Here is a 55859-nt window from a genome sequence, read left to right on the forward strand (position 1 = left end):
ACCTGACCAACTTCGTCCGCACCGACTCCTATGGCCCGCTGGCGGCCATGATGGGCTTTCTGCTTTGGACCTGGCTGTCGGTCCAGGTGATCCTGATGGGCGCCGAGCTGAACGCCGAGATCGAGCATCAGACCGCGATAGACACCACCACCGGCAAGTCCCAGCCCATCGGCGAGCGGGGCGCCAAGGTCGCCGACAGCATCGGCGCCAAGCGCGGCAACCCCGCCGCCCTGGCCTTCACCCAGCGCCACGCCGAGGCGGTCGCCGACCGGCTGATGCGCCGCCGGAACCGCCGGGAAAGCGAGGCAGTCTCTAGAGAATGAACCGGCTCAGGTCGACGTCCTTGGTCAGCAGGCTCAGCTTGTCGCGCACCGCCGCCCCGTCGAAGGCCACGGTCTGGCCCGCCAGGTCCGAGGCCTTGAAGCTGGTCTCCTCCAGCACCCGCTCCAGCACGGTCTGAAGCCGCCGCGCCCCGATGTTCTCGACGGCGGAGTTGGCCGCCACCGCCGCATCGGCCAGGGCCTCGATCGCGTCCTCGGTGAAGGTCAGGATGACGTCCTCGGTCGCCAGCAGGGCCTGGTTCTGACGGATCAGATTGGCCTCGGGCTCGGTCAGGATCCGCTTGAAGTCGTCCCGCGTCAGGGCCTTCAGCTCGACCCGGATCGGCAGCCGGCCCTGCAACTCGGGCAGCAGGTCCGACGGCTTGGCCACATGGAAGGCGCCCGAGGCGATGAACAGCACATGGTCCGTCTTCACCGGCCCGTATTTGGTCGAGACGGTGGTACCCTCGATCAGGGGCAGCAGGTCGCGCTGCACCCCCTCGCGCGACACGTCGGCGCCGGACGCGCCCTGGCGGGCCGCCACCTTGTCGATTTCGTCCAGGAAGACGATGCCCTCGTTCTCGGCCAGGATCAGGGCCTCCTTGGTCAGGCTGTCCTGATCCAGCAGCTTGTCGCCCTCCTCGGCGATCAGGGGGGCGGTGGCGTCGCGGACGGTCAGCTTGACCATCTTGGTCCGGCCGCCGCCCATCTTGCCCAGCATCTCCGACAGGTTCAGCAGGCCCACGGTCCCGCCGCCGGGGATGTCCAGCCCCTGGATCGGCGAGGCGGTGTCGGCCAGGGCGATCTCGATCTCCTTGTCGTCCAGCTCGCCGGCCCGCAGCTTCTTGCGGAAGCTGTCGCGCGTCGCCGGCCCGGTGCCGGGGCCGACCAGGGCGTCCAGGATCCGGTCCTCGGCCGCGCCCTCGGCCCGCGCGCGGACCTCGCCGCGGCGGCGGTCGCGCACCATGACCAGGGCGCTCTCGACCAGGTCGCGCATGATCTGATCGACGTCGCGGCCGACATAGCCGACCTCGGTGAACTTGGTAGCCTCGACCTTGAGGAAGGGCGAACCGGCCAGCCGCGCCAGCCGCCGGGCGATCTCGGTCTTGCCGACGCCGGTGGGGCCGATCATCAGGATGTTCTTGGGCGTCACCTCGTCACGCAGATCCTCGGGCACGCGCTTGCGACGCCAGCGGTTGCGCAGGGCCACGGCCACAGCGCGCTTGGCGTCGTCCTGGCCGACGATATAGCGATCCAGTTCGGAGACGATTTCGCGGGGAGAGAGGTCAGTCATGGGATGGAGATAGGGGGTCGGGAAGCCGAGCGGGAGGGGGCGGGGCCGACGGGCCGTTCCGGGGCGGGAATAGACTCAATCCACTGCAAAAAATGGAGTCTATTTTCGTACAATCTTCGGGGTGGGGCGACGGGGCGCGCCGGCCCGAGCGGTTCGGTTGTCAAAGACTGTGCGGGCATGATGGCACGGTTTTGGGGGCAGGGCGTTGAAAAGGCGGGGGTTTGGTTGCGGAATTGAGATGGGAAAGGGCTGTGATCTCGAGCGTCCGACGCGGAGCTGGGGATTGGCGGCAGCCTGAGGCTCTTCACCAATGTCGCGTATGCGCCAACTCTGGAACCTGGGGCCTCGCCGCAGAGCATACGTTCAGGCCGCCGACGGGCTGTGCAAACAGGCTTCACCTGTGCCACGATCACCTGATGGAGGCGGAGAGTTTGACAGCGGAGAGCCAGCGTCTGGCGATGCTTCAGTCCCTCGGGCTCGTCCCAGGCCAGCGTGATCCAAGCCTGCAGGTTCTTGCCGCGCTAGCCGCCAACATCTCCGAATCCGCCGTGGGCTTGATAAGCCTCGTCGAACGCTCATGCATCTATGTCGTGGGCGGGGCTGGGTTCGACAGTGATTTCATAGCTCCCGCCGATAGTTTTTGCAGCCACGCGGTGTTGAACCCAGCAAGCGTGTCGTGGGTGCCCGATGCGTTGGCGGACCCGCAGTTTCGCAATAGTCGTTACGTGACGGGGGAGCCCTACATTCGGTTCTACGCCGGGGTTCCGTTGACGGTAAACGGCCAAACCATGGGCACGCTCAGCGTGCTTGATCCCCGACCGAGAACCTATGACCCACGTCTGGTCTCCAGATTGAAACTCCTGGCGGAAGCGTGCGAAGCCGAACTCACCGAACGTCACCGCACCGCAGCGATGCGTCAGGCGTTGGCCGCTTCTGCAGACGCCCTCATTGATTGCGACGTCGCAGGCCGGATTGTGGGTTGGTCGGTGGGCGCAGAACGCCTGTTTGGCTTCCCCGCAGAGGAGGCCCTCGGCGCTAATGTGACGATCATCGTTCCTCCGGAGCAGCAGAAAGCGCATCGGCAGGGAATGCTGCGGTGGCAGGAGAGTGGGGCGGCGCGCCTGGGGCGGCGAATTGAACTGCCGGCAAAGCGGCGAGACGGCTCTGATCTCGACATCGAACTTTGGATGTCTGTGTCTCATGAATCCGGAGGGCCTCGAATACACGCCAACATCAGAGATATCTCCGCTCGCAGGGCGCAGGCCCGGAATATTGAGCGTGCAGAGGCGCGGTCTAGGGAGCTTAAATCTCAGCTCAACCAGGTTTGGCGTTTGAACTCCCTCGGAGAGATGGCGGCGACTCTCTCGCACGAGCTGAACCAGCCGTTAGGGGCCGCCACCACTTACATCCACGCTAGCCAACGTGTCCTTCAGAGAGCCGACCCCATCAGCGCAAGCGCGAGCCAAACTCTCGATCTTGCGAAGGCGCAGCTCTTGCGCGCAGGATCGATCATACGCCGCATGCGGGAATTGCTTTCCCATGACAGTCGCGACCTTCAGGTCGAGCGTGTCTCAGAAATGGTGGGCGATCTGAATGGGATCCTCTCCTTAATTCAGAGTGACGCCGGCGTCGCTATGGAGATCATCATCGATGAGGCCAATGATCACGTCCGCGCTGAACGTATCCAGTTCCAGCAGGCGGTGATCAACTTGGTGCGGAACGCCGCCGAAGCCTTGACTGGACGGCCCGATGGCAAAATCCGGCTGGTGGGGAGAGCGATCTCCGACACGATCTTTGAGCTCAGCGTCACTGACAATGGTCCCGGCGTGGCGCCTGATCAGATCGAGACGATCTTCAGACCGCTCATGACAACGAAGACGTCTGGGATGGGGCTCGGCCTATCCGTTACGCGAACCATTGTCGAACGCCACGGGGGATCTCTTGACGTCACGTGTAGCGACTTAGGTGGAGCGGCGTTCACCTTCTGCTTGTCGAGAGCGTGCGAGGCAGCCGCGTGAGAAGTCATTCCGTTTCGTGATTGGCGATGACGCCGGGATGAGGGAGACGCTCGTATGGATGTCGCGATTACACGGCGTCCGCAACGACTTCCCCGGCGAGGAGGTCTTGGCCTGCGGGGCCCTGGACGCAGGCCCTTCTGATCTCAGAAGCCCGAGATTCAACAGCGCACAGGCACCGGCCTCGCGGACGCACCCCCTCCGTCACGGCGCTGAAGGAGCGCCGCGCCGCCTCCCCCGAAGGGGGAGGAGAAGGACGGGTGGCCGGGCGGCGACTGCTGCTGGTGTGACCTAGACCGTCAGCCGCAAAGCCAGGGCGGTCAGGGTGACGGCGAGGACGGGGAGGGTCAGGATCAGCCCGATCTTGATGTAGTAGACCCAGCCGATGCGGACGCCCTTTCGGGCCAGGACGTGCAGCCATAACAGGGTGGCCAGGGAGCCGATGGGGGTCATCTTGGGACCCAGGTCGCTGCCGATGACATTGGCGTAGATCATGGCCTCCCGCACCGGGCCGGTCGCCGACGAGGCGTCGATGGACAGGGCCGCGATCAGGACCGTGGGCAGGTTGTTGGCGATGGACGACAGGACGGCGGTCAGGAAACCGGTTCCGAAGGTCGCGCCCCAGACTCCGCCTTGGGCGAACCCGTTCATCAGTTGGGCCAGATGGCGCGTCAGGCCGGCGTTCCCCAGTCCATAGACCACCAGATACATGCCCAGCGAGAAGATCACGACCTGCCACGGCGCCTCGCGCAGGACCTTGGTGGTGCTGATCTTGGAACCGCGCCCGGCGACGACCAGCAGCACGACGGCGCCGGCGGCGGCGATGGCGGAGACGGGGACGCCCCGGGGCTCCAGCACGAAGAAGCCGACCAACAGCAGGGCCAGCACGACCCAGCCGGCGATGAAGGTGGCGCGGTCCTTGATCGCGGTGTGCGGGGCCGCCAGGCGCTCGACCTCATAGGCCCTGGGGATGTCGCGGCCGAAGACCGCGAACAGGACGACCAAGGTGGCGGCGACGGCGGCTAGGTTCACCGGGACCATGACCGCCGCATAGCGATCAAAGCCGATGTCGAAGAAGTCGGCCGAGACGATATTGACCAGGTTGGACACCACCAGCGGCAGGCTGGCCGTGTCGGCGATGAAGCCCGCCGCCATGACGAAGGCCAGGGTCGCCTTCGGCCCGTAGCCGAGCGCCAGCAGCATGGCGATGACGATGGGCGTCAGGATCAGGGCGGCCCCGTCATTGGCGAACAGGGCCGAGACGGCCGCGCCCAGCAGGACCACAAGCACGAACAGCCGCCGTCCATGTCCGCCGCCCCAGCGACCGACATGAAGGGCGGCCCATTCGAAGAAGCCGGCCTCGTCCAGCAGTAGGCTGATGACGATGATGGCGACGAAGGCCGCCGTCGCATTCCAGACGATGCCCCAGACCACGGGGATGTCGTTCAGGGCGACCACCCCCAGCAGCAGGGCCGCCGCCGCCCCGCCCAGGGCGCTCCAGCCGATCTGCAATCCTCTGGGCTGCCACAGCACCAGGACGATGGTGACGGCGAAGATCAGAAGGGCGACGATCATGAGGGCGGGTCCGGCGGCGCGGACCGGCGTCCGCGGCGATCCTGTAGCTTGCGCCGGGTTATATTTCCAGTATCTTGGAATAATGGAATCCGAACCCGCCATCCTCGCGCTTGCGGCCCTGGCCCAGTCCACGCGGCTGGACGCCTTTCGGCTGCTGGTTCGGAGCGAGCCGGACGGTCTGGCGGCCGGGGCGGTGGCGGATCGGCTGGCGGTGCCGGCCAATACGATGTCGGCCCATCTGGGCGTACTGTCGCGGGCGGGGCTGATCCGGTCACAAAGACACAGCCGGTCGATCGTCTATCGCGCCGACCTGGATCGGCTGCGCGAACTGGTGCTGTTCCTGCTGAAGGACTGTTGCCAGGGCCGCGCCGAACTTTGCCAACCCCTGCTGGCCGAACTGGCCCCCTGCTGCGACTGAGGCCCCCATGGACGTCGTCATCTATCATAATCCCGCCTGCGGTACGTCTCGCAACACCCTGGCCCTGATCCGCCATGTCGGGATCGAGCCCCATGTGATCGACTATCTGAAGACCCCGCCCAGCCGGGCGCTGGTGGCGCAGATGGTCGAGCGGATGGGCGGATCGGTGCGCGACATCCTGCGCGAGAAGGGCACGCCCTATGCCGAACTGGGCCTGGGCGAGCCCGGCCTGTCGGACGATCAGTTGCTGGATGCGATCGAGGCGCATCCGATCCTGATGAACCGGCCCATCGTGGTGTCGCCGCGCGGCGTGAAACTGTGCCGGCCGTCCGAGGCGGTGCTGGATCTGCTGCCCGAAGAGGGGCTGAAGCCCTTCGTCAAGGAGGACGGCGAGGTGGTGGTCGACGCCGACGGGCGCCGGGTGGCCGGATGAGCCGGCTCCGCCTCCTGCCCGACCCCGACCATCTGCCGGCGCTAGACCCGGCCCATTTTAAAGCAGCGCCGGCGACGGGGTTGGGGCCGGATGAGCCGGCGCCGCGCGTCCTGCTGCTGTACGGCTCTCTGCGCGAACGGTCGTTTTCGCGGCTGTGCGTGGAGGAGGCGGCGCGGCTGCTGCGGCGGATGGGGTGCGAGACCCGCATCTTCGACCCCTCCGACCTGCCCCTGACCGATCAGGTCGCCGGCGACGACCACCCCGCCGTCCACGAGCTGCGCGAACACGCCCTGTGGTCCGAAGCCATGGTCTGGTGCAGCCCGGAGCGGCATGGCCAGATCTCGGGGATCATGAAGCTTCAGATCGACCACCTGCCGCTGAACATGGGCGGAATGCGCCCGACCCAGGGCCGCACCCTGGCGGTGATGCAGGTGTCGGGCGGCTCGCAGAGCTTCAACGCGGTGAATACCCTGCGTCTGCTGGGGCGGTGGATGCGGATGATCACCATCCCCAATCAGTCCAGCGTCGCCAAGGCCTTCATGGAGTTTGACGACGCCGACCGGATGAAGCCGTCGGCCTATTACGACCGTATCGTCGATGTGATGGAGGAGCTGGTCCGGTTCGCGATGCTGACCCGCCCGCACGCCGCCCAGCTGGTGGACCGGTATTCGGAACGCAAGGCGGCCGGGATTCCGCTCGATGCCTCGACCGACCTGTCCGCCGTCGCCGCACGCCCCTGACATCCCGCCCAGCAAAAAGGCGTCCCCGGACCGGAGGACGCCTTGATGGGGTCGGCGATGTCGCCTTGGATCAGGCCTTCTTGGCGGCCAGCTTGTCCTGATGGGCCTTCATGCCGATCTCGATCAACTCGGCGGCCTCGCCGGCGTCGCCCCAGCCCTTGACCGTGACCGACTTGCCCTTTTCCAGATCCTTGTAGCGGGTGAAGAAGTGTTCGATCTGCTCGATCAGGATGGCCGGCAGCTGACGATAGCTGGCGATCTCGGTGTAATAGGGGTTCAGCTTGTCGACCGGCACGGCCAGGATCTTCTCGTCGCCGCCGGCCTCGTCCACCATCTTCAGCACGCCGATGGGGCGCGAGCGGATGACGCAGCCCGGCACGACCGGCGTCGGGTTCAGCACGATGACGTCGCAGGGATCGCCGTCATCCGACAGGGTGTGCGGGATGAAGCCGTAGTTGCCGGGATAGTACATGGCGGTGTGCAGGAAGCGGTCGACGAACAGGGCGCCCGAGGCCTTGTCCATCTCATACTTCACCGGCAGGCCCCCTTGGGGGATCTCGATGATGACGTTGATGTCCCAGGGGGCGTTCGGGCCGACCGGAATGGCGTCGAGGTTCATGGCGGGTCTTTTGCTGCGACTGCGAATATTGGGCGATGGGTGATAGGACGCGCGCGCGGTCGGGGCAAGCACGACGTGAGTCGACGCCCTTGCGCCCCGCCCCGGACTGGGTTCATTTCGCGCCATGACCTGGGTTGATTGGGCCGCGCTGGCGCTCTTCTTTATCTGCTGGCTCGGCTATGCGCCGATCCTGAAGATCATTGGCCGCCACGGCGGTTCGCTGAACGCAGACATGGCCCATGTCCGCCGGGTGTGGATGTCGTCGATGACCCACCGCGAGATCCGGCTGGTCGACAGCCAGCTGATGGGCCATTCGATCAACTCGGCCTCCTTCTTCGCCTCGACCAATCTGCTGCTGATCGCGGCGGTGGGCGGCATATTGTTCGGCGGCGAGAGCAAGCTGGAAGGGTTCGCCGCCGTCGGGGCGGACAATGTGCCGATCAAGATCCTGGAGGCCAAGCTGGCCCTGGTGTTGATCTGCCTGGCGCGCGGCTTTCTGGATTTCATCTGGGCCCTGCGTCAGATGAACTACACCCTGGCCCTGATCGGCTCGGCCCCCGAACTGCATCACAAGACCGACCGCAAGGCCTTCGGCGAGGCCGCGGCCGAACTGCTGAACCCGGCGCTGAGTTCGTTCAGCCAGGGGGTGCGCGGCTATTATTTCGCCCTGGCGGCGGCCGCCTGGCTGTTCGGGCCGCTGTGGCTGGCCCTGGGCGTGGCCTCGTCCTTCGGCCTGTTGATCTATCGCCAGGAGGCCTCTCCGGCCGCTCGCGCGATCCGCACGGCGCGTCGCCTGTTGGGTGAATGACGGTTATTTTGCGTTTGCGGTAGGGTCGGACGGTCCGCGACGTCGCCAAAGCGGCGAATTGCGGCGGAAGGCGCCGCAATTGCGTAACAACCCGTGACCCCAAAACCGCTGTCGGCGCTTGACCGATTGTGCATCGCAACCTAGATTGATCTTCGACGCCTCCGGGCGTCTTGCCCTTCCTGGGCGTTTCCTCCCTATAGACTTTATATGCCGCGCCTCCGGGCGCGGCTTTTTTTTGACTTGTCGTTGATCAGTCAGCCCAGGCTTCGGCGCACAGGGCGGCGATGACGCGGTTCAGGGCCTTGGCCGTCGCGCCGTGGGCGGCGTTCGGCGTCTGGTTCGTTTCGTTCAGATAGAGGCTGCGGCTCAGTTCGATCTGGATCGCCTCATAGCCGTCCTCTGGACGGCCCCAGACCTGGGTGGACCAGCCGCCGGCATAGGGATGGTTCAGCGCCACCCGCCAGCCCAGTCCCTCGAACAGATCACGCAGCCGGCGCGTCAGCCGCGTCCGGCACGACGTCCCATGCCGATCGCCCAGCACCACCTCGGCGCCCACCGCCCGCGACGGCATTGAATGCCAGTCGATCAGCACCGCCCGGCCGCAGCGGTCGTGCGTTCGGGCCATCAGCTCCGCGAGGGCGTCATGATAGGGGGTGTGGGCCGTGCGAATCCGCGCCTCGGCCTCCGCCCGCGACAGGCGGCGGTCGTAAAGCGGCAGACCGTCGCCGGTCAGCCGCGGGATCAGACCATACCCGGCCCGGGTCTTGGCCCCGACCGGTCCCTCGACCTCGTCGATCAGGTCGGGATCCAGTTCTTCGGGGTCGCGGTTCAGATCCAGATAGGCCCGGCCGATCTGCGCCTCGATCAAGGGCGCGCCATTCTGGGGGCCGGCCTGGACCAGGTTTCCGACCAGGGCGTCTTCGGCGCTCTTCAGACTGGATCGAGCCAGGCCGGCGACGGCGCCCATGTCCTCGGGATAGGTCTGGCCCGAGTGGGGGGAGGCGAAGATCAGGGCCGTCTCCGGCGCCCCCTGGGGCGGCAGGCTGATCGCGAAACTGGCCCCGTCCGTACTCATAGGTCCCCGCATAGCGCGTTTCGTTGTGGAAGGAAGGCGGTAGAGCCCGGAATTTCATCGCCGGTTTACGCTTGGCGGCCTAGGCTGCGGCACGGATTAGAACAGGCACTTCTCGAATGGCGCGCATACTTTTGGCCGAAGACGACAGTTCGCTTCGCGGTTTCCTGACCCGGGCGCTGGAGCGGGCCGGGCATCAGGTGATCGACTGCGAGAATGGCGACGACGCCATCGACGCGCTTGAACACGGCCCCTACGATCTGCTGCTGACCGACATCGTCATGCCTGGCGCCGACGGGATCGAGGTGGCCCGCGTCGCCGCCGCCCGCCAACCGGGCCTGCGCATCATGTTCATTACCGGCTTCGCCGCCGTCGCCTTGACCGCCGCCCAGGCCTCGCCCCAGGCCAAGGTCCTGTCCAAGCCGGTTCACCTGCGCGACCTGGTCAATGAGGTCGAGAGGATGGTCGCCGCCTGACGTGGGGATTAGGCGGCTGAACGGCGGGCTTAACGGCGTTCGGCCAAAAATCGCATTCTCGCCGTGAAATCGGCTTGATGCCGTCCGGGCGTGCCGCTATACGACCGCTCTTCCCGCTCCGGAGTGATTTTTCGGAGCCCTACGGCGGATGCGTAGCTCAGCGGGAGAGCACCTCGTTGACATCGAGGGGGTCACAGGTTCAATCCCTGTCGCGTCCACCATTTCCTCCCAAGACACTCAGCGTTGGACAGGTCGCTCTGCGGCGGTCGAAACGCGCGTCGGCGACGACCTCCGGTCCTTGAACGGTTTGGGTCCCGCGCGCGGGTACGGTGGATGTATCGCCCTGTCCGACGCTTGGGTGGATCTTGCGTTGGCAATTTCCGACGACACGGCTAGGATTTCCGCAGATGCCGCTGGGGGTGTGCGATGTCGCTGCCGGATATCCTGCTGATCGTCGTGATCGCCCTCGCTGGCATGATGATCTTCGCCTTCATGTCCCTGGCTCTTGCGACCGGCGTCGGCGGCCATCGCTCACGCAGGACGCGACGCGAGAGGTTCAGGGATGGATTGCTGACGACGATCCCCGGCATGCCCTTCATCTTTACGATGGTGGCCGCCTTCGTCAGCGATCTCGACGACCATCCCTATTATCTGTTGATCCTGCTGGGGTGTGTCGTCTTCGCGCTCTTCGTGCAGTCCTTCCCGCCGATACGACGCGCCAGAGTCCGGGTCAGGGCTGAATACCCTTGGCAGTAGCGACCCCGCATTTCGCAGGCCTAACGATCTGCGACGGCCCGTCTTCCAACTGAATATCGCATATCCCCGTCTGGGCGGGCTGTAATCCGGCCTAGGAGCCCGGCCGCCGCAGGTCATCCATCGGCGGTTTTCGAGAATCTTTCACAAAGGTTCAGAATCTGGTTGCGGCCTAAAAGTCTCCCCCGTATAGGACCGCCTCGCTCGGAAACGGGCCGGCCCTGAGGGCTTCGGAGCTTCGGTTTCGAGGGTTTTGAGGGGAAGAAAGAGTTGAGAAACTTCTTGCTTTCCTGGGTTGGTTTCAATAGGTTCCGCGCTTCAATCGAATCGCCGAACGGTTAAGAGGAAGGCCTCTTGGTTTTCCTCCGGTGATTTTTTGTGGTTTTGAGGCTTCGGTCTTGGTTCTGCAAAATCTCTGAAAAGAGCGGTTGACACGAGGTTCGCGGTTCTCTAAATCGCCGCCTCCGCCGACGACGAGGCGCTAAACAAGTCGGGCCGCTGATGCGGTTTAGGTCTTTGACATTGTTGATATGGAAAGAGAAACGCAGGCGGCGGTGTTCTAGCGATAGTCCTAGAGGCTATCATACGACACTGACTATCTGCGGTCTTTTTGAAAAGATACCATGCGTCGGTCTTCGGATCGATGACGTGGGAACTCGTCAATAAAATACGTAGAACTAATGCCAAGATCACTTCGGTGGTCTTCAAGCTTAGGTCAGAAGTCAACTCAACCTGAGAGTTTGATCCTGGCTCAGAGCGAACGCTGGCGGCAGGCCTAACACATGCAAGTCGAACGAACTCTTCGGAGTTAGTGGCGGACGGGTGAGTAACACGTGGGAACGTGCCTTTAGGTTCGGAATAACTCAGGGAAACTTGTGCTAATACCGAATGTGCCCTTCGGGGGAAAGATTTATCGCCTTTAGAGCGGCCCGCGTCTGATTAGCTAGTTGGTGAGGTAAAGGCTCACCAAGGCGACGATCAGTAGCTGGTCTGAGAGGATGATCAGCCACATTGGGACTGAGACACGGCCCAAACTCCTACGGGAGGCAGCAGTGGGGAATCTTGCGCAATGGGCGAAAGCCTGACGCAGCCATGCCGCGTGAATGATGAAGGTCTTAGGATTGTAAAATTCTTTCACCGGGGACGATAATGACGGTACCCGGAGAAGAAGCCCCGGCTAACTTCGTGCCAGCAGCCGCGGTAATACGAAGGGGGCTAGCGTTGCTCGGAATTACTGGGCGTAAAGGGAGCGTAGGCGGACATTTAAGTCAGGGGTGAAATCCCGGGGCTCAACCTCGGAATTGCCTTTGATACTGGGTGTCTTGAGTGTGAGAGAGGTATGTGGAACTCCGAGTGTAGAGGTGAAATTCGTAGATATTCGGAAGAACACCAGTGGCGAAGGCGACATACTGGCTCATTACTGACGCTGAGGCTCGAAAGCGTGGGGAGCAAACAGGATTAGATACCCTGGTAGTCCACGCCGTAAACGATGATTGCTAGTTGTCGGGATGCATGCATTTCGGTGACGCAGCTAACGCATTAAGCAATCCGCCTGGGGAGTACGGTCGCAAGATTAAAACTCAAAGGAATTGACGGGGGCCCGCACAAGCGGTGGAGCATGTGGTTTAATTCGAAGCAACGCGCAGAACCTTACCACCTTTTGACATGCCTGGACCGCCAGAGAGATCTGGCTTTCCCTTCGGGGACTAGGACACAGGTGCTGCATGGCTGTCGTCAGCTCGTGTCGTGAGATGTTGGGTTAAGTCCCGCAACGAGCGCAACCCTCGCCATTAGTTGCCATCATTTAGTTGGGAACTCTAATGGGACTGCCGGTGCTAAGCCGGAGGAAGGTGGGGATGACGTCAAGTCCTCATGGCCCTTACAGGGTGGGCTACACACGTGCTACAATGGCGACTACAGAGGGTTAATCCTTAAAAGTCGTCTCAGTTCGGATTGTCCTCTGCAACTCGAGGGCATGAAGTTGGAATCGCTAGTAATCGCGGATCAGCATGCCGCGGTGAATACGTTCCCGGGCCTTGTACACACCGCCCGTCACACCATGGGAGTTGGTTCTACCCGAAGGCGCTGCGCTGACCGCAAGGGGGCAGGCGACCACGGTAGGGTCAGCGACTGGGGTGAAGTCGTAACAAGGTAGCCGTAGGGGAACCTGCGGCTGGATCACCTCCTTTCTAAGGATGCTTCTCCAGGCCGTCTCTCACGAGGCTGTCTATTGAGGCTCCAATAAACTGCGGGACGCCGCCGTCTCCGTTTCTCTTTCCACTTTCGTCATCGACGCATCGACCATACGGGTTGATGTATTGGTGACGCGATCGCGAGCCTGGGTTTTTAGCCCGGCTGTCGCTGCCATAGGCCCGTAGCTCAGGTGGTTAGAGCGTACGCCTGATAAGCGTAAGGTCGGCAGTTCGAGTCTGCCCGGGCCTACCAGGACTTCTGGTTCGCTGGGGGTTCTCAGCCTCAAGACGGCATCGCCGACAGCTCTCCTGGGCTTCGCACTGTTCCTGATGGAACGGGGCCATAGCTCAGTTGGTAGAGCGCCTGCTTTGCAAGCAGGATGTCGTCGGTTCGACTCCGTCTGGCTCCACCAGGAGCTTGTGATCGCATTCGAGTTTGCCGTTGGCCGTAAGGCCGGCGTGCATTGAAATCGTGAAGGAAGAACGTGACCGGCTCCCCTGAGCTTGAAGGTCTTGTTCGAGAAGAAGACATTGTCTGACAAAAATCAGGCTTGGTCCCCCGGCAACTTTCCAGTCGGGCGGAATAAACCAAGCATGAGTTTTGCTGAGAAACGATCAAACGTTGAAGGGCTTCTGACGGATGCCTTGGCGTAGAGAGGCGATGAAGGACGTGGCAAGCTGCGATAAGAACCGGGGAGGCGCTAGCACCCTTTGATCCGGTTATTTCCGAATGGGGAAACCCACCTTTACAGTCTTCCAACTTCGTTCTGAGCTTCATCCTTGTGGTGGGGGCCAGGGCGGCGATTGGCGGATTGTTTAAAGGTATAATGAGCTGAATACATAGGCTTCATTAAGCGAACCCGGGGAACTGAAACATCTCAGTACCCGGAGGAAAGGACATCAACCGAGACTCCCGTAGTAGTGGCGAGCGAACCGGGACCAGGCCAGTGCTCTTGTGAAATAAAGACGAACGATCTGGAAAGGTCGGCCATAGTGGGTGAAAGCCCCGTAGTCATCAAACAGCAAGAGACTCGAGTAGGGCGGGACACGTGAAATCCTGTCTGAACATGGGGGGACCACCCTCCAAGCCTAAGTACTCCTCTACGACCGATAGTGAACAAGTACCGTGAGGGAAAGGTGAAAAGCACCCCGACAAGGGGAGTGAAACAGATCCTGAAATCGGAAGCCTACAAGCAGTCGGAGCCCCCAAGCGGGGTGACGGCGTACCTTTTGTATAATGGGTCAGCGACTTCATGTGTCGAGCAAGCTTAAGCCGTTAGGTGTAGGCGCAGCGAAAGCGAGTCTGAATAGGGCGCTAAGTTCGACGTATGACGACCCGAAACCAGGTGATCTATCCATGAGCAGGTTGAAGGTTGGGTAACACCAACTGGAGGACCGAACCCGTGAATGTTGAAAAATTCTGGGATGACTTGTGGATAGGGGTGAAAGGCCAATCAAACCTGGACATAGCTGGTTCTCCGCGAAATCTATTTAGGTAGAGCGTCCGACGAATTCCTTGGGGGGTAGAGCACTGGATGGTTGCGGGCTGCGCGAGCGGTACCAATACTAACCAAACTCCGAATACCCAAGAGAACTATCGGGCAGACACACGGCGGGTGCTAACGTCCGTCGTGAAAAGGGAAACAACCCTAACCATCATCTAAGGCCCCCAAGTCACGGCTAAGTGGGAAACGATGTGGGATTGCTTTGACAATCAGGAGGTTGGCTTAGAAGCAGCCATCCTTTAAAGAAAGCGTAACAGCTCACTGATCAAGCGATCCTGCGCGGAAAATGTAACGGGGCTCAAGCCGTGCGCCGAAGATATGGGTTTGCAGTTTACTGCAAGCGGTAGCGGAGCGTTCCGTAGGCCGGTGAAGGTCAGGCGTGAGCCTGGCTGGAGGTATCGGAAGTGAGAATGCTGACATGAGTAACGATAAGAGTGTGAGAGACACTCTCGCCGAAAGACCAAGGGTTCCTGCGTAAAGCTAATCTGCGCAGGGTTAGTCGGCCCCTAAGGCGAGGCTGAAAAGCGTAGTCGATGGGAAGCAGGTAAATATTCCTGCACCAGCTGGAAGTGACGGATGGCTTAACTCGTACCCACTTATTGGATTGTGTGTGCGGGGGCGTTGTCCCAGGAAATAACTCCAGCAGAGACCGTACCCGAAACCGACACAGGTGGTCAGGTAGAGCATACCAAGGCGTTTGAGAGAACTATGCTGAAGGAACTCGGCAAATTGCACGCGTAACTTCGGAATAAGCGTGACTCACCCTGGGCAACCAGGACTGAGTGGCACAAGCCAGGGGGTAGCGACTGTTTAGCAAAAACACAGGGCTCTGCGAAGCAGCAATGCGACGTATAGGGTCTGACGCCTGCCCGGTGCCTGAAGGTTAAAGGGAGATGTGAAAGCGTCGAACTGAAGCCCAGGTAAACGGCGGCCGTAACTATAACGGTCCTAAGGTAGCGAAATTCCTTGTCGGGTAAGTTCCGACCTGCACGAATGGCGTAACGACTTCCCCACTGTCTCCAGCATAGGCTCAGTGAAATTGAATTCCCCGTGAAGATGCGGGGTTCCCGCGGTCAGACGGAAAGACCCTATGAACCTTTACTATAGCTTCGCCTTGGCGTTAGCGACCGTATGTGTAGGATAGGTGGGAGACTATGAAACCGGGGCGCCAGCTCTGGTGGAGTCGTCCTTGAAATACCACCCTTACTGTCGTTGACGTCTAACCGAGGGCCGTTATCCGGTCCCGGGACATGGCGTGGTGGGTAGTTTGACTGGGGCGGTCGCCTCCTAAAGTGTAACGGAGGCGCGCGATGGTGAGCTCAGAGCGGTCGGAAATCGCTCGTCGAGTGCAATGGCATAAGCTCGCCTGACTGCGAGACTGACAAGTCGAGCAGAGACGAAAGTCGGCCATAGTGATCCGGTGGTCCCGAGTGGAAGGGCCATCGCTCAACGGATAAAAGGTACTCTAGGGATAACAGGCTGATTTTGCCCAAGAGTCCATATCGACGGCAAAGTTTGGCACCTCGATGTCGGCTCATCACATCCTGGGGCTGGAGCAGGTCCCAAGGGTATGGCTGTTCGCCATTTAAAGTGGTACGTGAGCTGGGTTCAGAACGTCGTGAGACAGTTTGGTCCCTATCTGCCGTGGGTGTTCGAAGCTTGAGAGGATCTGTCCCTAGTACGAGAGGACCGGGATGGACATACCTCTGGTGTACCTGTCATGGCGCCAGCTGTGCAGCAGGGTAGCTAAGTATGGAATAGATAACCGCTGAAAGCATCTAAGCGGGAAACTAACCTCAAAACAAGGCTTCGCTGAGGATCGTGGAAGACTACCACGTTGATAGGCCAGGTGTGGAAGTGGGGCGACCCATGAAGCTTACTGGTACTAATAATCCGATCGGTTTGATCGTTTCTCAGCAAAACTCATTCGATGATTGCTCCTTGACCGAAGCAATCTCAGACAATGTCTTCTCATCATCCGCTGTCCGCCTTGTTGACCTGGTGGCTATGTCGGAGGTTCCCCACCCGATCCCATTCCGAACTCGGTCGTTAAGCCCTCCAGAGCCAATGGTACTTCGTCTCAAGGCGCGGGAGAGTAGGTCGCCGCCGGGTCTACAAGGCGGACAGCCGATGATGAAAAACAAATCACCGCTCTCAGCGGTCTTCTCGAAACGTTCTTCCTCACGACACTACCGTTTGCCGCGGGATGGAGCAGCCCGGTAGCTCGTCAGGCTCATAACCTGAAGGTCGTAGGTTCAAATCCTACTCCCGCACCCAGATCAACCTCACACCTTGTGAGGCCCCCAGAAGCCCCGCCCGAAACGGCGGGGCTTTTTGCTGTCTGGGCTTCACTCAGACGTAGCAACACGGCCAGGCTGCCATGCACCTGCAGGTCGAACTTGCCCAGGCCTTCCAACGGATAGAAATCGACGTGGTCGATCAGCTTGCGGATCTCTGTGCGGACCTCTTCGCCGTCATCACCGTCTAAGGCTTCGTGCAAGCGTCCGGCGAGTTGGCCGTAGGCGCTCGCGGCTGAGGGATGCAGCGTGACCACGCTGGGTTCGTCGACCTCGGCCAGCAAGGCCTGAAGCTCGCTGCGGCGCGCCTTCAGTGGAAGGCTGCGCGTCTTGAGGTCTTCGATCTCCATCGCGCCTTCCATACACATCAGTTGAGCGCGTTCGATCTGACGTTCGATGGACGCGAGTTCCTTCTCCATCGGAGCCCGCGCCGACAGCGTCGCCTGCCGGCGGGCGTCGTTGGCTTGCCGCAGGCTCTCGACGGCGTCAGCCATGGCCTGTGGCGTGAGCAGCTTGGCGCGGATGCCGGCCAGAACCCGCGCTTCGACGGTCTTGGCGGCGATGATCTTGGTGTTGCTGCAGGTTCCGCGTTCACGCGCCGCGCTGCAGGCGAACTTCTGGCCGTTCATCGAGCGACCTTGCAGGACGCTCAGGCGATCCTGGAAGGCAAGGGCTTGACCGAACCAGGCGTAGACCGCCTCAGGGTCGCGCTCCCACCATCCGCCGAGATCATTGATCGGATGCTGGTCGAGAAATGCGGCCCAGTCCGCTGTGAAGCCAGGCGTTTTTAAAGGTGCGCAGTTCGCCTCGACGACGCCCTCGAGATCTTCACTAATGGATTCGACCGCGAAGGCGGCGACTTCGACGAGGTCAGCTTTGTGATGCTCTCTAAACGAGCGGAGCAGCATGGGTTCGAGGCCCGGAAGGATCGGCGCGAAGAGAGCGTCCAGTTTGTAGAACGTCGCCGACTTCGGCCGTCCTGTGTGCGGAGGATTGCCAACTTGAATGGCGCCGCTGGCGGTCAGCCGGCCGAAGCTTGAAGCGTAGGCTTCTGCGGACAGTCCCGCGATCGCAGCAACCGCCGCGTCGGAGATTAATACAGCGAACGGGCGCTGCGCCATATCTTCGCGATCAGCCCAGGCCCGCCACCAGGTGGAGAGGAGAGCTTCTATGACCAGGACGTCGGTCTCTGGTCCCTTATGTGATCCAGCGAATTGCCGAGCCACGCGCATCGCTATCATCGTGCGTAAAGCGTCCTGCTCGATCCGATCCAGGTAGCACTGATCGTCCTGAAGGTCCTCGGATAGGGGCTGGTGAGGGGCAGTGGCTTTGATGGGCATCGAAAACTCCAGTGGAAATCGTGGCCAGCGATACCTCCAACAGGAATGACACGTCTAGGGGACAGCCTCGCACGCACCTTTGCGGCCATGTCCGCCTATGGATGTGGTCCAACTCCTTGGGCGTAATGTGCGCGAGAGACGCGCTAAACTCGGCCTGTCGCAGGAAGAGGTGGCGTTCCGTGCCGGCATGAAACGCAGCTATCTTAGCGATCTCGAGCGCGGGGTTCGTAACCCAACTGTGCGTGCGCTAGGGCGCCTTGCCGTAGCGCTAGAGCTTGATGCGTCAGAACTGCTTCGCTTTGAAGGTTGATCTGTTCGGCCGCATTTGACGGCGCGCGCCGCACTTTTCCCCCCGCCTCGCCCGACCACTTCTTAGGTGGAGAAAAACGCGCTGAGGCGAAGGGAGGAAAGCCACCCCAGCTCTGTCGCAATGGCGCGCCCGTTCGATGCAAACGGATGCGCGAAAAAACGCATTTTTACGGGGGAGGGAAAAGTCTGTTTCGCGCCATGAGCGGTCATTCACCGGCTGCCGCAAACACGACATTCAGTCTGATCGAAAGTCGTATTTCCAGCTGACAGCCCATGACGGTTCCCGACCCATAGCGGACCCAATCAAGTCGTGGGCTATAATGTAGGAATGACCGAACAAGTGACCCCCACGCTGCTCGCCCAGCGTATACGCAATAGGATCATTGAGGTGTTGGAACTCTCGTCTTCCTATGAGGAGCAGCTGGCGTATCAAGCCAACGTGCCGATTGCCCACGTTGCAGCTGAGGTAATCGAGCAGTGGAAGGATTTCGTGAACCCTCAATCGCTCCAAGGGATCACTGGCCCTGTCTTTTCCATCGATGAGGTCGCCGCAATCCACGCCTTCAATTCAGTGTGGGACAATGTCGCCGACGACGTTCCGAAGCCGCTTCCAAGCCTGGAAACACTGCAACTCAGCGAGCCGTGGGCACGACTTCGGACCGCCGCGCTCTCCAGCTTGTCGGTAATTAGCCGCCGGGGTCGCTTCCCTGAGGATCACGAACTCAGCGTCTTTTCCTAAGGTCCGCTTGCCACCCCTCGGAGACATTGGGGCAGTCCGCTTTCCGGCGGGCTGCCCCAAGCCGGCTCAAAGGTCGATCTGCTCAGAAATCTGCAGCGCGTCGTCCACTTCGATGCCGAGATATCGGACGGTGCTCTCTAGCTTTCCGTGGCCGAGCAATAGTTGGCAGGCGCGTAGGTTTCCGGTCTTCTTGTAGATCAAGGCCACCTTCGTACGTCGAAGGCTGTGGGTGCCATAGGCGCTTGGGTTGAGGTCGATCATCCTCACCCAGGCATCTACCAGCCGAGCGTACTGCCGCGTGCCTATGTGCTGTCCATCTCGGCTGCGGCTGGGAAACAGCCAGTCGTCGCGCCGTCGCCCTCGGCGCTCCAGCCAGTGAGCCAAAGCTTCCCTCGCGGCTTCCGTGATCTCGAACGGCACCGGCCTACCGGTCTTTTGCTGCACGATCGTCGATCGTTGCCGAATGACGCCGCCCTGAGCAATGTCGCCGAGCCGGAGCTTGACCAAGTCACAGCCCCGCAGTTTGGCGTCCAATGCGATGTTGAACATCGCCAGATCTCGGATCGATCCGACGGACTTGAGATGCTGGCGGATTGCCCAGATGTGCTTTGGCTTGAGCGGGGCCTTGGCTCCGGTCATTCGACCAGCGTTCCAGGGCTTGCGGGGTAAACGAAAGAGATCGGGCTGGCTCATGGCCACCTCCCACGATCGACGCCCCCACGTCAGGATACGCTCCAAACGGCGCAGATGCGCCAAGAGCGGATATTGGGGGCGCGGCGGAAAGCCGACGCGCGACCCGCCCTCAACTTCGTGGCCCAGCAGAAGGACGTATTGCTGCCCGCTGTGCATATCGCGCTCGGTGACTCCGCCTTGGGGACCGCTCGAGGATACCCTTCGTCAAGGAAGCGGCGGCGTTCCTTGATGCACTGCTGAACGCTAGAAGCCTCCGAGAGGCCATTAGCGACGGGCGGCGGGTCGTCCCCGGCGCGCGTTGATGCGTGCGAGTATGACGGCGGCTTCGACCTGCTGCTTTGTGAGATCGAAATCATCCATCAGCTCTTCGGTCGTCGTGCCCTGGGCCGCGAGGTCCGCGATAAACCGCAGGGATAGGCGCGTTCCTTTGAGAACGGGTTCCCCGCCTAAAACCTCGGGTCGGCTCTCTGTATGATCTCGCTTCATGCGATCCAACGCCGCCAGAGCCTTGGTCACGGTCGCCTGGATCTCGGCGATCGAGACGCAGAAGGGAGAGAGCCGGGCTTCTGGCTGTTTGTGTTCAACCGAGTAGCGGATGGCGCGACAGACATCGCGCCGAAACTCCAGACCCATCTGAGCGTGATATCGGCTCACGGCGTTGAGGTAGAGCAGATCCACTCCGCGCACGGTCCTCCGACCGTCTCGAAGCGCAGGCTCCAGAATGTGGTGGTCTATCTCGCCCTGAATGAAGCGATCGGGCACACCCGCGACAAAGGCAGCCTCGGGCACGGTCAACAGTGCTTGGCGCAAAGAGGACAGGGCCGTCTCCTTGGAAATCATCCGTCGTCAGGGATAGATTAGGGACGATCCGCACCGGGGGCAAGTGCGCACCCCCTTCCCTAACCCCCGTGAGCACCGTCGAGGACCATTCAGGACAGCCGAGTACCGGCGAGGACGTGAGGACTGACGGCTTCCCCGCAACTTATGGAAAAGCTTGCCTTTTCCCGTAAGCCGCCGCATGGGCATGCGATTTCACTCGCCCATCTGACATGATCGTGTCAGACTCGGACGCTTCAGTTTGTCGGACAGGCGAACTGGTCAGTTTTCTTTCCTTGCTTAAGTCGTTGTTTTTGTTCGGCGGGAGAGCGATCATGTTGCTTGAATTGCTGAGCGCGCTGCGATCAGCGTTGAGGACTCGCAACCATGGCCACCGCCGCGACGATCGCCGAGAACGAACTGGCGCTCCGAGATTCCATGTGGCCCGACGCCGGTGATCGGGAATGGCGTCGCCGGGCCTATGGGGGATTTATCACCCTCCCCAAGACCCTGCCGCTTTTGTCACGCGCCATGGACGAGATGTCCAAGAACTTCCCCGTCTCCCAGACCTACGTCGCTCTTTGGTCCTTCACCTGGGATAATGCCTTTGTGCGGTTAAAGAACCTCGATGAGATCGCCTTCGCCGCGGGATTCACCGGGCAGCGGGGCGTGCGAACGCTCCAGGATCGGCTCAAGCGCCTGGACGCATTAGGCTTTATCGACTTGAAGGCTTCCGGATCCAATCGCATGGCGTTCGCCTTTCTGCCGAACCCGCACGTCGTGCTCTTCGAGCTGCAGGAGGCGCTGACCTCCAAGACCGGCGATCCGGACCGGAAGGCCCTGGCGCAAGGGCTTCAGGAGGGGACATGGAACGCCTTTCTGGGGCGCGCCCAAGAGATCGGCTGCAAGGATGTGAGGGCCTTGCTAGACGCCCGTTCCGGCAAGACCGCCGCGGCGGCGGCGGCGGCGACGATCACCGCCCCGCGGAAGCGGCTCAAGTTCCGAACCAAACCGTCCAAGGGGCTGTAACCGCCGCCATGTTTCTGTTGATTGACGAGTGTTGCGGGAAAGGCCTGTTGGCTGTGGCGGAAAGCCACGGCCATGCCGTCGCACGCACGGTCGAAACGCAAGGGCTTGGCCAGGGGGCCTCCGATGTAGATATCTTCGCCTATGCGGCTGCGGCCGGAGCCATCGTCGTCACGATCAACCAGGGTGATTTCCTGAAGCTCGCCTTGGGCGCGACGATCCGACCGGGTCTCATCCTTCTCCCGTCGATGAGGGGCGCTGAGCTCGCCAAGCTGTTTCGTCAAAGCTTGCAGCAGCTTCGGGCAGCCTTTGAGGTCGATCCCGTCGCCGTGGTCCGCATCAACAACGACGGCGAACAGGAGATCATTACCCCGGGGACGTGACTTCGTAGAACCGAGCCTCCGAGAAGTGCCAGAAGCGGACATTGGACCCCGCGCAAAGTCTAGACTTTGCCAGTGATGACTTGGAGCACAGCGAGCCCGCTAGGCTGGGGGATACACGACATTCGGTCGTGCGACTCCTGCGACGGGCATCGTCACGCCCCACGTGAAGGTCGTGCTTTCGTATTGGTACACGTTGAGCGCAGGCAGATTGCGCTTGTCGTAGACCGAACCGAATCGGAGAACGAGGCTGTTAGCCCCGGCGAAGAACAGATGCACCTGACGGACACCGCGATTCTTAAGCTCACCCATCGTATCCAAGAACTGACGGGCGAGAGCTTGTTGCTTGTCGCCAGACCAGTGGTTTCCGGTGTTGGTTGTTGGAAGGCTCAACCGCACAATCGGCAACGCGCCGATGCGCGCGACAGCGGCCGGCTCATCTACGTGATAGGAGGCAGAGACCGTCACGATCACCTCTGACGTGCCTGCCGCTAAACCGTCGAGCCCCTCGACAATGAATCGCTCGCCATCATCCGCACCATTGAGCTCGTTCCAGAGCCGAGTATCGCGATGCCAGTCGAAGAATGTGATCGCCGCCTCATCGTCAAGTAGGACACCGCCCAGAAAGCTGAGCGGCACCGGCGCGAGTCCGCCGGCAACGTGAGTCATGTCCGCCCGATCTCGCCCGTCCTCGTGTTGATCGAGTATTGTCCGCAGCGACAGCAGGCGTTCGATTGCCGTCTCTGGCGCGACGATGAATCCGTCGGCGACGCCCTGGCGCATGTCTACGAGAATTTCGACCCGCTGCCCCTCAATTGCGGGAGGGATGGCTTGCACGAGCGGGGTGCCGTTCCAGTCGCGAAGTCCACGAAACTCGATTGCGAAGACCCGGCGACGGTCTGCCCGTCTCCAGTCGGCGTAGAGCCATGCGAGCCCCGACAAGATAAGAAGAAGCGCGACTACAAGCGCTGCCCAGGTCACAGCAGCCCCGCCGCCTTCCATACTGAAGCTGAAGTGGAGGTTTCCGTTCGACAACGGGACCGTGGCACTAAACGCGATGCCGGTTAGGAGCGCCGCAAGCAGGCCCGTTCCAGTAATAATTAGGGCAAGGGCCGGATGCTTACGTCGAAACGCGAAGTCGATAGCCGAGCGAATGAAATAGTCTTTGTGGCCCATGCTGCCCCCCTAGCTCATGTGAATCATCTGGGGCGGCTGTCCCCGAACAAACAGGCTGATCGAGTGGCGTAGGTGGAACCACATATCCAACCGCACGATCAGCAGCGCGGCGAAAGTGATGTCGCGTTCGCCCTCTACCAAATCCGTCATCGAGCCGACGTCGGTTTCGCTAGGGCGAACTGGAAAACTCGGATGAGAGTGCCACTCGCCGAGATAGTTATACCGCGCATAGTCACCGCCAGTGCGCTCGAAGAAGTCGTGCAGTGCTGCAACGTGCTCAGCTTCGCTTCGAACGAAATGCGCTACGCTCCCAGTAATGGTGTCCATTGAAAGATCGACCACCCGAAAATGTCCGGCTGCCAATTGCTCGCCCATGAGCACGCCGCCGATCTCCCGGCGGCCGGACCATCGCAGCTCGGTCTTCAGTCGCCGGCGAACGGCGGGATCAATCTCAATCCGCATCGCCCACATCCTTTGGAGGCACCAGCTTCGCCACAAACTCTTTGAGCTTTTCGGCCGCATCTTCCTCAAACGTCGCGCCCCAAGTTCCGTCAGGGGTGTACTCAATGGGCCAAGTATCGAACGGTGCCTCGAAGATCCAGCTTTTCGCCAGCCCGATGCAATACACGGAGAATGGGAATGCTGACTCAGTCGGGCGTAGCAGGGTGTCGACGACAAGGCGCGTTAGGTGAGCAGAAACAACGCCGACATCGGCGTCATCTGCAATCATCGGCGGCTGGTCCGCTGGCAGCAAGTCGTAGTCGCCCCCCTCGTTTTCAAGCCACGGCACGCCTCGGTCCGCGTACCAGTTGTGGATTTGCGCCCGGGCATTCATTGGCGGAGGGTCCAGGTCAGGCCGCGCCCGTGCGACAACTCCGCCCACTCCACCGGCGTACACTTGGGCCCAGGCCATCGGCTTCTTCTGATTGCGGCTGACCAATGCGCAAAGATTGAAGACAGCAGAGTCGGCCGTCGCATCAACGATCAGATCGCATGCTGCCAATCGCCTCATGGCGAGGCTCGTCGACTCGCTGGCTTCCTGGCCGCCCAAGGCGATGTTGCTGACGGTGACGTCCGCCTCCGTTTGGACAGACGTGATCGCGCGCCCCACCGCCTTCGCCTTATTTGCCCCGACAGCGCGGAGATCCAGGTCATTCCGAACGATGTTGCCCGGATAGAAAAGGTCCGCATCGATCAGGAGGAACTTCTTCACGCCCGAGCGCGCCAAAGAGACGGCTACCTTTGAGCCAACGGAACCACAACCGACGACAGCGACCTGCTTCTCGGCTAATTCGACATGGCTTGGAGGCAAGCGCGGAGTCGCAGCAGGGATGCTGATCGTCTTGTAGTTGAAGACCGTCGTACCCTTCGACAGCAGCATGAAGAGCCGCGCCGTGTCGCCCCTCACGAGCACCACCGACAACCAAGTCTCCCCGGTCCACTCGCCCACCCAAGCCTCTAGCGGCCCACCAGCAACGAGCTCCTGAAGCTTCTCAAGTGTCAGGCTCTGGGGCAGCGACTGATCTGTGCGAAGGCGAAGGACCTTACCGCTGCGAACGACCGGAATGTCGTCCTTGTAGATGGGCGCCTCTTTCCACAAGGCCTCGTCATCACGCGACAGCTCGGTCGGTTGCGCGAACCAAGTCTTATCGAAATAGCGGTCGATGAATTTGACGTCCGCCGGAGCATCGACCGTGATCGATAGGAGCTGCTCACTCGCTGAATCCGTCAGCAGGAACCGCGATGTCGAGGAGCGGACTTCCTGTCCCAGCGACATATTGTGGGCCGATGGAAGCGTTGGTGCGTTTACGTCGGCCTCGCCTGATAGCAAACGATAGGCGCTCTCAATCATCATCGCGCCAGTGACATTAGACGTCCAATTGTCCGCCCGATGCTCAAGGCACAACTCGCCTGCCGGGCCCCACTGGTGGCCGGAGAGCAAACCTGGCTCCTTCGGCGTTATTGCAGCCGCTACGTCGGGGAAGAAATCGGGATAGGAAATTCTAAGATTGATCGCATCTTCGCCCACCGCCAACGTGAAGTCGGCCACGAGCTGAAGCCCGTCGAGTCCGAAGGTGACGTTTGTCAGCCAAGCCGACCGCTCCTGAAGTTCAGCGACATCTACCCGTTCTTGCTCGGCCCGCGAAGGCTGGCTGACCCACCAGATCAACCGAAGCCCCGAGGACTGGTAGGAACGCGAGGCTCATTCGGAAACGTCGGTGCGACTGCAGCGACAGGAGCGACGGATGCCGCGCGCAGCGACCCCCCGTAGCCCTTCGTGCCAGCCGCCTTGGCGACCCGCTCTCCGACGGCGGAGCTGGCGGTCTCGATCATGCGCTCGCGCTGAACGGAACGGGCGATGGTCGTGAAGTCGGTACGTGCCTGCTCAAGCCAGGCAAAGAACGCGGTGGCCCGTTTGGGGAACTCTTCCCACTTGTCCGCAAAATTCTCGGTGGGATCGCTCGGGTTTTGGATGAGGTACTTGCCGTTTTGGTAGATGATCGCGCTCTCCATATTGGAGAGGATCGAAACCAGCGCGTCCCCGATATTGTCCTCGCCATTGTAGGCGTGAGCGGCCAGCGTGGTGATGATGATCGAGATCGGCTTGTCGCAGGGGTCGCCGTCGTAGCGCATGTCCCGGTGACGCTTCAGGATCATGATCGCGTTCTGGAGCGGCGTGCGCACGCGGTACTCGGGAATGTCCTCGACGCTGGCCTTTGCAGCCTCGGCAAGTATGCGGCGGCGCTTCTCGAACTGAACCGTCATGCGGCTGCGGAACCACTGGATGTAGCCCTTGGGGTTCGACCTGGGCCAATCGTTGCTCAGGACTTCGTAGGCCGCGTGCTCGTTGTCGGTGATGCCGATGGCGGTCGCAGCGAAGCGAGCATCAAGACCACGGCTTTCGAGCAGGACGCGTTGCCGCGTGCCGTTCGGCAGGGCGGGCACAACGTCCATGTGAAATTGCGCGCCGTCGGCGTAGTTCAGCACCCAGCAGCGCCGCCCCTCGCGGATGGGCTTCGTCATGTTCTGCGCGCGGTGATAGGCGGCGATTTCGGCGCCCAGCAACTCCTTCAGGTGCTTTTGCGTGAGGTGGCTGGACGTGAGGTGTCCGAACTCGCAAACCGAGTCGACGTCGTAGTCTTCTTCATCCGAGATCGGGCGGATGGTCGTGCCAAGGCCAAACGAGCCCTGAATGTAGACCTTCGGCCCGTACTCGCGAACGGACGACTCTGGGCGGCAGAGCCAGTCGCCGAGCGACTTATAGCTTCGTTCAGCCTGTTCATACCGCGCGTCACTGACGGCGAGGGTCTCGACCAGTCCCTCAAGATAGGTTTCCGCCTGCGGCGTAGTATTCAAGGCCATATCGCCCCTCTTCACGATTTGTTCCACATCGCGTCGTTATGGTCAACGCCGCTTCAACCATAGGTATGAGCTACCGCGCCGTTTTCAAGACCCGCGATATCCCAATTTCGGCAAACTTGTGACACATCTTTACGTCCGGGGGCTGACCGGCCGCGCCGGGCCTCCGAGGCTGCGTGCCTCCTCCGGCGTCGCCTCCGTGGGGAGAGCGAGCCGCCCAAAGCGGACCTTCCCAACATCCGAAATGAGTCAAACTCGGACGCAGCTATCGGCCAGGCCCCAATGTCTCTTCGTGACTCATCGCGGCTGTTGGTGAGGTCCGCTTCCGGTGCAGCGCTCGGCGACGGGCGGTCCCCTCCAGCCGATCCGCTGACTCTTGCTAACCCGGCCCCGCCGACAGGCAGGGTCTCAGGCGCGCAGGCGCCGCGCTGAGGCGCGGCGACTTCGCGCCGCGGCGGAGGGACGGCGGTTGACGCCGGAGTTGCTTAGCAAGGTCGCGAGCAGGCCGCTCGTCGCCGCCGCAGCGTAGTTCTGGTTATTGCCGATGACGGCGTCGAGGAGCTCGTCGAGCTGCGCTTCGGTCAGGCCACCGGTGAAAGGCGTGATGAACTGGCTGAAGTTCGCTTCGGATCCCCGATAGCTGCCTGAGTTGCGATAGTTCTGGAGCGCGGTCGGCCAGAGCTCGGGGATCGGTGAGGCGGTGATGGCGGCGCCGGCCTGGGCCTCGTCCAGGCGCTCGATGACAGCGAGTAGGGGCGCACGGAATGGTTCGAAGGTCACCCCCATGAGGATTCGCGCATCAGCGAGATTTGCCGGCGTCAGGTTGTTGACCGTCTCCTGAAGGACCGTGCGCGTCGGCTCCTGAAGCAGAGGCCAGAAGGCGGGAAAGGCGGCGATAAAGGCGATCGCTCGCGGCCGGTCGTCCGGACCTAGGCCGTCGATGAGGTTGACGATGGCCGGCGTGACGTCAGGCCAAACCGCCGGCGCGCGTTCGCGGATCGTGACCAGGGCCGAGGTAATCTTGCCGCTTACGACATCGAGGTGCGCCGGAATCCCCTTGAGCAGCGACTTGGCGAGTACCGAGCCGAAGTTGCGGATGTTTTGCTGCCGCACCCGAGCGAGATATCTCTGCTCGACATAGTTCAGGATCCGGTCGTGGTCTGCGGGGAACCCGGGCGACTGCACATCGGCTTCGAAAATCAGGAAAATGGCCCGACCTTGGAGGGGCTCCTGCGACAGGACCAGGTCCACTGCATTGACGAGGTGCATCCGCACGAGCTCCGGCGTCGGTTCGAACAGAAGCGCCTCGGCTGAGAAAGCCGGATGCGCGCACAGATGCCGATCCTCGCGCAAACGCTCGAGCTGACGCTTGCCGAGCTGGCTGATCGCCTGGGTCGTGTCGGCGGCATCGTCGATGATGCGGCCTTCGAGTTGGAGGAGCTGACGTACGTCGCTGTTGGCGGTCGCATGGTCCCACGACTGCAGGAAGGTCGTCGCTCCCGCGTCGCCTTGGGCGCTCAGTTCGCGATACTTGGCGATCAGGTCGTAGGCGATGGCGACCCATGCCGCGGTCAACGCCGCGCGCAGCGCGCCGGCCTTGTAAGCCCTGACGGCGTCGAGGAAATAGGTACGAGATTGCGGGTTGCGGACCTTGGTCAGCAGGATGTCGATATCAACGAAGCTGGAGTCCACGGAGCCACCGAAACAGGAATGAACTGCAACCTTAGAGCATTTACGGTGCCGCTTGTAACCGGCGTTCGTGCTTTCCAAGGGCCGTCCCGTCATCCTAGGAACCCGGAGATTTCTGAATATGGTGAAGGTTGTGGGCTTTCCGCCGCCGATGAGATCGCTTTCGTCTATGGGGCGTGAACCGATGGCCTCCGACCATGCGCGGAATGTCGTGTTTGCGACATAGTCCGCGTGACCCCTATTGGCGCATCTGCGGCATCAGCAAATGACTGCGCCTGACTCATTTGCGACCTTGGGAGAGTCCGCTTTCGGCAGGGTTCGTTTCGCCGCAAGAGTCCGCGACCCTAGCCCGGAACGCGCGCGTCGCCCGCTTCACGTCGGTGAACCGCTCTCGTTTATCGGACGGCTCCCCGGAAATAATCCAGTGTGCAGACGTCACGAGGGCGTCGCCTGAGAGTGTTTCCACCCGGGTGAGACGGACACCGGCCTCTTCTTTCAGCATCGTCGATCTGATTGACGGGTCGCGTTTGGGCGGGGGCTCGCCGGTCTCGACGCCGGAAGTCTCGAATGCGAGTGTCGCTGGCGTCACGGCTGGACCGCGACGCCGAACAGATGACCGATTCCGGCCGTCACAGCCATCGCCAGAATACCCCAAAAGACGACGCGAAAGACGGCCTTGCCGACCGGGGCGCCCCCCGCGCTCGCCCCGAGCGCGCCTAGAATGCCAAGGCCGAGCAATGCTGCGCCGGCCATCGCGGAGACCAGCGTTGCAGACGGCGACAAGATGACGACCAGAAGCGGCAGAAAAGCGCCTGCCGAGAAGGTCAGGGCAGAGGTTAGCGCCGCCTGGATCGGCCTGGCCGTGGTGAACTCCGAAATCCCGAGCTCGTCCCGGGCATGGGCGCCCAAAGCGTCATGCTCCATCAGCTGGGCGGCGACCTCCGCCGCCAAGGCCGGGTCCACGCCGCGCGCTTCGTAGATTCCAGCCAACTCCCGGGCCTCGGCCGCCGGATCCGCCGCCAGTTCGGCAGTTTCGCGCGCGAGATCCGCCTTTTCCGTATCGGATTGCGAACTGACCGAGACATATTCGCCCGCCGCCATCGACATGGCGCCGGCCACCAGACCCGCGATCCCGGCGACGAGGATGCCCGGCTTTCCTGCGTTGGCCGCGGCGACTCCGACGATCAGGCTCGCGGTCGAGACCAGTCCATCGTTCGCCCCGAGCACGGCGGCGCGCAGCCACCCGGTGCGGGCTACGAGATGGGTTTCGGAATGGGCGTTGAACCGGCTCATTGGATTTCCACAATAGCATAGGACAGAGCCTCTTTCGCGGTCGCCCCGCCCTGACTGTCAACGCCGTCGCGGAAAGGGCCACATCCGCCCGGACAGACGGCCGCGATCGAGCAGCTGATGTTTCATGGCGGCCCCGACGTGCAGGATGACCAGCGCATAGGTGATCTTGACCAACAGCCCGTGAGCGCCCTCCATCGGATCATGCAGGCCGTGCGGCAATCCAGGCAACAGCGGCCAGGACAGGCCGCCGATCAGAGAGGTGACGTTCGACGTCAGGGCGGCCCGCCCGGTCGAGATTGCCGCCCAGCCTGTCAGGGGCAGGCTGATGAGGATGACGTAGAAGGCCATATGGCTGACAAGGGCCGCGCGTCTCTGCCAGACGGGCGTTTCCGGCGGCAGTGCCGGCGGCGGATTGACCAGGCGCCAGGCGAGACGCGCCAGAGACAGAATCAGGATCGCGAAGCCGAGCGTCTTGTGCCACTCGAACCAGAGGTCCCGGGCAGGCCCCCGGGCCATGTCCCCGAAGGTCCAGCCGACATAGATCTGTCCGAACACCAGAAGGGCAAGACACCAGTGCAAGGCCGCCGCTACCGCCCCATAGCGCGTCACGCTGCCGTTCCACAGATCGCGGCCGGGTTTTGCAAAGCCATCGGTCATCAGAGCTGTCCACAAAGCTGCAAGAAGGTGACGACAGCGACGGATCGAACCGGAGGCGCGGCCAGGAGGGCGTAACCCGGCGTCAGCGGCGCCTGGGCCTCAATCAGGAGCGGAAGCAGGAGCCAACGGTCTGGAAAGGTCATTACCTCGACCGGCGCGGCGCGCAGATGCGGGCAATGTTTAAGCGACAGATCCGAACACCGCCGATGCAGGGGCGCGATCGCTCCGGCGTCGATGAGGACGGTGTCGTCGCTGATGTCGGAGGCGATCCCGGCGCCCCGACCCGCTTGGCGCAGGCGGCCGGCCGTCGTGCGTCGGGCGAGCTGGGTCACCCGGTCCTCGCGTGCGGTCGGCTCCCCGCACATGGGGCACAGCATACGTTGAACGCTCAGCCTCTGACGCAGAAGGTGGTTCTTGGAATATTCAGGCTTGCCGAAGCCGGCCCGCTCTTCCTGGACCAGGGCCGGACGTCCGCCCACACTGGCGCAGGGCCTGACGCCGAGCACGGGCTCGGCGGTCCAGCTTGTCACCCAAGGCACATCGACGCCGACCCGAAGCGCCGATTCAGGGAAGGCGGACGACGGCATTCACCCACCCCATCGATTGCAGCCAGGCCAAGGCCGCGAAGATCGGCACGGCCAGCAGGAGCGCGGAGCCGTCCGCGAGTGTCATCAGGAACCGATCCGGCCGGATTTCAAGGGTCTCGACATCGCGCCAACCGGAAAAACGCGGCCAGAAACGCGGAGTCCGGGCCATATAGGCGGTATAGGGCTCTCCGAAGGCGGCCCCGAGCCAGGCTTCCTCGCGTTTGACCGTGGCGAAGAACACGGCGACGGCGATCGTGACGAACAAGCCCGCGAGCGTCAGACTGCCGGTCTGCAGACCCATGCCGAGGGCCCCTGCGAAGCTGAACAGGTAGAGTGGATTCCGGCTCACGGAATAGGGGCCCTGATCCACGATTTCGGCGGTCTTGCGCCCGCCGATATAGAGGGAACACCAGGCACGTCCGATAATGGCCACGCCAATAAGAACCAAGCCCGCAGCGTGGAAGCCTTCGATCATTGCGGTCGACCAGAAGCTGCGGCCCGTGAAGGCCGCGAGGCAGAGGATTGCCAGCACGCCGACCAGAAGCGCGACCTTGCGGACTCGCTGGACGCGGGCGATGGCCAAGGGATCAGGCGCCGACACACCGGGATCGACTCGAGTAACGGTAACTTCAGGGCTCGACGACATTGTCATCGGATGTGGCTCCGGGCCTGAGCCAGCAAGGCCGTTACTTCGGCGCGACGACCCCGATCGGCGGCGGTCCGACCCGGCCGCGCCGGGCAGGCGAGGGCGTGTTCGAGAACCCTCACCGCGCCGACATAGTCGTGCTCGCGATTGAGCAAATCGCCCATGAAATAGTTGGCGTCGATGTCGTTGGGGGCGATCGTCAGAGCGCGTTGCAGATAGGTCCTGGCGCGGGTGCGGTTGCCGAATCCGATCGGGGCGCCAGGCACCTGGGCGTAGAGGGAGCCCAAGCTGGTCAGAGCGGAGCCGTGCAGCGCGCGCGGATCGATCGTCTCAGCGCGTTGCAGCAGGTTCCTGGCTTCCGTCGCCAGTCGGAGACCGCCGAGGCCGCCGCGCAGGCCGGCTTCCGAAGCGGTGATGATCCCGCTCCAGATCAGCGGCTCGGCCCGACCCGGGGAGGCGGCGACGGCCGCGTCGGCCTCATTGTTCAGACGCGCCATCTCGGCGAGGCGAGTGCCTTGTGGAACTTCGTAGTTGATGTGGTCCCAACTGCCTTGGAGGGCGGCGGCGCGGTCGGTGACGGCGTCGGCTTGGGCTGACGCGACGGCTGTCAGGGTCAGGGCGGTGGTCAGGCTCAGGGCGAGCAGGAGACGGTTCATCCGGGTTTCCTTTGGGGCGGGCGACATCATTGGGCGAAGAGGGTGCGGGCCTTGAGGTCGTTGGCGCGCAGGGCGCCGTCGACCAGACCGGGCGCAAGGCCGTTCAGACGCACGAAGAAGGCCTCGGGGAAGCCGAGGTAGACGTCCTTCTTGTCGCCTTGGATCGACTGGACGATGCGGCGGGCGATCGCCTCCGGTTCGTCCATATGCATTCCGGTCAAGGCGGCGTAGGCGTTCACCGTCGCCGAGTTCAGCGGGGTGCGAACCGCGCGGGGCGCAACATAGGTGACGCCGACGCCCGTGCCGCTGAGCTCGCGGCGCAGCGCCTGGCTCAGCGCCCGCAGGCCCGCCTTGGAACTGGAGTAGGTGGCGAAATGGGCGAAGTTGATCGAGCCGAAGATCGAGCCCACATTGGCGATCTGACCCGAACCGCGCGCCTTCATGCCCGGCAGGACCGCGTGGATCAGACGGGTCGGGGCGACCAGATTGACCATATAGGTCGCCTGGAGATGATCGGGATGCTGCATTTCCAGCGGCCCGAAATGCTGGATCCCGGCCAGGTTGATCAGGATGTCCCAAGGTTCGGCGGAAACCTTGGCGACCAGCGCTTCCAGGCCTTCGGACGTGGACAGGTCGCCCTGGATGAAGCGGCCGCCGTCGTCGGGGGCGACCCGGTCAATGACTGTCACCCGTCCGCCCTGTTTGCGGATGTCGGCGGCGATCAGCCGGCCCATCGCGCCGGAGCCGCCGGTCAGCAGGACCTGCCTGTCCTTAAACCGCATGGGAGAGCTCCTTCTCGGGGGCGACGTAGTGGGGAATGGAGCGGAAGACGTCGCCGAACAGGCCGAACATCCGTCGCGCCATATGAGTGATCGCCTCGCGGTCCTCAGAGGCTTCGACCCCATCGAGCAGGCTCTTCAGGAAGGCGATATGATCCAGATCAAGCGCGCCGTGGGACACCAGGTAGGTGAAGGCGCTCTGGGGCAGGCCCAACGATCCGCGCACGGCATCGGCGCCGAGACTGGCGAGCTGGATGCTGACGCTCTCGAGTACGAAGACCATGCCGAAGAAGCCCATCGGCGCCACCCGGCTCACATAGTCGTAAGCGAAGGCGACCATGGTCTCGGTCGCCGCATTGGGGCCGTTTCGCACCGTTTCGTCGGGATCGCCGCCGGCGGCGCGGATATCGTTGAGGATCCACTGCTCGTGGCCGGTCTCCTCGGCGATGTAGTCGTCGAGAGCCAGGCGGTAGTGGTCGTGGTCGTCCTCCAGACGCGACCGGGTCAGCGCCATCAGGGGCACGGTGTGACGCACGTGGTGATAGGCCTGGGCCAGATAGGCGACGTAGGTCTCGCGCGAGATTCTCCCTTGGAGACCGTCACGGATCTGGGGAATGGCGGCGAAGTCGGCGCGCTCGGCGGCGGTGTCGGCAACGAGATTGTCGAAGAAGGACATGCGGTCTCTCAAGCGGTTTCGTGTTGGGGAGCGAGGACGAAGTCGGCGTAGGCGTTCAGCAGGACGGCGCGGCGCGGACGGCCGTTGGCGGTAAGCTGTCCCGCCGCCGGGTCGAACGGCGGGGTGGGGCGCCAGCGTCCGACGTGGGCGTAGTCTGGCAAACGGGCGTTGACCCGGGCGACGGCGGCGACGACCGCCTCGTCCGGTTGGCCCGGCATTGGAACGATCAGGGCTCCGAGGACGGCCTGCGCCTCTCCGAACACGAGGGCCTGGAGTATTTCCGGCTCGGAAAGCAGTTCGCTCTCGATCCACTCCGGCGCGATGTTGCGGCCGAAGGCGGTGATGATCGTGTTGGACTTGCGGCCGACGATGCTCAGCCGGCCGGCCTCGTCGAAGGCGCCGAGGTCCCCGGTCGCGATCGTGGCGGGAGCCGGGGCGCCGCCGACATAGCCGAGGAAGGGGCGGGGTCCGACCCGGATCTCGCCGTCTTCCGCGAGCGACACCGACAGATGGGGCAACGGCCGCCCGACTGTCCCGGAGGCGACGTCTCCCGGTCGGTTCATCGCGACGACGGAAGCGCACTCACTCAGGCCATATCCCTCGACGACCGGCAGGCCGACGGCGGCGGCGGCCGCGAGCAAGGAGGGCGAGACCCGCGCGCCGCCGACGGCGACCAGATCCAGCGCCGGGGTCATTGCTCCGCTCATCGCTTTGGCGGCGATCAGACCGCGCAGCAGTTCGGGCACGAGGATCAGGCTGGTCGCCTCGCTCTGGATGATCGCACCCAGCAACCGGGCCAGATCCGGCTGGAACGGATTGGCGAACCCGATCTCTCTCAGGCCCAGAGCATGATAGCGGCCGCCGGCCAGGAGGATCGGATAGAGTCCGGAGACATTTTCCAGCAGGACGGCGAGCGGCAGGACGGGCAGATGCACGCCGGCCTTTTCGCGGCCGAGCACCTCGACCAGCGAGACGGCGACCGCCTCCATCTGGTCCTGCGACAGGCAGACGCCCTTCGGCGCGCCGGTCGAGCCCGAGGTGTAGGTGATCTTGGCCGTACCGGGATGCAGGGCGCGCGCCGGCAATCCGGTGGGGTCGAGCCGGATACCGCCTTCGCGGCCCGGCGAAATCACGAGGCCGGCGCCTGCATCGGCGAGCGCGTGGGCGGTTTGTTCGGGCGTGAAAAAGGGCGGGATCGGCACGGCGGGACGTCCCGCCGCGATCAGGGCGAGATCCGCGATCACCCAGTCCGGACCGTTGTCGAGCGCGATCCCGACGGGCGCGGGGTCGTTGGCGAGTTCGGCGGCCAGGAACCCGACCTCCGCCAGAAGGCCCGCGCAGGTCAGCGTCCCCTGGCTGGAGGTGACCACGATGCGGTCCGGGGTCAGGCGCGCGGCCTCACGGATCGCGGCGAGGACGCGGCTCATGGCTCGCTCCGGAAATGCAGACGGGTTTGCACTGCGCGCGCGACCGGCGTGGTTTCGGCAAACCGGGTCAAGGGCGCCGCCGCGGCCTGGATGGATCCGGCGAGGACGGTGGGACGGGTCTGGTAGTAGTCGCCCCAGCTCAGGCCATGATCGATCAGGCGGTCGGGGTCGGCGGTCGCCAGACGCAGGGCGCCCAGACCGGCCTTGCGGAAGACGCCCCGCAACTCCTCGGTGGCTGTCGCGACCGCGAAATACGCGCCCAGGGCCATCAGATGCCGTGCCATGGCGACGAACAGAAAGAGGGTCGCGCCCCGTCCGTTGGACGCCAGATTGCCGATCTCGACGATCTCCGATCGCGTGATCGTCGCGCCGGTGGCCTCGGAAAGGACGGCCTCGACCGGGCTGTCCAGATACTGTTCGAGAAACAGGGGCTCGTCGCTGGCAAGACGGAACCCGACGACGGCGTAGATCGCTCCGTCCGCGTCCTGAACGCTCATCAATGTCGGATAATGCCGCCCGATATGACTGCCGTAGGCCTGTAGATAGCCGGCTTCGATGAAGGCTTCGACCCGCCGACGCTCACGCTGGCAGGGGTCGTCGAAGCGGATAATGCGGGAGGTCAGGGCGCGGCGAACGCGGGGCGCCGGTGAGGGCGTCGGCGGATCGGTCCTGTCGGCGGCGAGGGGCAAGAGGCGTCTCCTGAGAGCGGGTAGCGAACAGAGACGCCGCCGGCGCAGAACCCTCTCAAAGCCGCAGCGATATTTTTTCAGCCCGCCGCGTTGCCTCCCGGCGCGACGCGGCGGACAAGGGTTCGGGGCGCGTTGGGCCCGTAATGACAAGGATCTGTCCGCCGTGCAGCCGGACGCGCGATCTGGGCTGTTGAACGCCTATCTGGAGCGACGCGACGCCCTGACGCGGTTCTTCGCCCTGCGCACGCGATCGCAAGACCAGGCCGAGGACATCGTCCAGGACATCTTCCTCAAGCTTCAGGCGATGACGCCGCAGGCCGTCGCCGAAGTGCAGAGCCCGGCCGCCTTCCTGTATCGCCTGGGGTCCAACATTATGCTGGACCGGGCGCGGTGGCAGGGTCGCAGCGACAAACGCGACGACGACTGGGCGAAGTCCGGCGGCGTCTTTGGAGCCGGCGACGCCATCGCCGACGAACCCTCGGCCGAAGACGCGACATGGGCGCGCCTGAAGCTGGGACGGGTGATCGCCGCGATCCGGACACTGCCTTCGAATGCGCAAACGGCCTTTCGCCTGCACAAGCTGGAAGGCTTGACCCACGCCGAGACCGCCCAGGCCATGGGCATGTCCCGCAGCGCCGTCGAGAAATACGTCAGTGCGGCGCTCCAGCACCTGCTGAGGGAGGTCGGTTGGCCATGATGACGATTTTTCGCCACTTTCTTTTGGGGGGCTTCGCTGCCGGCGGCGTCTCTGATCCAGGGCGGTCCCTCGCCCCAGCCTTCGAACCCGCATGACCTCGTCCGCAACCCCGTTCGCCGCATCTCCTGCCGACCAGGCCGCCGCCTGGGTCGCAAGGCTGCATGCCGACGATGTTAGCGAGGCGGACTGGCTCGCGCTGGAGACGTGGTTGGCGGCCGATCCCGCCCATGTTGACGCCTACGCTGAAGCCGAAGGTCTCTGGGCCGCTCTCGGCGCACATCGCGAGGCCATAAGCGCGGGCCTCGATCCCCAGGACACAGACCGCTCCCACGGCTCGATCGACCTGGCGCGCCGCCGCAACGCGCGCGGCGCCTGGACGCGCTGGTCCCTGGCCGCCGCTCCGCTCGCGGCGGCTCTGGTCGCCGGCGTGCTTCTGATCGGCCCCATGATCGAGGGCCGAGCCGTCACCTATGTCACCGCTCCCGGACAGACCCGGGACGTCACGCTCAAGGACGGCACGACGATCGCCATGAACGGCGGCTCGCGCCTGACCGTCCGGATGACCGGCAAGTCGCGAACGGTGGAGATGGGGGAGGCGGAGGCGGCGTTCGACGTCATCCACGATCCGTCCAGACCCTTCCTCGTCACCGTCGGCGAGAGCCAGGTGCGTGTGCTCGGCACGGCGTTCAACATCCGTCGCGACGCGACCTCGACACGGGTCAGCGTCAGTCGCGGCCTCGTTCAGGTGTCCGATCTCCAGGATGCGAGCCGGGCGGTGCGTCTGAGCATCGGAGACGCCGTGTCTCGCGACGACGCCACGGATCGGGCTGTGATCAGCCGGGTCGGCGCCGGGGAGGCGCAGGCCTGGCGCACCGGTCACCTGATCTACAACGACCGCCCGCTCTCCGAGGTCGCCACGGACCTGAGCCGCGCCTTCTCCACGCCGGTGACGGTCGCGGACGACGCCGCCGCCATCAGGTTCACCGGGGTGCTGGAACTGGGCGATGAGGACCGGGTGATCTCCCGCCTCGAAGGCTTTCTTCCGATCAAAGCCTATCGTGCCGTTGGCGGCTATGAGCTAAGACGCCGACAGGATTAAGCCGCACGGGACAGGCCTATTGTATCGGACGGCCTTGGGGACGGTGCTCGCATGGAGCCTGGCAGGCGCCGCCCTGGCCGCCGAGCCGGTCCGCTTCGCCATTCCCGCTCAACGCCTGGCTGACGCCGTTCTGTCCTTCGGCAGCCAGTCAGGAGTCTCGGTCGGGTCCGGGGCGGCGGCGTCTTGCGGTCGCTCTCGGGCTGTCAGGGGGTCCTACGAGATCGAAGAGGCGCTCACCCGGCTGCTCGCTGGCACCGGCTGCACCTGGCGCCGCCTGGATTCGAGGGCCTTCGTCATCGTGCCGGCGCCGGCGGCCGAACGTCGCTGGCCATGGGCGCCGTCCCGACCCCGCGCCTCGACTGTGATCCCGGATTTAGCGCCCACCCAGCTGGGCGAGATCGTGGTGACGGCTACCAAACAGGATACCGCGCTCTCGCAGGCGCCCTATGCCCTGAGCGTCCTGGATGGCCACGACTTCGACAGCGCCACCCGGCGCGACACCGCAGACCTGGCGACGCGGCTCTCGGGCCTGACGATCACCAACCTCGGGCCGGGCCGGAACAAGGTCTTCGTCCGGGGGCTGGCCGACGGTCCTCTGACGGGTCAGACCCAGGCCATGGTCGGCCTCTATCTCGATGATACGCGGCTGACCTACGATGCGCCCGATCCCGACCTCAGGCTGATCGACGTCGCTCGCGTCGAGCTCCTGCGCGGTCCCCAGGGCACGCTGTACGGCGCGGGGTCGATAGGCGGCATCCTCCAGATCGTGACCCGCCCGCCGGACCTGACGACCTACAGCGGCGAAGTCTTCGTCGGCATGACGGCGGCCGAGGGGACCGGGATCAGCCGCTCCGTCGATCTGGTCGCCAATGCGCCTGTTCTCCGCGACCGGCTCGGCCTGCGTATTGCGGCCTATAGCGAGGTCATCACCGGCGCGATCGACGATGTGAACCTGGGCCTCGACAACACGGGCGACACCACCCGGCAGGGCGCGCGGATCGGCCTTTTGTGGAAAATCGATCCGGCCTGGACCCTGCGGCTCGGCTATGTCGCCCAGACCCTCCATTCCGATGACAGCCAGTACGGCTTCACCGCGCTCGGCGGCGAACGCCGCGCCCTGTCGCTGCGTGAACCCAGCAGCAACGATTTCGACGGACTATCGGCCACGCTGACTGGCGATCTCGGATGGGCGCGGCTCAAGATCGCCGCCGCGATGCAGAGTCATGGCCTGGACCGACGTTACGATGCGTCCTCTGCGACGGGGCGTTTCGGGGGTGTCGGGCCGACGGCCTACGACGAGAGCGACAGCATCGAGGCCCTGGTCACCGAGGCCACGCTGGCGTCGCGACCCGGCGGGCGGCTGGATTGGCTGGTCGGCGTCTTCGTGACCGAATACAGCCATGACCGGACGGGCGACCTGACCCAGCTCGCGTCCGCGTCCTCTCTGTACGACAGCCGGCGTCGCGATCATGTCGACGAGACCGCCATCTACGGGCAGGCGTCCTGGGCCTTCACGGACCGGCTGCGGGTAACAGCTGGGGCGCGTCTGTTCCGGCTTGGCGTCGAGACCCAGGCGATGGCCCATCAGGGTAACGTGACCACGGATACTCTGGATGATGCGCGATCCGACAGCGGGTTCGCGCCCAAGGTGGTCGTCGAATACGCGCTGCGTGACAATGTCCTGATCTATGTCCAGAGCAGCGAGGGCTATCGCGCCGGGGGCTTCAACGCCGGCGCCACGGTCGGCCAGGCCTATGGCTCGGTCGGCGGCCTTCAACCCTATCGGCAGTTCCGGTCCGACGAGCTGGTCAGCTACGAGGCGGGCGCCCGCATTCGGGCCTGGAACGACAGTCTTGCCGTCCGGATGGCGGTGTTCGCCATCGACTGGCGGGGCATTCAGTCCGACCGCCTTAGCGCGGACGGCCTGCCGTTCACCGGCAACATCGGCAACGCCAAGAATATAGGCTTCGAGGGCGAACTGGCCTGGGCGAGCGGGCCCTGGACGATCGACGCCAATCTGATGATCGACGATCCGGACCTGAACGATCCGGACCCCGGCTTTCCCCTGCCAGCCAAGACCAATCTTTCCGGCGTCCCGAACGTCGTCGCCAATCTGTCGGCCCGGCGGGACCTGACCGTCGTCTCCCGGCCGGCCTGGATCAGCGGTTCTCTCGGATATGTCGGCGCTTCCAGCCTGATCTTTTCGTCGACGGAGCGGTCGCCGATGGGCGACTACTGGACCTCCGACCTCGCGGCCGGCGTTGAGTTCGAGACCTGGTCCGTCAATCTGCGGCTGGACAATGTCCTGGGGTCCGAAGGGAACACCTTCGCCTATGGCAACCCCCTCCTGGTCGGCGTGACCGAGGTCACCACCCCGCAACGTCCGAGGTCCCTGGCCATCTCGATCAGCCGGCGCTTCTAGGCGGCGTCACCCTCGACAGGGCCCCGGCCTCGCTGCGAATGCGCACCCACATCATGGCGGCGTTCAACAGGGTGAAGACGACCGCATAGGTCACCAGCCCGAAGGCCAGCGGCAGGACCGCAATCTCCAACGCCACCACCACATAGTTCGGGTGCGAGACGAAACGGTAGGGGCCCCTGGTCACCAGCGGCGCGCCCGGCAGGGTGATGATCCGGGTCGTCCAGCGCCCCCCGAGAGTCGCGATGACCCAGATCCGCGCTGCCTGAAGCACCACGAAGACGGCCAGCAGCACCAGACTGATTGGGCGGTCCCACGCCAGCGCCCACAACCCCAGTAACCAGGCGCCGTGCAGCAGCACGATGAAGATATAGTGGTCCGCGCCCGTCTCGACCGCGCCCTGCGCGCGCAGGCGCCGGGTATTGTGTTCGGCCAAAAACAGCTCTCCGATCCGCTGCGCCGTGACCAGGCCGAGAACGACGAGCGAGAGGATCATGCCGCCGCCCTCAGGGTCACCGTGCTCAGGGTGAATCCCGGCCCAAGCGCCGTGACGACCGATCGGTCAGGCAGGCCCGCGCGCCTCGCCCTGTCCAGAACATAGAGCACCGTCGGCGCGGACATGTTGCCGTGGTCCGCGAGGACGGAACGCTCATGATCCAGACTGCCCTGTTCGAGAGACAGCGACCCTTCCAGGGCGTCGATGACCTTCATTCCCCCAGGGTGGCAAATGAAGCGGTCGACATCTTCGAGACCCAGGTCCTGGCGTTCCAGAATCCCGGCCATCGCCGGCCGAAGATTGTCGCGGGCGAACGGCGGGATGGCGCGGTCGAAGATGACGCCCAGGCCCGTGGGTTCGACCCGCCAGCCCATGATGTCCAGGGTGTCGGGCCAGGTGTGCTCGGCCGTGGCCGTGATGGATGCGAAGCCGGCGTCGCCACATCGGATGACGCAGGCCGCAGCTCCATCGCCGAACAGGGCCGTGGCGACGATGTCCGCCTTGGTCAGGTTTTCCATACGGAACGACAGGGTGCAGAGTTCGACCACGACCAGAAGCACGACCGCGCCTGGCGTCGCCTGCGCCAGTTTGCTGGCGAGCGCGAGACCCGTCGCGCCACCGGCGCATCCCAGCCCGAAGACCGGGACCCGGGCGGCGTCCGGCCGAAACGCCATCCGGGCCATCGCGCGGGCTTCGAGGCTGGGTGTCGCGATGCCCGTTGACGAAACCGTCACGATCACATCGACGTCGGCTCCTCGAAGCTGGGCTTCACCGAGGGCCGCCTGGGCCGCATTGGCGAACATCTCGACGGCGACGTCCAGATAGGCTTCGGTCCGTTCCGGCCAGGTGCGGGGTGTGAGATACCAGGCCAAAGGCATGGCGGACTGCCGGGTGCGGATGCCGGCCGTATCGAAGACGGGCGCCATCCTGTCGAAGCCGGGAAAACGGTTGCTGAAAAGCGTCCTGGCGACCTCGACGACGTCGGACTGGGTCATGACGTTCGGGGCGTCGGCCGTCGCGATGGAAACGAGGCGCGCGGGGGTGGGCATGGGTCTGCTCCGGCCGCACGGGGTCGCGACCGAATCCTAATCCTGCCGGCTGCGCGCAGTTCCGAAATCCTTTTTAAAATCATAAACTAATAACGCCTATCAGAGGCATGCGCATGACGGGCGCGGGCGGGGGTTTCAGGTTGATGCCGAACGAGGGGCATGACCTTACTTCTTCCGGAACCGGGCAGTTCGCCCCGATCCAGGCGTGGATGAGACGACACCATGGCGCGCACGGAGTTCGACCTGACCCGCCACCCGATCCGCCTCTGGTCGGGGTTCGTCGTGATGTGCATCGGCATGTTTATGGCAATTCTCGACATACAGGTCGTGGCGACGTCTCTCCCGACGATCCAGACCGCCCTGCGCGTGTCTCCGGATCAGATGAGCTGGGTGCAGACCGCCTATCTGATCGCCGAGGTGATCGCGATTCCGCTGACCGGCCTTCTGACCCGCGCGTTCACCATGCGATGGCTCTTCGTCGCCGCCGTGACCGTGTTCAGCCTGGCCTCCCTCGGATGCGCGCTTAGTCAGGACTTCGGGGTCTTAATCGTCTGGCGCGTGATCCAGGGCTTCTCGGGCGGCACGTTGATCCCCGCTGTCTTCTCAGCCGTTTTTCTGTTGTTCCCCGAGCGGCGGCAAGGGATCGCCACGACGATCGCCGGCGTGGTGGCGGTCCTGGCGCCGACCGTGGGACCGATCGTCGGCGGCTGGATCACCCAGACCTTTTCCTGGCACTGGCTTTTTCTGATCAACCTCGGACCGGGCGTCGCCTGCGCCCTAGCAGCCAGCTTTCTGCTTCCGCGTGAGAAGCCAGATCCAGCTCAGGTGGGGCGGCTGGATTTCGTGACGCTCGGCATGATGGCCGTCGCTCTCGCCGCCCTCGAGATAGTATTGAAGGAGGCGCCGCAGCGGGGATGGGCCTCGCCTCTGGTGCTCGGTCTTGGCGCGCTGACGCTCATATCTGGATACGGCTTCGTTCGTCGGAGCCTGGTTAGGGCGTCGCCCATCGTGGAACTGCGGACGCTCGCGAATCGAAGCTTCACTATCGGATGCGTCCTCAGCTTCGTGCTTGGCATCGGCCTGTTCGGTTCGGTCTATCTGATGCCGGTCTTCCTCGCCTTCGTCCGGGGGCACGGGCCCCTGGCCATCGGATCGATCATGTTGGCGACAGGCCTCGCTCAACTCGCCGCCGCACCCGTCGCAGTCGCGCTGGAGCGGCGTCTGGACCCGCGCCTCCTGACAGGTTTCGGCTTCGCTTTGTTCGCGACCGGCCTTGCGATGAGCGCCTTCCAGACGACGGAGACCGACTTCGCCCAGATGCTGTGGCCTCAGATCATCCGCGGCGTCGCCATCATGTTCTGCCTGCTGCCTCCGACCCGGCTGGCCTTGGGCAACCTGCCGCTGAAGCAGGTTCCGGACGCCAGCGGCCTGTTCAACCTGATGCGCAATCTCGGCGGCGCAATAGGCCTCGCCTTGATCGACACGGTGATCTACGGGCGCGCGCCGATGCTGGGCCGCCAGATTGTGTCGCGATTGCAGGCGGGGGATATCGAGACAGCTCAAGCCCTTGGGATCCCGATTTCACTCTTCTCCAGCCGGATAAGGCAACCCATCGACACAGCCACGATCGCGGCTCTCGCGCCCCTGGTCGAGAAGCTGGCTCTGGTGCGCGCCATCAACGAGGCCTGGTTGTTGATCGCAATCCTGACGGTGCTGGCGCTCTGTATGGTGCCGTATGCAAAGCGGCCGATCGCGCGGTGACGCTGAGCCTGTCGGCAGCATACTTGAGTGCCTGCACCGGGACGGCCGACTGAATGTCGCTTTTTCGATCAAAGCCCGGTGGCTGCTTCTGGCGCGTTGCTGACGTCAGGGACGTGCCCGAGCCCGCACTCTGCAGCTAAGCGTTGAACCTCACGACAGGTGTGAGGTGAAGCGGGGTGCGAGCTCCCGCACCCAACGATACCTCACACTCCGGCGTGAGGCTCTGATCTGAAGAAACCCCACGCGCTACGGCCGTGGGGTTTTCTGCGTTCTGGTCTCCACTGAGACCCAACAGGACGGCCAGGCTGCCGTGGACGCGCAGATTGATCTTCCCCCGCAAAAGTGGACGGGGTTAAGCCGCTCTGCGTTCGGCCTCGGCGGGGCTGATATAGCCCAGTGACGAGTGCAGGCGACGGGGGTTGTAGAAGCCTTCGATGTATCCGAACAGGTCTCGCCGGGCCTGGTCGCGGGTGGCGTAGACGCGGTGATGGACACGCTCGGTTTTGAGGGTGTGGAAGAAGCTTTCCATAGGCGCATTGTCCCAGCAGTCACCCTTGCGGCTCATGGACGGCGTGATGCCGGATCGGGCCAGGGCTGATCGATAAGCTTCGGCGGCATACTGGATTCCACGATCGGAATGGTGGATCAGGCCAGGCGCGGGGCGCTGGCGTTCGACGGCCATGTTGAGGGCGTCCAGAGCGATCTCGGTGTGCAGGGTCTGGCGCATGGACCAGCCGACGATCTTGCGGGTGTGCATGTCGAGGATGGCGGCGAGGTAGAGCCAGCCTTCACCCGTTGGGATATAGGTCAGATCGGCGAGCCAGACCTGGTTGGGCGCCGCCGCCTCGAAGTTCCGGGCCAGCCGGTTGGGCGCGATCGGATAGCCGTGGCGACTGTTCGTTGTCCGGGCGCGACGCGGCAAGGCCGCCAATCCTCTCAGGCCAGCGCGGCGCATCAGCCGTTCCACGCGGGAGCGACCGATCCGACGCCCATGCCGACGCAGGGTGGCGTGAATGCGCGGCGAGCCGTAGCAGCCGCTGCTCTCGGCATGGATCAAACGGATATCCTCGGTCAGCTCGCGATTGGCGACCGACGGCCGGCTCTCGGGGCGACCGCGCCAGGCGTAGTAACCGCTGGCCGACAGCCCCAGGACCGCGCACATCACGCGGACAGGCCAGACCTGACGATGCCCATCGACGAACCCGAACTTCATCGGGAGGTCGCTCCGAAGATGAGCGCGGCTTTTTTTAGGATGTGGCTCCGCCGACCTTCGGTTCGCGCTCCATCCGAAGCTGACCGTTCTCCCGTCGTAACCGGGCCAACTCCGCCGCCATGTCCGACGGCGACGGGGACGACGCCTGCGTTGTGGGGCGCCGCGACGTCCCCGTCGCCTGCACCCCGAACTGCGTCATCCATCGACGCAGCACCGTCTCGTGCAGCCCGAGCTCGCGGGCAACCGCCCCGGCGCTCAGGCCGCTGTTGGCGACCCGATCAACGGCCTCACGCTTGAAAGAATCCGGGAAGTTCCGGCGTTGAACACTCATCAGACACTCCTCTCCAGCTTCGAAAAGCTAGCATGGGTGTCCACCAAAACGAGGGAGGATCAGATCGGTCGTATCGAACCCATAGCTGACCGCCTTGACGCTGAGCCGGAGGTCAGCCGCGATGGCTGCGCAGCTCTGGTGTTGGACGCGGCGACGGATGATGATGTCCCGTCTCAAGGCGGGCATTCTGGCCAAGGCGCGCTTCAGGATCTCGACAGCTTCGCGGCCTTCGATGACCCGGTCCGGCGCCGGTTCGGCGCTGGCCAGGGTTTCGCTCAGTTCCACCTGACCCCATCGATTTTCACGGCGGAAATGCTCTTTCACGAGATTCTCCGCGATACGAAGGGCCAGGCCGTACAGGTTGTCGATCGGCACGCCGTTGCGGCCGTATTGCACGAGCCGCAGCACTGTCTCCTGGGCCACGTCCTCGGACAGGTCGGAACGGCCGAGGCGCCGACGCGCGAGGCGGCGAACGAAGTCACGGATCGGCGCCCAATCCTCTGACGCCTGACTGTCATCGCGGTCATATGCCAACGGCGCCCCCACCGTTGGGCGCTCTACCGGCTCATTGTGAAGTTCGCATGTCGCGAGGCCGTCGACGCGTGGGCCCCTTGCCCCTTGCGACCTTGGGGCGAAGGGCGGCTGTTGAATGCAGGAGGCGAGGTCCCGCACTCAACAGCCGGCGGTCTTATCCTTGAATAAACGCCAGCAGATCGGCGTTGACGACGTTCGGATGGGTCGCGAACAGCCCGTGTGACAGACCGGGATAGGTCTTCAGGGTTCCGTTCGACAACAGCTTGATGGCCTGGTGCGCTGACGCGTCGATCGGCACGACCTGATCATCCTCGCCGTGCAGCAGGAGCACCGGCAGGGACACGGCCTTCAGGTCCTCGGTGAAGTCGGTTTCGGAGAAGGCGGTGATGCAGTCGTACTGAGCCTTTGCCCCGCCCGCCATGCCCTGGCGCCACCAGTTGCGGATCAGGCCTTCGCTCACCTCCACCCCTTCTCGGTTGAAGCCGTAGAAGGGACCCGACGGCACATCGAGGAAGAACTGCGCGCGGTTCTGCTTGAGCGCGTCACGGAACCCGTCGAACACCGCCATCGGCAGGCCGCCGGGATAGGCCGCCGTAGCCAGCATGATCGGCGGCACGGCGCCGATCAGTACGGCCTTGGCGACGCGGCCGGGCCGGCTGCGGGCGACGTAGCGGATCACCTCGCCCCCGCCGGTGGAGTGACCGATATGGATGGCGTTCTTCAGGTCGAGCGCCTCGGCCAGTTCCGCGACGTCCGCGGCGTAGGTGTCCATGTCGTTCCCCGTATCGGTCTGGTCCGATCGACCGTGGCCGCGGCGATCATGGGCGATGACGCGAAATCCCTTGTCCAGGAAGAACAGCATCTGGTTGTCCCAGTCGTCGGCGCTGAGCGGCCAGCCGTGGTGGAAGACGATGGGTTGAGCGTCCTTGGGGCCCCAGTCCTTGTAGAACAGGCGGGTGTCGTCGGAGAGGGTCAGGTAAGTCATGGCTATGTCCTTTGAGGGTGGTTTGAGGCGAAGGTTTCGGTCGGTTTGCAGGCGTCAGTTCGGCCGGTCGCCGGCGCTGCGGGCGGCCTGATCGATCAAGTCGGCGACGGCGTGCGGTTGTGAGATCATCGGGACGTGGCTGGCGCGAATCTCGACCTTGACGGCGCCGATCTTCTCGGCCTGCTGACGCAGCATGGCGGGGGCGATGGCGGCGTCCTCGGTGGCGACGATGAACCAGCTCGGGCGCGTCCTCCAGGCGGCCTGGGTGACCGGCGTGGCGAAGGCCGACATGGCGATGGGCACCTGCGAGTCGCGCATGAAGGCGGCGTCGGCGTCGCTGACGTCGGCGGCGAACCCTTCCTGGAAGCGTTCGGCGCTGATGAAGCCGAATCCGTCGGCCTGTTCCTCGATCACGAAGGTCGAGGGGATGCCGAAGCCCTTATACTGGTCCCCGGCCGTCTCGCCGACATCGGCCGTCAGGGCGGAGACATAGACCAGGCCCTTCACCTTTTCGTCGACCCCGGCCTCGGTGATCACCACGCCGCCCCACGAGTGGCCGACAAGGATGGTTCCGCCGTCCTGGCGGGCGAGGGCGCGCCGCGTGGCGGCCACGTCGTCGGCCAGGGAGGTGAGGGGGTTCTGGACGATGGTCACCCGGTAGCCGCGAGCGGTCAGGTCGTCATAGACGGCCCTCCAGCCCGAGCCGTCGGCGAAGGCGCCGTGGACGAGAACGACGTTGCGGACGGTCTGAGCCGCCGGAATCGTCTGGACGGACTGGGCCTGAGCGGCTCCGCCGATGCTGGCGGCGCCGACGGCGGCGAGGAGGATGTTGCGGAATTTGGTCATGGTCGTTTCCTTCGGGGGGACTGGGTACGAACTTGAGAATGAGGAGATAATCGCGATAACATTTATCGCGCAAATCAAAGGTGCTCGATGCTACTTCTCATGTCAAGCCAATAATTATCGCGATATATACATTTCCGCCGCCTTTGAGTTTGAGGCGTCGCCCTGGGGTACGGATCAGCCTCCGTGAGCGTGGGCGAGCCGCCGGATCTGGTTGTTACGGCTATGGCGCAGCACGGCTACGGCCATGTCGATGCCGCCCTGATGGTGGGGGATCAACATTGCGGCGAAGTCGCGATCGATGTCGCCCGTGGGCTTGATCTCCATGGCGGCGAGCATCCGGGCCGTAGCAGCATCGTTTTCGGCCATGAACTGCTCGGACGGCGTGCTGGCCGCCAGCGGCGCCGCGACCCCCAGCACGGCGAGGACGGCGAAGGCGGCCACGGGCTTGCGAAAGAAGACGGTCGGCATGGTGGGCGTTGGCTCGGCGGGAGATTTTGACGTTAGACGTCTCAAGAAGGCTGATTATTCCCGGCCGCGAAAATTTTGCGTGCGCCCGGTGCGCAGCGCGCCGCCTCCGTTCGGGCGAGCGGCCTGAGAGGAAAGGGCAAGGCCTCTACCGGTCTTGTGAAGCGAATTATTATCGCGATATAACTCGTGTCCTGTGCAGGAGTGAGTAGCCCCGAATGTCAAAATCCAAAGGTCCGGTCCCGATGGACGACCAGCTCTGCTTCACCGTCTATTCGACCGGCATGGCCATTCAACGGGCGTACAAGCCCCTGCTGGACGAACTGGGCGTCACCTATCCGCAATATCTCGTGATGAACGTCCTGTGGCGGGAGGACGGCCTAACGGTCGGCGACATTGCGGAGGAATTGGCGCTGGAGCCCAGCACCATGACGCCCTTGCTGAAGCGGCTCGAGAGCGCCGGCCTTGTCAGGCGGGCGCGCAATCCCGAGAACGAGCGCCAGGTGGTGATCACCCTGACCGGCGAGGGCCGCGCCCTGCGCGAGCGTGCGGGGTGTCTGGGCGAGGCTCTGCTGGACGCTTCGGGACAGACCGCGCCCGAGCTCGGCGATCTCAACACGCGCCTCAAGTCCTTGCGCAACGCCGTCTACGAAAGCCTCGCGTTGCGGAAGTCGACGCAGGGTTAGGGGCTGAAGGCGTCCGACTTGACGCTTTTTCTCAACCTCCGCTACGGCCCTGGCCGAGGCTGGAAGCGATATTCTTCTAGGTGTCGTCCAGCGTGCACGGTCGCGAAGCGAGGATCGGCCGACAGATTGTCGCAGACGGTGCAGCGGCCCTGAAGAATGGTGTGAGTGCAGAAGGCTCAACTGCGTGGGAACCGAGTGCTGCACGAGCTGCCGGGCGTCGGCAGCAATCTTCAGGGCCATGTCTCGCTCGGCTGGGAGTACCGAGAGCCGATCGCGCCGCACAACAGCGGCAGCGTGTCTATGGCTTGCAGGGCCTGCGCATCGCCGACGGCTCCATCACCACCCCGGTGGCGACGGGGCAATACCCAGGCCCCTTGCGCGATCGTCGCCGGTCAGACGGTCGGGATCGTCCCGCCGTCAATGACGAACTCGCCGCCGTGGATTGAGGCGGCCCGGTCCGACGCGAGGAATGCGATCAGATCGGCGACTTCTTCCGGCTGGGCTGGACGCCCGATCGGAATTCCGCCGAGCGCCGCGAGCACGCTCTCACGAGCATCCTCAATTGTGCCGCCGGAGCTCGCGGCCAGACGCTGCATCAGGGCGTCGGAGGCTTCCGTATAGATCCAGCCGGGGGAGACGACGTTCACCCGCACCCCCTTGGGGCCCAGCTCCTTGGACAGGGCCTTGCTGTAGGTTGTCAGGGCGGCCTTGGCGGCGGCGTAAGGAATCGTGGAGTCGTGAAGCGGTAGTGTGGCCTGGATTGAAGAGACGTGGATCACCACGCCTCTCCCCTGAGCGATCATGTCCGGCACGAGCAGGCGGTCCAGCCGCACGGCCGGCAAGAGATTGAGGTCGAGCTCGTTGCGCCAGTGCTCGTCAGTGGCGGCCGCGAAGCCGCCGCCCGGCGTGGAGGAGCCGCCGACCACATGGGCCAGGATGTCCACGCCGCCCAGACGTTCTCGCGCAGCCGACGCCAGGATCTCGGCGCCTTCCGGCGTCGTCAGGTCCGCCTGTACGAACTCGAAACCGTCGATGGCGGCCGGCGCCGTGCGGGCGGCGGTAATCACCCGCGCCCCTCCCGCCAGAAAGCGTTCGACCGTGGCGCGTCCGGCGCCCTTGGTGCCGGCGGTGACGAGAATACGTTTGCCCGCGAACTCGGCGGGGTCGCTACGCGGGCTCATGCGGTGATCTCCAGGGCCTTGATGGCGTCGTTTTCAAGCGTGAACCGCTTGGTGAAGCGGATCGGGCTGCCCTTGAAGGCGCCATGGGTGAGGCCTTCCACCACGAACTGTTGGCCCTCATGGCGGGCGGCGTCAGGCGTGAAGACGGCCTTGGCGGCGACGACGGCGTCCTCGAGCCATCGGCGCAGTTCGGCGTGGCCCTGGTGGCGACCGCCGTCGTCGTGAACCACGGCGTCGGGGGCGAAGGGGGCCAGCATGGCGTCGACGTCGAGCCGGGCGGCGCCGGCGACATAGTCTGCGATGGGTTTGGGAAGCGGGGGCGTCATGACGATCTCCTCAGCGACGGATTGCGCTGGGGCAGACGTGGAAGTATGCTACGGAAATGGCAAGAACAGACGAAAAACTCAGTAGCGCACTAAAAAGTAAGCGGGTTGATTACACGCCCCAAACCGCCGCCGTGAGCGCGCAGAACGTGATCCGCGTGCTGGAGGGGCGGTGGAAGCTGGTCATTCTGTTTCAGCTGTTTGGAGCCAAGGTCCGCCGATTTTCGGAGCTGGAGCGGGCGATTCCAGGCGTGTCGCAAAAGATGCTGATCCAGCAACTGCGCCAGCTGGAGCGCGACGGCGTGGTCGCGCGCGTGGTCCATCCCGAGGTTCCGCCCCGCGTCGAATACCACCTGACGCAATGGGGCCAGACTCTGTGCCCCGTGCTCGACCAGCTTCTCAGCTGGGCGGAGTCTGCGCCCCAGGACGTGCGCGCGCGACTCATCAACGAGGAAACGTCGGAGCGGGAGCACGCTGACGAGGCCCCGTCCTCACAGTCCGCATCCAGCCCGTTCTGAGTGAAGCCTCAGAGCCGCGATGGTGGCCGCTCGCGAACGCCACGACCCTTCAAGGCGGTTCGAAGCGAGGATCGTCTGGATGGGGTCAGGAGAAGGCCTGCCGGCGCACGTCCTCGGCGACGGGAAGCAGATCGGTCGAGGCGCGGGGCGCGACGACGCTGAAACCGAGGCCGTTCTTCGACCAGGTCACGCCGTCGAGCATTCCATAGGACCGCTCGGACATGGGGCGGTTCCTGTCGATCTCCATCGGCCGCACCATCACCGTCAGCCGGTCGCCGAACGTCCCATCGTAGACGAAGAGGGCGGCCGGGCCGTTGGGAGTCGTCACAAGTCGTCCGCCAAGGAAACTATAGCCGGCGCCCTGCAGATCAGGGGCCTGCACCGGCGCATCGAGACGTTCGGACACCCAGCGGGTCAGCGTCGCGCGCTGGTCGGAAGCCAGCTCGACGGGACGAAGCGTGTCGGAGGCGTAGACGGTATAGTTGTCGACGGCCTCACGGCTGAGCGCGTCGATCCCCCGCGCGGGCGGGGCGACCGCTGCACGTCCAAACCAACCCGACAAGCCGCCGATGCAGAGGATGGCGACGGCCGCCGCGAACCGATGTCTTCCAGCCAGGGCCTTTCGGCGACGTTCGGCGAGGGTTTTCAGACTGAGTTCCGCAGGCAGGGGTTGATCAGCGAAGGGCGCCAGGGCCTCGCGCAAAGCCTCGCCCTGTCGGCGGTAAGCCGCGAGTCGGGCCCGTTCTTCAGGGTGGGCGTCCAGATAGCGCCGCACTGCGGCGTGCCGGCCCTCTTCGAGCGCGCCGTCAAGAAACGCATGAAGCTCGTCTTCGCCAATCGGGCGGTCGGCGGTCATTTGACCCTCCTGAGATGCGATTTGACGGGCGCGCCTTCGGCCAGGGCGGCGGCCAGGCGGGCGCGTCCGCGCGAGAGACGCGACATGACCGTGCCGAGCGGTACGCCCAGAACACGGGCGGCTTCAGCATAGGGCAGGGCCTCGACCGTCACCAGCAGGATCACGCTGCGGTATTCATCAGGCAAACTATCCAAGGCGCGCAGAACATCGGCGCGGTCCAGCCCATGCTCCTGCGCCGGCGCCACGGACAGCGATCTTTGATCGACCGTGTCGATCGGCGCCATCACGCCCCGTCGACTCAACTTGCGCCACCGGTTGACCGCCAGATTGTGCAGTATGGCGTAGAGCCAGCTGCGCGTGTCGTTGTCGGCGCGGCGCTGGCCCCAGCGGGTGACGGCACGTTCCAGACAATCCTGAACAAGGTCGTCGGCTTCGGCCGGATCGCGAACCAGGGCGTTGGCGTAACGCCGCAGCCCTGGGATCACCGGCTCGATCAAATGCTCCATGTCCGTCATGCGTGCACCCTAGGGCTCCAGGACTTGGATCTGCACCGGGGCGCCGGGCGAGACCGCCGTGCCGGATGAGATCACCAGGTAGCGGCGGTCCGCGCCCTGTTCGGCGCGCACCTGTTGGCGGATGGGCCCCAGCGCATTCACGATGGCGCCGCCGGCGGGATTGGTCATGAAGGCGGCGATCGGCTCCAGGGGGCCGGAGCCGTCCGGCGACTTCGCCAGGGCCAGGATATGGGGCGTGCGCGGCTTTAGTCCGGACACCGCTCCCTGAATGACCTGAATCAGGCCCTGATCATACAGGCTGATGGTTGTGCCGGCCTCCGTCCCGTCGCTGACGCGCATGCGGATCAGGACCGAACCGCCCTCTGACCGGGGCTGCAGGTTCTGGTCGCCCGCGCCGGTGGGGACCGCGCCGGGCACATAGACGAGCGCCTGGGGCGCCTGGCCGACGCCCACATTGGTCACGACCGTGTTGGAGGCGGTGTCGATCACCGCCAGTTCACCGGCGTTCTCCAGTCCGACATAAATCCGCGAGCCGTCGGGCGACGCCCAGAGGCCATGGGGCAAGGCGCCGACGGGGATGGTCGCAACGTGGCTGAAGTCGTCGGTGCGGAAGACCTTGACGACGTTCTCCCCGCCCACGGTGACATAGGCGAACTGGCCGCGCTCAGTTTGGGCGAAGTTGACGTGGTTGGTGAGGGGCCCGGTGTCCAGCGTCGTGAGCACATCGAACGGCGCGCGGGCGTTGAAGGCCACCGTCTTGCCGATGTCCTTGAGAGTGAACCAGACTTGCGCCCCGTCCGGCGAGGCGGCGATGTTGGGGCAGAAGGCGCTGGGCTGGGCGACCTCTCCGACGATCTCATGGGTGGCCACGTCCACCACCACGGTCTTGGGATTGAAGGACGAGCAGATGTAGCCGTAGCGACCGTCCGGCGAGAAGATGGTCATGCCTGGCCCGCCCGGCGTCTTGATGCGGCGGATTTCTTCGTAGCTGACCGGGTCGATCACCGAGACATAATCCTCGCCGCGCACCGTCACCCACAACTCCCTGCCGTCAGGCGTGAAGAAGGCCTCGTGCGGAGAACGGCCGATATAGGTGACGTGCTTCACGACATTGGTGGCCGTGTCGATGAAGCTGATCGAGTTGGACCCGATCGAAACCACGGCCAGCGTCCTACCGTCGGGCGAGAAGCCCAGGCCGTGGACAAGCAACTGCCCCCGGTACAGCGGGCTGAGGTTTGCGGGCGCCGGGTCGCCCAGCCTTATCAGGCCCACCAGCCGGTTGGTGGAGGGATCGGTCACCGACACGGTGTTCGAGAACTGCTCTGCGGCGTAGATGCGGTCGCGGGCGGAAATCGGACCGATCGGGCTCGTCTGGGCTTGGGCGTTGGCGGCCAAGAGAACGGCTGAAAGACCGGTCGCGAGCAAGGTCTGGCGCTGCATGGGCTCAGCCTCCGTGATGATGGGCGGATGGAACGCCACGCGGCGCAGAGGGCGAGGGATTGGTCGGGGCGGGGTAGGCGGCGGGCAGCGGCTGGTCCACCGCCAGTCGCAGGGCGGCGATTTCCTGCTGCTGCTCAACGATGATCTCCTGGGCAAGTCGCCGGATTTGGTCGTTTCGGCTATGACGCAACACCGCCACCGCCATGTCGATACCGCCCTGATGATGAGGGATCATCATGGCGACGAAGTCGCGATCGATATCGCCGGTTGGGGTGATCTCCATGGCGGCGTGCATATGGGCCATCGCCGCGTCGTTCTCGGCCATGAACTGCTCAGAAGGCGTGCTGGCGGCCAGCGGCGCGGCGAGGCCCAGCACGGCCAGGGCGGCGAGGGGCGCCACGGATTTGCGCAAGGAGATAGTCGGCATGGTCGGCCTCAGCTCGGATGGGGTGGTGCTGACATAGACGTCGCCAGAGGGCCGATTATTCCCGCCCGCCGAATATTTTCTGCGCGCCAGAGAGCCTTACACGCCGATCAGCGCCCTGAAGTTACGCCTCGATCATAATGCGTCGTCGCCCCGGCGGCGTCTTCTCGGAAATACACTTTCTGGAAGACGCCATGTCCACGCCTGAGATCCCTATTTCCAATGTACTTACGCCGCGGGGACGTCGGATCGCTCAGGTTCATGCGCGAGATCCCCGCGCCGAGGGCGTCTTCTGGTATTCCGTAGTGACCACCGGGGTCTATTGTCGGCCCACCTGTCCGTCTCGCAGGGCCAGACCTGAACACATCCGCTTTCACGAGACACTGGCGGACGCGCGCCGCACAGGCTTTCGGCCCTGCCGCCGATGCCGGCCGGAAGAGCCCGCCCTTCACGAATACCATCGCGCCCTGGTCGAGGCGGCCTGCGCTGAGGTCTGCGCCGCAGGCGAGACGCCGAGCCTGAAGGCGCTGGCGGAGGCGGCCGGGATCAGCGCATCCCATTTCCACCGACTCTTCAGACGGGTGACAGGCGTGACCCCGGGTCGCTATTTCGCCGCCGCCCGCAGCACCGCCTCGACTCGGTCGTGGTCGTCGGCGTTCGTCGGCGATGTCGCCGGATATGGCTCGGGGCTCGGTCGTCTCATATAAGGAAGTGGCCGCCGCCTTTCGGCGGCGGCCTGCATCCCGCGTCGCGGACAGGGACGGGTGACACGCGCGGGATGATCGACTCAGGCGACGCGCGCCGTCGTCGAATGGTTCAGAAGCGGTAGCGCGCGCCCGCGCGCACGCCGCCGCCCAACTGATTTTCGCCGAAGCGGCCCTCGCCCTGGACAAAGGCCTGCAGCCCCCCCCCGGTCTGGAGCTGGGCTACAAACCGCGTTCGGGCGAAGGTCTTCTGGCCTTCCAGAGCGACAGCGTCGGTCTGGCCGCCGCTGACCAGGCGTCCGGTCTGGTCGGTGTCGAGATCCTGAACCGCCTCGACGGCCAGGGAGACGATCACGGCGCGGTCGTCGGCCAGGTCTTTGCGGATGAAGCCCTGGGCGCCCACCCGCGCCGAGAAGCCGCCGCGATCATCGAACACGACCCGCTGTCCAAGAACCTCGAGATCGTCCATGCCGCTTCGCACATAGTCGAGGCCGACGAGGGGTTCGAAACCGCCGCCTTCCAGGGCGATGCGATAGCCGGCCTCGATCTGTCCGCCCCAGCTCGTTCCATCCATATCCGCCTCGAAACCTGCGGCCGGGCTGCGGAGGTTGAGATGGTGGCGATCCGCCTTGATCAGCACGGTGCTGAAGAAGCCCAGTCTACGCCAGGCCGAATAGACGCCGGCGTTGACGGTTTCGATGTCCGCTCTCAGCCCGCTGTCGTCGAAGGTCAGCCGGGAATCGACGTAGCCGCCGGTGAGACCGACAACGGCCTGGCCGCCAGCAAAGTCGCGCGCGCCCAGGGAGGCGCCCATCTGACCGCCCGCGGTGGTCTGGTCATAGTCGAGGTCGAAACTCGCCCCGTCGCTTTTCCGATCCAGTCGACCGCCGTGGATCTGGGCCCAGACGCGGCTGGCGGCGCCGCCGGCGGCGCGCGCCATCGACTGCTCCGCCCCGAAGGCGTCGGCGGAGGCGCGCCAGGCGGTGGCGAGGCCTTCACCCGCCCGCACGGTCTGGTGGACGGCCAGGCCGGCCGAGGCGTTCAGCAGATAGGCCCGCGCCGCCGAGTCGTAGCTGACGGCGTAGCGGACCAGACCCTGGTCGGGATCGGCGACGTAGAAGGCGTTCGACGGCGAACTGGAGCCGACGGTGACCACGGTCAGACCCTTGGCCAGAAGGCGCGCATCGCTCGGGGCGATGTTCAGCAGAAGGCCCGTTCGGCCGGAGGCGCCGCCGCCGATGACGAACCTGTCCGCCGCCGAGGCGCCGATGTCCAGGCCCAGGCGGGCGTCGCCCGAGGCGGCGTAGGAGCCGGAGAGCGAAAAGACGTCGCCGGCCCGCTCGTTTCGGAGATCGACAAGCCCGCTGTCGTTGGCGAACCGTTCCAGACTGGTGAAGGTCAGGGTCAAGGGCGCGGCGCTCTTTGCGAACCGGAGCACGCCCTTGTTGGTGAACATGTCGTCGCCCGCGCCGTAGTCGCGTCCCTGGCTGATGACGAGGGTTCCGGTGTTTACCTCCCGGTCGTCGGCTGGGCTGAGGGGCGCGACGTCCCATGACGCCTCGTCTGCCAAGGCTGGGCTCAAGCCGACGAGACCGGCGCCGGCCAGAACCACGCCTGTTATGGCGAGAAGGTGAGCCGAACGGCGGCGGCGCTGTGCGCTGTGGCGAACGGATGATCGAACCGGCATTTATCGTTTCCCCGAGCGCCCTGCCTTGTGCCGAGCGCCGCCGCTGTGCGGCTGTTGGGGAGAAGACGCCGCCCGCCGGCGGAGACCTTACGGAGACCGCAAAATCAGAAGGCGGCCTCAAAGCCGAGCCGCACGGTCAGGGGACGCAGCGGGACCGCCTGGGGATCGAAGAGCC

54 protein-coding genes, 4 tRNA genes, 3 rRNA genes and 1 pseudogene (2 of these 62 running past the window's edge) are annotated in these 55859 nt (G+C 64.2%); 27 read left to right on the forward strand and 35 right to left on the reverse strand.

Going from position 1 to position 55859, the window contains the following annotated elements:
* Window positions 1-323 carry the end of a YihY/virulence factor BrkB family protein gene (locus ACW170_RS05870; protein WP_492088730.1) on the forward strand. Its footprint begins 925 nt before the window's first position, so only the last 323 of its 1248 coding nucleotides appear in the window; the start codon falls outside the window, past its left edge; it ends in the stop codon at window positions 321-323.
* On the opposite strand, the gene hslU is transcribed toward ACW170_RS05870, so the two are convergent.
* A complete protein-coding gene (gene hslU / locus ACW170_RS05875) occupies window positions 313-1614 on the reverse strand; it encodes an ATP-dependent protease ATPase subunit HslU (protein ID WP_492088731.1) in 1302 nt (433 codons plus the stop codon). The genes ACW170_RS05870 and hslU overlap by 11 nt on opposite strands.
* Window positions 1615-2030: 416 nt before the next feature.
* On the opposite strand from hslU, the gene ACW170_RS05880 reads away from it, so the two are divergent.
* Window positions 2031-3632 carry an ATP-binding protein gene (locus tag ACW170_RS05880; RefSeq protein ID WP_492088732.1) on the forward strand — a complete coding sequence of 534 codons (1602 nt, stop codon included), beginning with the start codon at window positions 2031-2033 and terminating at the stop codon, window positions 3630-3632.
* A gap of 288 nt (window positions 3633-3920) precedes the next feature.
* Here the strand turns inward: ACW170_RS05880 and ACW170_RS05885 are convergent, their stop codons facing one another.
* Complete coding sequence (locus ACW170_RS05885) at window positions 3921-5204, reverse strand: arsenic transporter (RefSeq protein WP_492088733.1); 1284 nt, start codon at window positions 5202-5204, stop codon at window positions 3921-3923.
* An 82-nt stretch (window positions 5205-5286) separates the two neighbouring features.
* Here ACW170_RS05885 and ACW170_RS05890 point away from each other — a divergent pair, with 82 nt between their 5' ends.
* From ACW170_RS05890 to arsH, 3 genes are read left to right on the forward strand one after another with little or no spacing between them, the layout of a single operon-like run.
* Window positions 5287-5622 (forward strand): ArsR/SmtB family transcription factor, encoded by a 336-nt coding sequence (locus ACW170_RS05890; protein ID WP_492088734.1) that lies wholly within the window; start codon window positions 5287-5289, stop codon window positions 5620-5622.
* 7 nt (window positions 5623-5629) lie between these two features.
* Entirely contained in the window at window positions 5630-6055 is a 426-nt protein-coding gene (gene arsC / locus ACW170_RS05895; protein WP_492088735.1) for an arsenate reductase (glutaredoxin), read from the forward strand.
* Window positions 6052-6795 (forward strand): arsenical resistance protein ArsH, encoded by a 744-nt coding sequence (arsH, locus tag ACW170_RS05900; RefSeq protein WP_492088736.1) that lies wholly within the window; start codon window positions 6052-6054, stop codon window positions 6793-6795. Before arsC ends, arsH begins: the two co-directional genes overlap by 4 nt.
* A gap of 70 nt (window positions 6796-6865) precedes the next feature.
* On the opposite strand, the gene ppa is transcribed toward arsH, so the two are convergent.
* Window positions 6866-7414, reverse strand: coding sequence for an inorganic diphosphatase (ppa, locus tag ACW170_RS05905; RefSeq protein WP_492088737.1), 549 nt, complete (start codon window positions 7412-7414; stop codon window positions 6866-6868).
* Between the two features lie 124 nt (window positions 7415-7538).
* Here ppa and ACW170_RS05910 point away from each other — a divergent pair, with 124 nt between their 5' ends.
* A complete protein-coding gene (locus ACW170_RS05910) occupies window positions 7539-8222 on the forward strand; it encodes a DUF599 domain-containing protein (RefSeq protein WP_492088738.1) in 684 nt (227 codons plus the stop codon).
* 250 nt (window positions 8223-8472) lie between these two features.
* Here ACW170_RS05910 and ACW170_RS05915 read toward each other — a convergent pair whose 3' ends face one another.
* On the reverse strand, window positions 8473-9297 hold the full coding sequence (locus tag ACW170_RS05915) for an N-formylglutamate amidohydrolase (RefSeq protein WP_492088739.1): 825 nt from the start codon (window positions 9295-9297) through the stop codon (window positions 8473-8475).
* 116 nt (window positions 9298-9413) lie between these two features.
* On the opposite strand from ACW170_RS05915, the gene cpdR reads away from it, so the two are divergent.
* The 12 genes from cpdR (at window position 9414) to ACW170_RS05975 (ending at window position 18905) form a co-directional block, all read left to right on the forward strand.
* Window positions 9414-9770 carry a cell cycle two-component system response regulator CpdR gene (cpdR, locus tag ACW170_RS05920; RefSeq protein WP_054764657.1) on the forward strand — a complete coding sequence of 119 codons (357 nt, stop codon included), beginning with the start codon at window positions 9414-9416 and terminating at the stop codon, window positions 9768-9770.
* A 146-nt stretch (window positions 9771-9916) separates the two neighbouring features.
* Window positions 9917-9991, forward strand: a tRNA-Val gene (locus ACW170_RS05925).
* A 205-nt stretch (window positions 9992-10196) separates the two neighbouring features.
* A complete protein-coding gene (locus ACW170_RS05930; protein ID WP_492088740.1) occupies window positions 10197-10526 on the forward strand; it encodes a hypothetical protein in 330 nt (109 codons plus the stop codon).
* 725 nt (window positions 10527-11251) lie between these two features.
* Window positions 11252-12712: ribosomal RNA gene (locus ACW170_RS05935) — 16S ribosomal RNA — on the forward strand.
* Window positions 12713-12891: 179 nt separating this feature from the next.
* Window positions 12892-12968: transfer RNA gene (locus tag ACW170_RS05940), tRNA-Ile, on the forward strand.
* An 84-nt stretch (window positions 12969-13052) separates the two neighbouring features.
* Window positions 13053-13128, forward strand: a tRNA-Ala gene (locus ACW170_RS05945).
* Window positions 13129-13328: 200 nt separating this feature from the next.
* A 23S ribosomal RNA gene (locus ACW170_RS05950) occupies window positions 13329-16130 on the forward strand.
* 87 nt (window positions 16131-16217) lie between these two features.
* Window positions 16218-16332, forward strand: a 5S ribosomal RNA gene (gene rrf, locus ACW170_RS05955).
* The 16S, 23S and 5S rRNA genes sit together here with 3 tRNA genes alongside, the layout of an rRNA operon.
* Before the next feature lie 88 nt (window positions 16333-16420).
* Window positions 16421-16497: transfer RNA gene (locus ACW170_RS05960), tRNA-Met, on the forward strand.
* Window positions 16498-16759: 262 nt separating this feature from the next.
* A complete protein-coding gene (locus tag ACW170_RS05965) occupies window positions 16760-17308 on the forward strand; it encodes a hypothetical protein (protein ID WP_492088741.1) in 549 nt (182 codons plus the stop codon).
* Window positions 17309-17954: 646 nt separating this feature from the next.
* Window positions 17955-18167 carry a helix-turn-helix domain-containing protein gene (locus ACW170_RS05970; protein WP_492088742.1) on the forward strand — a complete coding sequence of 71 codons (213 nt, stop codon included), beginning with the start codon at window positions 17955-17957 and terminating at the stop codon, window positions 18165-18167.
* A gap of 327 nt (window positions 18168-18494) precedes the next feature.
* Window positions 18495-18905 carry a hypothetical protein gene (locus tag ACW170_RS05975; protein WP_492088743.1) on the forward strand — a complete coding sequence of 137 codons (411 nt, stop codon included), beginning with the start codon at window positions 18495-18497 and terminating at the stop codon, window positions 18903-18905.
* 66 nt (window positions 18906-18971) lie between these two features.
* Here ACW170_RS05975 and ACW170_RS05980 read toward each other — a convergent pair whose 3' ends face one another.
* Window positions 18972-19598, reverse strand: coding sequence for a tyrosine-type recombinase/integrase (locus ACW170_RS05980; protein ID WP_492088744.1), 627 nt, complete (start codon window positions 19596-19598; stop codon window positions 18972-18974).
* 264 nt (window positions 19599-19862) lie between these two features.
* Complete coding sequence (locus ACW170_RS05985) at window positions 19863-20438, reverse strand: DUF433 domain-containing protein (protein WP_492088745.1); 576 nt, start codon at window positions 20436-20438, stop codon at window positions 19863-19865.
* A gap of 363 nt (window positions 20439-20801) precedes the next feature.
* Here ACW170_RS05985 and ACW170_RS05990 point away from each other — a divergent pair, with 363 nt between their 5' ends.
* Both ACW170_RS05990 and ACW170_RS05995 read left to right on the forward strand, forming a co-directional pair.
* Window positions 20802-21443, forward strand: coding sequence for a hypothetical protein (locus ACW170_RS05990; protein WP_492088746.1), 642 nt, complete (start codon window positions 20802-20804; stop codon window positions 21441-21443).
* Window positions 21444-21451: 8 nt separating this feature from the next.
* Window positions 21452-21823 carry a DUF5615 family PIN-like protein gene (locus ACW170_RS05995; RefSeq protein ID WP_492088747.1) on the forward strand — a complete coding sequence of 124 codons (372 nt, stop codon included), beginning with the start codon at window positions 21452-21454 and terminating at the stop codon, window positions 21821-21823.
* A 99-nt stretch (window positions 21824-21922) separates the two neighbouring features.
* Here the strand turns inward: ACW170_RS05995 and ACW170_RS06000 are convergent, their stop codons facing one another.
* The 14 genes from ACW170_RS06000 to ACW170_RS06065 all read right to left on the reverse strand — a co-directional run bounded on the left by ACW170_RS06000 (window position 21923) and on the right by ACW170_RS06065 (window position 35455).
* Window positions 21923-22996 (reverse strand): SAVED domain-containing protein, encoded by a 1074-nt coding sequence (locus ACW170_RS06000; RefSeq protein WP_492088748.1) that lies wholly within the window; start codon window positions 22994-22996, stop codon window positions 21923-21925.
* Between the two features lie 9 nt (window positions 22997-23005).
* On the reverse strand, window positions 23006-23458 hold the full coding sequence (locus tag ACW170_RS06005; protein WP_492088749.1) for a M67 family metallopeptidase: 453 nt from the start codon (window positions 23456-23458) through the stop codon (window positions 23006-23008).
* The gene (locus tag ACW170_RS06010) at window positions 23448-25166 is read right to left on the reverse strand and encodes a ThiF family adenylyltransferase (protein WP_492088750.1); all 1719 of its coding nucleotides are present in this window, start codon (window positions 25164-25166) and stop codon (window positions 23448-23450) included. The genes ACW170_RS06005 and ACW170_RS06010 overlap by 11 nt, the downstream gene beginning before the upstream one ends.
* Window positions 25163-26359 carry a nucleotidyltransferase domain-containing protein gene (locus ACW170_RS06015; RefSeq protein WP_492088751.1) on the reverse strand — a complete coding sequence of 399 codons (1197 nt, stop codon included), beginning with the start codon at window positions 26357-26359 and terminating at the stop codon, window positions 25163-25165. Before ACW170_RS06015 ends, ACW170_RS06010 begins: the two co-directional genes overlap by 4 nt.
* A 405-nt stretch (window positions 26360-26764) precedes the next feature.
* Complete coding sequence (locus ACW170_RS06020) at window positions 26765-28126, reverse strand: hypothetical protein (protein ID WP_492088752.1); 1362 nt, start codon at window positions 28124-28126, stop codon at window positions 26765-26767.
* 504 nt (window positions 28127-28630) lie between these two features.
* A complete protein-coding gene (locus ACW170_RS06025; protein ID WP_492088753.1) occupies window positions 28631-29338 on the reverse strand; it encodes a VIT1/CCC1 transporter family protein in 708 nt (235 codons plus the stop codon).
* A gap of 57 nt (window positions 29339-29395) precedes the next feature.
* Window positions 29396-29995 carry a cytochrome b gene (locus tag ACW170_RS06030; RefSeq protein ID WP_492088754.1) on the reverse strand — a complete coding sequence of 200 codons (600 nt, stop codon included), beginning with the start codon at window positions 29993-29995 and terminating at the stop codon, window positions 29396-29398.
* Complete coding sequence (locus tag ACW170_RS06035; protein ID WP_492088756.1) at window positions 29995-30582, reverse strand: hypothetical protein; 588 nt, start codon at window positions 30580-30582, stop codon at window positions 29995-29997. The genes ACW170_RS06030 and ACW170_RS06035 overlap by 1 nt, the downstream gene beginning before the upstream one ends.
* Window positions 30560-31165, reverse strand: coding sequence for a methyltransferase family protein (locus tag ACW170_RS06040; RefSeq protein ID WP_492088757.1), 606 nt, complete (start codon window positions 31163-31165; stop codon window positions 30560-30562). Before ACW170_RS06040 ends, ACW170_RS06035 begins: the two co-directional genes overlap by 23 nt.
* A gap of 65 nt (window positions 31166-31230) precedes the next feature.
* On the reverse strand, window positions 31231-31884 hold the full coding sequence (locus ACW170_RS06045) for a hypothetical protein (RefSeq protein WP_492088758.1): 654 nt from the start codon (window positions 31882-31884) through the stop codon (window positions 31231-31233).
* Between the two features lie 26 nt (window positions 31885-31910).
* A complete protein-coding gene (locus ACW170_RS06050; RefSeq protein WP_492088759.1) occupies window positions 31911-32666 on the reverse strand; it encodes an SDR family NAD(P)-dependent oxidoreductase in 756 nt (251 codons plus the stop codon).
* Entirely contained in the window at window positions 32656-33339 is a 684-nt protein-coding gene (locus tag ACW170_RS06055; RefSeq protein WP_492088760.1) for an iron-containing redox enzyme family protein, read from the reverse strand. Before ACW170_RS06055 ends, ACW170_RS06050 begins: the two co-directional genes overlap by 11 nt.
* An 8-nt stretch (window positions 33340-33347) precedes the next feature.
* Window positions 33348-34766: an AMP-binding protein gene (locus tag ACW170_RS06060; protein ID WP_492088761.1), complete on the reverse strand. Its 1419-nt coding sequence runs from the start codon at window positions 34764-34766 to the stop codon at window positions 33348-33350.
* Window positions 34763-35455, reverse strand: coding sequence for a thermostable hemolysin (locus ACW170_RS06065; protein WP_492088762.1), 693 nt, complete (start codon window positions 35453-35455; stop codon window positions 34763-34765). The genes ACW170_RS06060 and ACW170_RS06065 overlap by 4 nt, the downstream gene beginning before the upstream one ends.
* 163 nt (window positions 35456-35618) lie before the next feature.
* Here ACW170_RS06065 and ACW170_RS06070 point away from each other — a divergent pair, with 163 nt between their 5' ends.
* From ACW170_RS06070 to ACW170_RS06080, 3 genes are all read left to right on the forward strand, one after another.
* Window positions 35619-36152 (forward strand): RNA polymerase sigma factor, encoded by a 534-nt coding sequence (locus tag ACW170_RS06070; protein ID WP_492088764.1) that lies wholly within the window; start codon window positions 35619-35621, stop codon window positions 36150-36152.
* Between the two features lie 91 nt (window positions 36153-36243).
* The gene (locus tag ACW170_RS06075; RefSeq protein WP_492088765.1) at window positions 36244-37251 is read left to right on the forward strand and encodes a FecR family protein; all 1008 of its coding nucleotides are present in this window, start codon (window positions 36244-36246) and stop codon (window positions 37249-37251) included.
* Between the two features lie 19 nt (window positions 37252-37270).
* Window positions 37271-39673: a TonB-dependent receptor gene (locus tag ACW170_RS06080; protein ID WP_492088766.1), complete on the forward strand. Its 2403-nt coding sequence runs from the start codon at window positions 37271-37273 to the stop codon at window positions 39671-39673.
* Here the strand turns inward: ACW170_RS06080 and ACW170_RS06085 are convergent.
* Together ACW170_RS06085 and ACW170_RS06090 are read right to left on the reverse strand one after the other, a co-directional pair.
* Window positions 39657-40166, reverse strand: coding sequence for an isoprenylcysteine carboxyl methyltransferase family protein (locus tag ACW170_RS06085; RefSeq protein ID WP_492088767.1), 510 nt, complete (start codon window positions 40164-40166; stop codon window positions 39657-39659). The genes ACW170_RS06080 and ACW170_RS06085 overlap by 17 nt on opposite strands.
* Entirely contained in the window at window positions 40163-41215 is a 1053-nt protein-coding gene (locus tag ACW170_RS06090; RefSeq protein ID WP_492088768.1) for a type III polyketide synthase, read from the reverse strand. Before ACW170_RS06090 ends, ACW170_RS06085 begins: the two co-directional genes overlap by 4 nt.
* A gap of 222 nt (window positions 41216-41437) precedes the next feature.
* Here ACW170_RS06090 and ACW170_RS06095 point away from each other — a divergent pair, with 222 nt between their 5' ends.
* The gene (locus ACW170_RS06095) at window positions 41438-42976 is read left to right on the forward strand and encodes a DHA2 family efflux MFS transporter permease subunit (protein WP_492088769.1); all 1539 of its coding nucleotides are present in this window, start codon (window positions 41438-41440) and stop codon (window positions 42974-42976) included.
* A gap of 352 nt (window positions 42977-43328) precedes the next feature.
* Here the strand turns inward: ACW170_RS06095 and ACW170_RS06100 are convergent.
* From ACW170_RS06100 to ACW170_RS06120, 5 genes and pseudogenes are all read right to left on the reverse strand, one after another.
* Window positions 43329-44520 (reverse strand): annotated as a pseudogene (locus tag ACW170_RS06100) (IS3 family transposase).
* 27 nt (window positions 44521-44547) lie between these two features.
* Window positions 44548-45054 carry an RNA polymerase sigma factor gene (locus tag ACW170_RS06105; protein ID WP_492088770.1) on the reverse strand — a complete coding sequence of 169 codons (507 nt, stop codon included), beginning with the start codon at window positions 45052-45054 and terminating at the stop codon, window positions 44548-44550.
* 154 nt (window positions 45055-45208) lie between these two features.
* A complete protein-coding gene (locus ACW170_RS06110; protein ID WP_492088771.1) occupies window positions 45209-46039 on the reverse strand; it encodes an alpha/beta fold hydrolase in 831 nt (276 codons plus the stop codon).
* Window positions 46040-46093: 54 nt separating this feature from the next.
* A complete protein-coding gene (locus tag ACW170_RS06115; RefSeq protein ID WP_492088772.1) occupies window positions 46094-46885 on the reverse strand; it encodes an alpha/beta fold hydrolase in 792 nt (263 codons plus the stop codon).
* 174 nt (window positions 46886-47059) lie between these two features.
* Complete coding sequence (locus ACW170_RS06120; protein ID WP_492088773.1) at window positions 47060-47353, reverse strand: DUF305 domain-containing protein; 294 nt, start codon at window positions 47351-47353, stop codon at window positions 47060-47062.
* Between the two features lie 215 nt (window positions 47354-47568).
* Here ACW170_RS06120 and ACW170_RS06125 point away from each other — a divergent pair, with 215 nt between their 5' ends.
* On the forward strand, window positions 47569-48036 hold the full coding sequence (locus ACW170_RS06125; protein WP_492088774.1) for a MarR family winged helix-turn-helix transcriptional regulator: 468 nt from the start codon (window positions 47569-47571) through the stop codon (window positions 48034-48036).
* A 392-nt stretch (window positions 48037-48428) separates the two neighbouring features.
* Here ACW170_RS06125 and ACW170_RS06130 read toward each other — a convergent pair whose 3' ends face one another.
* Together ACW170_RS06130 and ACW170_RS06135 are read right to left on the reverse strand one after the other, a co-directional pair.
* The gene (locus tag ACW170_RS06130) at window positions 48429-49217 is read right to left on the reverse strand and encodes an SDR family oxidoreductase (RefSeq protein WP_492088775.1); all 789 of its coding nucleotides are present in this window, start codon (window positions 49215-49217) and stop codon (window positions 48429-48431) included.
* Complete coding sequence (locus tag ACW170_RS06135; RefSeq protein ID WP_492088776.1) at window positions 49214-49543, reverse strand: nuclear transport factor 2 family protein; 330 nt, start codon at window positions 49541-49543, stop codon at window positions 49214-49216. The genes ACW170_RS06130 and ACW170_RS06135 overlap by 4 nt, the downstream gene beginning before the upstream one ends.
* A 131-nt stretch (window positions 49544-49674) precedes the next feature.
* On the opposite strand from ACW170_RS06135, the gene ACW170_RS06140 reads away from it, so the two are divergent.
* Entirely contained in the window at window positions 49675-50058 is a 384-nt protein-coding gene (locus ACW170_RS06140) for a winged helix-turn-helix transcriptional regulator (RefSeq protein ID WP_492088777.1), read from the forward strand.
* An 85-nt stretch (window positions 50059-50143) separates the two neighbouring features.
* On the opposite strand, the gene ACW170_RS06145 is transcribed toward ACW170_RS06140, so the two are convergent.
* The 4 genes from ACW170_RS06145 to ACW170_RS06160 are packed head-to-tail and all read right to left on the reverse strand — an operon-like array spanning window position 50144 to window position 53296.
* On the reverse strand, window positions 50144-50914 hold the full coding sequence (locus ACW170_RS06145) for an anti-sigma factor family protein (RefSeq protein WP_492088778.1): 771 nt from the start codon (window positions 50912-50914) through the stop codon (window positions 50144-50146).
* Window positions 50911-51429, reverse strand: coding sequence for a sigma-70 family RNA polymerase sigma factor (locus ACW170_RS06150; RefSeq protein ID WP_492088779.1), 519 nt, complete (start codon window positions 51427-51429; stop codon window positions 50911-50913). The genes ACW170_RS06145 and ACW170_RS06150 overlap by 4 nt, the downstream gene beginning before the upstream one ends.
* A gap of 9 nt (window positions 51430-51438) precedes the next feature.
* Window positions 51439-52869 (reverse strand): YncE family protein, encoded by a 1431-nt coding sequence (locus ACW170_RS06155; RefSeq protein WP_492088780.1) that lies wholly within the window; start codon window positions 52867-52869, stop codon window positions 51439-51441.
* Window positions 52870-52873: 4 nt separating this feature from the next.
* Window positions 52874-53296, reverse strand: a complete 423-nt coding sequence (locus ACW170_RS06160) for a DUF305 domain-containing protein (RefSeq protein WP_492088781.1) — start codon at window positions 53294-53296, stop codon at window positions 52874-52876.
* Window positions 53297-53433: 137 nt separating this feature from the next.
* On the opposite strand from ACW170_RS06160, the gene ACW170_RS06165 reads away from it, so the two are divergent.
* Window positions 53434-54000 (forward strand): Ada metal-binding domain-containing protein, encoded by a 567-nt coding sequence (locus ACW170_RS06165; protein WP_492088782.1) that lies wholly within the window; start codon window positions 53434-53436, stop codon window positions 53998-54000.
* Between the two features lie 109 nt (window positions 54001-54109).
* Here ACW170_RS06165 and ACW170_RS06170 read toward each other — a convergent pair whose 3' ends face one another.
* A complete protein-coding gene (locus tag ACW170_RS06170) occupies window positions 54110-55684 on the reverse strand; it encodes an autotransporter outer membrane beta-barrel domain-containing protein (protein WP_492088783.1) in 1575 nt (524 codons plus the stop codon).
* Between the two features lie 104 nt (window positions 55685-55788).
* A protein-coding gene (locus ACW170_RS06175; protein WP_492088784.1) for a TonB-dependent receptor plug domain-containing protein crosses the window boundary here: on the reverse strand, window positions 55789-55859 show its end. It continues 2254 nt past the right edge of the window; 71 of the gene's 2325 nt are visible here — the last part of the coding sequence; its start codon lies off the right edge, out of view; its stop codon occupies window positions 55789-55791.

Source organism: Brevundimonas sp. FV2ps16, from assembly GCF_058681075.1.

Coding starts and splice junctions, on each gene's coding strand:
- ACW170_RS06160 (WP_492088781.1), bottom strand. CDS start 53,296: ATGCCGACTATCTCCTTGCGCAAATCCGTGGCGCCCCTCGCCGCCCTG.
- ACW170_RS05880 (WP_492088732.1), top strand. CDS start 2,031: ATGGAGGCGGAGAGTTTGACAGCGGAGAGCCAGCGTCTGGCGATGCTT.
- ACW170_RS05890 (WP_492088734.1), top strand. CDS start 5,287: ATGGAATCCGAACCCGCCATCCTCGCGCTTGCGGCCCTGGCCCAGTCC.
- cpdR (WP_054764657.1), top strand. CDS start 9,414: ATGGCGCGCATACTTTTGGCCGAAGACGACAGTTCGCTTCGCGGTTTC.
- arsH (WP_492088736.1), top strand. CDS start 6,052: ATGAGCCGGCTCCGCCTCCTGCCCGACCCCGACCATCTGCCGGCGCTA.
- ACW170_RS06055 (WP_492088760.1), bottom strand. CDS start 33,339: ATGTCCTTCTTCGACAATCTCGTTGCCGACACCGCCGCCGAGCGCGCC.
- ACW170_RS06120 (WP_492088773.1), bottom strand. CDS start 47,353: ATGCCGACCGTCTTCTTTCGCAAGCCCGTGGCCGCCTTCGCCGTCCTC.
- arsC (WP_492088735.1), top strand. CDS start 5,630: ATGGACGTCGTCATCTATCATAATCCCGCCTGCGGTACGTCTCGCAAC.
- ACW170_RS06060 (WP_492088761.1), bottom strand. CDS start 34,766: ATGAGCCGCGTCCTCGCCGCGATCCGTGAGGCCGCGCGCCTGACCCCG.
- ACW170_RS06045 (WP_492088758.1), bottom strand. CDS start 31,884: ATGAACCGTCTCCTGCTCGCCCTGAGCCTGACCACCGCCCTGACCCTG.
- ACW170_RS06000 (WP_492088748.1), bottom strand. CDS start 22,996: ATGGGCCACAAAGACTATTTCATTCGCTCGGCTATCGACTTCGCGTTT.
- ACW170_RS06115 (WP_492088772.1), bottom strand. CDS start 46,885: ATGACCAAATTCCGCAACATCCTCCTCGCCGCCGTCGGCGCCGCCAGC.
- ACW170_RS06110 (WP_492088771.1), bottom strand. CDS start 46,039: ATGACTTACCTGACCCTCTCCGACGACACCCGCCTGTTCTACAAGGAC.
- ACW170_RS06155 (WP_492088780.1), bottom strand. CDS start 52,869: ATGCAGCGCCAGACCTTGCTCGCGACCGGTCTTTCAGCCGTTCTCTTG.
- hslU (WP_492088731.1), bottom strand. CDS start 1,614: ATGACTGACCTCTCTCCCCGCGAAATCGTCTCCGAACTGGATCGCTAT.
- ACW170_RS05915 (WP_492088739.1), bottom strand. CDS start 9,297: ATGAGTACGGACGGGGCCAGTTTCGCGATCAGCCTGCCGCCCCAGGGG.
- ACW170_RS06015 (WP_492088751.1), bottom strand. CDS start 26,359: ATGGCCTTGAATACTACGCCGCAGGCGGAAACCTATCTTGAGGGACTG.
- ACW170_RS05965 (WP_492088741.1), top strand. CDS start 16,760: ATGCAGCGTGACCACGCTGGGTTCGTCGACCTCGGCCAGCAAGGCCTG.
- ACW170_RS06035 (WP_492088756.1), bottom strand. CDS start 30,582: ATGCCGTCGTCCGCCTTCCCTGAATCGGCGCTTCGGGTCGGCGTCGAT.
- ACW170_RS06170 (WP_492088783.1), bottom strand. CDS start 55,684: ATGCCGGTTCGATCATCCGTTCGCCACAGCGCACAGCGCCGCCGCCGT.
- ACW170_RS05910 (WP_492088738.1), top strand. CDS start 7,539: ATGACCTGGGTTGATTGGGCCGCGCTGGCGCTCTTCTTTATCTGCTGG.
- ppa (WP_492088737.1), bottom strand. CDS start 7,414: ATGAACCTCGACGCCATTCCGGTCGGCCCGAACGCCCCCTGGGACATC.
- ACW170_RS06050 (WP_492088759.1), bottom strand. CDS start 32,666: ATGCGGTTTAAGGACAGGCAGGTCCTGCTGACCGGCGGCTCCGGCGCG.
- ACW170_RS05995 (WP_492088747.1), top strand. CDS start 21,452: ATGTTTCTGTTGATTGACGAGTGTTGCGGGAAAGGCCTGTTGGCTGTG.
- ACW170_RS05980 (WP_492088744.1), bottom strand. CDS start 19,598: ATGAGCCAGCCCGATCTCTTTCGTTTACCCCGCAAGCCCTGGAACGCT.
- ACW170_RS05975 (WP_492088743.1), top strand. CDS start 18,495: ATGACCGAACAAGTGACCCCCACGCTGCTCGCCCAGCGTATACGCAAT.
- ACW170_RS06135 (WP_492088776.1), bottom strand. CDS start 49,543: ATGACGCCCCCGCTTCCCAAACCCATCGCAGACTATGTCGCCGGCGCC.
- ACW170_RS06165 (WP_492088782.1), top strand. CDS start 53,434: ATGCGTCGTCGCCCCGGCGGCGTCTTCTCGGAAATACACTTTCTGGAA.
- ACW170_RS05970 (WP_492088742.1), top strand. CDS start 17,955: ATGGATGTGGTCCAACTCCTTGGGCGTAATGTGCGCGAGAGACGCGCT.
- ACW170_RS06005 (WP_492088749.1), bottom strand. CDS start 23,458: ATGCGGATTGAGATTGATCCCGCCGTTCGCCGGCGACTGAAGACCGAG.
- ACW170_RS06025 (WP_492088753.1), bottom strand. CDS start 29,338: ATGAGCCGGTTCAACGCCCATTCCGAAACCCATCTCGTAGCCCGCACC.
- ACW170_RS06145 (WP_492088778.1), bottom strand. CDS start 50,914: ATGACCGCCGACCGCCCGATTGGCGAAGACGAGCTTCATGCGTTTCTT.
- ACW170_RS06125 (WP_492088774.1), top strand. CDS start 47,569: ATGTCAAAATCCAAAGGTCCGGTCCCGATGGACGACCAGCTCTGCTTC.
- ACW170_RS05930 (WP_492088740.1), top strand. CDS start 10,197: ATGTCGCTGCCGGATATCCTGCTGATCGTCGTGATCGCCCTCGCTGGC.
- ACW170_RS06130 (WP_492088775.1), bottom strand. CDS start 49,217: ATGAGCCCGCGTAGCGACCCCGCCGAGTTCGCGGGCAAACGTATTCTC.
- ACW170_RS06030 (WP_492088754.1), bottom strand. CDS start 29,995: ATGACCGATGGCTTTGCAAAACCCGGCCGCGATCTGTGGAACGGCAGC.
- ACW170_RS05885 (WP_492088733.1), bottom strand. CDS start 5,204: ATGATCGTCGCCCTTCTGATCTTCGCCGTCACCATCGTCCTGGTGCTG.
- ACW170_RS05985 (WP_492088745.1), bottom strand. CDS start 20,438: ATGATTTCCAAGGAGACGGCCCTGTCCTCTTTGCGCCAAGCACTGTTG.
- ACW170_RS06085 (WP_492088767.1), bottom strand. CDS start 40,166: ATGATCCTCTCGCTCGTCGTTCTCGGCCTGGTCACGGCGCAGCGGATC.
- ACW170_RS06075 (WP_492088765.1), top strand. CDS start 36,244: ATGACCTCGTCCGCAACCCCGTTCGCCGCATCTCCTGCCGACCAGGCC.
- ACW170_RS06150 (WP_492088779.1), bottom strand. CDS start 51,429: ATGACGGACATGGAGCATTTGATCGAGCCGGTGATCCCAGGGCTGCGG.
- ACW170_RS06090 (WP_492088768.1), bottom strand. CDS start 41,215: ATGCCCACCCCCGCGCGCCTCGTTTCCATCGCGACGGCCGACGCCCCG.
- ACW170_RS05990 (WP_492088746.1), top strand. CDS start 20,802: ATGGCCACCGCCGCGACGATCGCCGAGAACGAACTGGCGCTCCGAGAT.
- ACW170_RS06095 (WP_492088769.1), top strand. CDS start 41,438: ATGGCGCGCACGGAGTTCGACCTGACCCGCCACCCGATCCGCCTCTGG.